The organism is Salinicoccus albus DSM 19776 (assembly GCF_000385175.1).
GTDB classification, from domain to species: domain Bacteria; phylum Bacillota; class Bacilli; order Staphylococcales; family Salinicoccaceae; genus Salinicoccus; species Salinicoccus albus.
In genome coordinates, this window is sequence record NZ_ARQJ01000016.1 from 1 (window position 1) to 45,477 (window position 45,477).

The 45,477-nt window shown below is 44.2% G+C and carries 37 protein-coding genes, 6 tRNA genes, 1 rRNA gene and 4 pseudogenes; 12 read left to right on the forward strand and 36 right to left on the reverse strand.

Going from position 1 to position 45,477, the window contains the following annotated elements; all coding sequences use genetic code 11:
• Both G343_RS15670 and G343_RS0101620 read left to right on the forward strand, forming a co-directional pair.
• Positions 1 to 271, forward strand: a pseudogene (locus G343_RS15670) (transposase); the annotation flags it as partial.
• A gap of 134 nt (positions 272 to 405) precedes the next feature.
• Positions 406 to 2,085, forward strand: a complete 1,680-nt coding sequence (locus tag G343_RS0101620; protein WP_020006374.1) for an ATP-binding protein — start codon at positions 406 to 408, stop codon at positions 2,083 to 2,085.
• A 42-nt stretch (positions 2,086 to 2,127) separates the two neighbouring features.
• On the opposite strand, the gene G343_RS0101625 is transcribed toward G343_RS0101620, so the two are convergent.
• The 13 genes from G343_RS0101625 to G343_RS0101685 all read right to left on the reverse strand — a co-directional run bounded on the left by G343_RS0101625 (position 2,128) and on the right by G343_RS0101685 (position 20,471).
• Positions 2,128 to 3,159 (reverse strand): CapA family protein, encoded by a 1,032-nt coding sequence (locus G343_RS0101625; protein WP_020006375.1) that lies wholly within the window; start codon positions 3,157 to 3,159, stop codon positions 2,128 to 2,130.
• An 85-nt stretch (positions 3,160 to 3,244) separates the two neighbouring features.
• The gene (locus tag G343_RS0101630; RefSeq protein WP_020006376.1) at positions 3,245 to 4,675 is read right to left on the reverse strand and encodes an acylphosphatase; all 1,431 of its coding nucleotides are present in this window, start codon (positions 4,673 to 4,675) and stop codon (positions 3,245 to 3,247) included.
• Between the two features lie 27 nt (positions 4,676 to 4,702).
• Entirely contained in the window at positions 4,703 to 6,358 is a 1,656-nt protein-coding gene (locus tag G343_RS0101635; RefSeq protein ID WP_020006377.1) for an acylphosphatase, read from the reverse strand.
• A 19-nt stretch (positions 6,359 to 6,377) separates the two neighbouring features.
• The gene (locus G343_RS0101640) at positions 6,378 to 7,997 is read right to left on the reverse strand and encodes an acylphosphatase (protein WP_020006378.1); all 1,620 of its coding nucleotides are present in this window, start codon (positions 7,995 to 7,997) and stop codon (positions 6,378 to 6,380) included.
• A gap of 27 nt (positions 7,998 to 8,024) precedes the next feature.
• On the reverse strand, positions 8,025 to 9,422 hold the full coding sequence (locus tag G343_RS0101645) for an ATP-grasp fold amidoligase family protein (protein ID WP_020006379.1): 1,398 nt from the start codon (positions 9,420 to 9,422) through the stop codon (positions 8,025 to 8,027).
• Between the two features lie 19 nt (positions 9,423 to 9,441).
• Positions 9,442 to 11,493, reverse strand: a complete 2,052-nt coding sequence (locus tag G343_RS0101650; RefSeq protein WP_020006380.1) for a glycosyltransferase family 2 protein — start codon at positions 11,491 to 11,493, stop codon at positions 9,442 to 9,444.
• On the reverse strand, positions 11,486 to 13,399 hold the full coding sequence (locus G343_RS0101655) for a glycosyltransferase family 2 protein (protein ID WP_020006381.1): 1,914 nt from the start codon (positions 13,397 to 13,399) through the stop codon (positions 11,486 to 11,488). The genes G343_RS0101650 and G343_RS0101655 overlap by 8 nt, the downstream gene beginning before the upstream one ends.
• Before the next feature lie 22 nt (positions 13,400 to 13,421).
• Positions 13,422 to 15,020: an ABC transporter ATP-binding protein gene (locus G343_RS0101660; RefSeq protein WP_051087873.1), complete on the reverse strand. Its 1,599-nt coding sequence runs from the start codon at positions 15,018 to 15,020 to the stop codon at positions 13,422 to 13,424.
• 70 nt (positions 15,021 to 15,090) lie between these two features.
• Positions 15,091 to 15,870 carry an ABC transporter permease gene (locus G343_RS0101665; RefSeq protein ID WP_020006383.1) on the reverse strand — a complete coding sequence of 260 codons (780 nt, stop codon included), beginning with the start codon at positions 15,868 to 15,870 and terminating at the stop codon, positions 15,091 to 15,093.
• An 18-nt stretch (positions 15,871 to 15,888) separates the two neighbouring features.
• The gene (locus G343_RS0101670; protein ID WP_020006384.1) at positions 15,889 to 16,710 is read right to left on the reverse strand and encodes a glycosyltransferase family 2 protein; all 822 of its coding nucleotides are present in this window, start codon (positions 16,708 to 16,710) and stop codon (positions 15,889 to 15,891) included.
• A 4-nt stretch (positions 16,711 to 16,714) separates the two neighbouring features.
• Positions 16,715 to 17,869 (reverse strand): glycosyltransferase, encoded by a 1,155-nt coding sequence (locus tag G343_RS0101675; protein ID WP_020006385.1) that lies wholly within the window; start codon positions 17,867 to 17,869, stop codon positions 16,715 to 16,717.
• Between the two features lie 24 nt (positions 17,870 to 17,893).
• Entirely contained in the window at positions 17,894 to 19,015 is a 1,122-nt protein-coding gene (locus G343_RS0101680; protein ID WP_026366228.1) for a glycosyltransferase, read from the reverse strand.
• 148 nt (positions 19,016 to 19,163) lie between these two features.
• Complete coding sequence (locus tag G343_RS0101685) at positions 19,164 to 20,471, reverse strand: UDP-glucose dehydrogenase family protein (protein ID WP_020006387.1); 1,308 nt, start codon at positions 20,469 to 20,471, stop codon at positions 19,164 to 19,166.
• Positions 20,472 to 20,787: 316 nt separating this feature from the next.
• On the opposite strand from G343_RS0101685, the gene G343_RS0101690 reads away from it, so the two are divergent.
• The gene (locus tag G343_RS0101690; RefSeq protein ID WP_020006388.1) at positions 20,788 to 22,101 is read left to right on the forward strand and encodes a nucleotide sugar dehydrogenase; all 1,314 of its coding nucleotides are present in this window, start codon (positions 20,788 to 20,790) and stop codon (positions 22,099 to 22,101) included.
• A gap of 73 nt (positions 22,102 to 22,174) precedes the next feature.
• Here the strand turns inward: G343_RS0101690 and G343_RS0101695 are convergent, their stop codons facing one another.
• From G343_RS0101695 to G343_RS0101710, 4 genes are all read right to left on the reverse strand, one after another.
• Positions 22,175 to 22,762, reverse strand: a complete 588-nt coding sequence (locus tag G343_RS0101695) for a GNAT family N-acetyltransferase (protein WP_020006389.1) — start codon at positions 22,760 to 22,762, stop codon at positions 22,175 to 22,177.
• A 13-nt stretch (positions 22,763 to 22,775) separates the two neighbouring features.
• Positions 22,776 to 23,288, reverse strand: coding sequence for a CvpA family protein (locus G343_RS0101700; RefSeq protein ID WP_020006390.1), 513 nt, complete (start codon positions 23,286 to 23,288; stop codon positions 22,776 to 22,778).
• Between the two features lie 366 nt (positions 23,289 to 23,654).
• Positions 23,655 to 26,189, reverse strand: a complete 2,535-nt coding sequence (locus G343_RS0101705; RefSeq protein WP_020006391.1) for a heavy metal translocating P-type ATPase — start codon at positions 26,187 to 26,189, stop codon at positions 23,655 to 23,657.
• Positions 26,190 to 26,202: 13 nt separating this feature from the next.
• Positions 26,203 to 26,523, reverse strand: coding sequence for an ArsR/SmtB family transcription factor (locus tag G343_RS0101710; RefSeq protein ID WP_020006392.1), 321 nt, complete (start codon positions 26,521 to 26,523; stop codon positions 26,203 to 26,205).
• Positions 26,524 to 26,634: 111 nt separating this feature from the next.
• Here G343_RS0101710 and G343_RS14140 point away from each other — a divergent pair.
• Both G343_RS14140 and G343_RS0101725 read left to right on the forward strand, forming a co-directional pair.
• A pseudogene (locus G343_RS14140) lies at positions 26,635 to 27,198 on the forward strand (SDR family oxidoreductase).
• A 274-nt stretch (positions 27,199 to 27,472) separates the two neighbouring features.
• Entirely contained in the window at positions 27,473 to 27,964 is a 492-nt protein-coding gene (locus G343_RS0101725; protein WP_020006395.1) for a hypothetical protein, read from the forward strand.
• A 248-nt stretch (positions 27,965 to 28,212) separates the two neighbouring features.
• Here the strand turns inward: G343_RS0101725 and G343_RS0101735 are convergent, their stop codons facing one another.
• From G343_RS0101735 to G343_RS15305, 3 genes are read right to left on the reverse strand one after another with little or no spacing between them, the layout of a single operon-like run.
• Entirely contained in the window at positions 28,213 to 28,488 is a 276-nt protein-coding gene (locus G343_RS0101735; RefSeq protein WP_020006396.1) for a hypothetical protein, read from the reverse strand.
• Complete coding sequence (locus tag G343_RS0101740; protein WP_020006397.1) at positions 28,472 to 28,747, reverse strand: hypothetical protein; 276 nt, start codon at positions 28,745 to 28,747, stop codon at positions 28,472 to 28,474. The genes G343_RS0101735 and G343_RS0101740 overlap by 17 nt, the downstream gene beginning before the upstream one ends.
• 57 nt (positions 28,748 to 28,804) lie before the next feature.
• Positions 28,805 to 28,963 carry a hypothetical protein gene (locus G343_RS15305; protein ID WP_156823550.1) on the reverse strand — a complete coding sequence of 53 codons (159 nt, stop codon included), beginning with the start codon at positions 28,961 to 28,963 and terminating at the stop codon, positions 28,805 to 28,807.
• A gap of 565 nt (positions 28,964 to 29,528) precedes the next feature.
• Here G343_RS15305 and G343_RS0101745 point away from each other — a divergent pair.
• The 4 genes and pseudogenes from G343_RS0101745 to G343_RS15675 form a co-directional block, all read left to right on the forward strand.
• Entirely contained in the window at positions 29,529 to 29,729 is a 201-nt protein-coding gene (locus G343_RS0101745) for a hypothetical protein (protein ID WP_020006398.1), read from the forward strand.
• A 209-nt stretch (positions 29,730 to 29,938) separates the two neighbouring features.
• A complete protein-coding gene (locus tag G343_RS0101750; RefSeq protein WP_020006399.1) occupies positions 29,939 to 30,559 on the forward strand; it encodes a CadD family cadmium resistance transporter in 621 nt (206 codons plus the stop codon).
• 482 nt (positions 30,560 to 31,041) lie between these two features.
• Positions 31,042 to 31,194, forward strand: a pseudogene (locus tag G343_RS15880) (transposase); the annotation flags it as partial.
• A 33-nt stretch (positions 31,195 to 31,227) separates the two neighbouring features.
• Positions 31,228 to 31,460 (forward strand): annotated as a pseudogene (locus tag G343_RS15675) (transposase); the annotation flags it as partial.
• Between the two features lie 250 nt (positions 31,461 to 31,710).
• Here G343_RS15675 and G343_RS0101760 read toward each other — a convergent pair.
• Complete coding sequence (locus G343_RS0101760; protein ID WP_020006400.1) at positions 31,711 to 32,547, reverse strand: alpha/beta fold hydrolase; 837 nt, start codon at positions 32,545 to 32,547, stop codon at positions 31,711 to 31,713.
• A 344-nt stretch (positions 32,548 to 32,891) separates the two neighbouring features.
• Here G343_RS0101760 and G343_RS0101765 point away from each other — a divergent pair, with 344 nt between their 5' ends.
• Entirely contained in the window at positions 32,892 to 33,920 is a 1,029-nt protein-coding gene (locus G343_RS0101765; RefSeq protein WP_020006401.1) for an NAD-dependent formate dehydrogenase, read from the forward strand.
• 208 nt (positions 33,921 to 34,128) lie between these two features.
• Positions 34,129 to 34,512: a DUF2255 family protein gene (locus G343_RS0101770; protein WP_020006402.1), complete on the forward strand. Its 384-nt coding sequence runs from the start codon at positions 34,129 to 34,131 to the stop codon at positions 34,510 to 34,512.
• 175 nt (positions 34,513 to 34,687) lie between these two features.
• Here the strand turns inward: G343_RS0101770 and G343_RS0101775 are convergent, their stop codons facing one another.
• From G343_RS0101775 to G343_RS0101805, 7 genes are all read right to left on the reverse strand, one after another.
• Positions 34,688 to 35,683: an aldo/keto reductase gene (locus G343_RS0101775; protein ID WP_020006403.1), complete on the reverse strand. Its 996-nt coding sequence runs from the start codon at positions 35,681 to 35,683 to the stop codon at positions 34,688 to 34,690.
• 336 nt (positions 35,684 to 36,019) lie between these two features.
• On the reverse strand, positions 36,020 to 36,286 hold the full coding sequence (locus tag G343_RS15680; protein WP_342662096.1) for a DUF3995 domain-containing protein: 267 nt from the start codon (positions 36,284 to 36,286) through the stop codon (positions 36,020 to 36,022).
• 214 nt (positions 36,287 to 36,500) lie between these two features.
• Positions 36,501 to 38,303, reverse strand: coding sequence for a glutamine--fructose-6-phosphate transaminase (isomerizing) (glmS, locus tag G343_RS0101785; protein WP_020006405.1), 1,803 nt, complete (start codon positions 38,301 to 38,303; stop codon positions 36,501 to 36,503).
• Positions 38,304 to 38,863: 560 nt separating this feature from the next.
• The gene (glmM, locus tag G343_RS0101790) at positions 38,864 to 40,219 is read right to left on the reverse strand and encodes a phosphoglucosamine mutase (RefSeq protein WP_020006406.1); all 1,356 of its coding nucleotides are present in this window, start codon (positions 40,217 to 40,219) and stop codon (positions 38,864 to 38,866) included.
• A gap of 35 nt (positions 40,220 to 40,254) precedes the next feature.
• Positions 40,255 to 41,190, reverse strand: a complete 936-nt coding sequence (locus G343_RS0101795; RefSeq protein WP_020006407.1) for a CdaR family protein — start codon at positions 41,188 to 41,190, stop codon at positions 40,255 to 40,257.
• Complete coding sequence (cdaA, locus tag G343_RS0101800) at positions 41,177 to 42,001, reverse strand: diadenylate cyclase CdaA (protein WP_020006408.1); 825 nt, start codon at positions 41,999 to 42,001, stop codon at positions 41,177 to 41,179. Before cdaA ends, G343_RS0101795 begins: the two co-directional genes overlap by 14 nt.
• 22 nt (positions 42,002 to 42,023) lie before the next feature.
• Positions 42,024 to 42,971, reverse strand: coding sequence for a helix-turn-helix domain-containing protein (locus G343_RS0101805; protein ID WP_020006409.1), 948 nt, complete (start codon positions 42,969 to 42,971; stop codon positions 42,024 to 42,026).
• 163 nt (positions 42,972 to 43,134) lie between these two features.
• Here G343_RS0101805 and G343_RS0101810 point away from each other — a divergent pair, with 163 nt between their 5' ends.
• The gene (locus tag G343_RS0101810) at positions 43,135 to 43,593 is read left to right on the forward strand and encodes an ArsR/SmtB family transcription factor (RefSeq protein WP_020006410.1); all 459 of its coding nucleotides are present in this window, start codon (positions 43,135 to 43,137) and stop codon (positions 43,591 to 43,593) included.
• A 61-nt stretch (positions 43,594 to 43,654) separates the two neighbouring features.
• Here the strand turns inward: G343_RS0101810 and rocF are convergent, their stop codons facing one another.
• The 8 genes from rocF to rrf form a co-directional block, all read right to left on the reverse strand.
• The gene (rocF, locus tag G343_RS0101815; protein WP_020006411.1) at positions 43,655 to 44,569 is read right to left on the reverse strand and encodes an arginase; all 915 of its coding nucleotides are present in this window, start codon (positions 44,567 to 44,569) and stop codon (positions 43,655 to 43,657) included.
• Positions 44,570 to 44,726: 157 nt separating this feature from the next.
• Positions 44,727 to 44,799, reverse strand: a tRNA-Lys gene (locus G343_RS0101820).
• Position 44,800: 1 nt separating this feature from the next.
• Positions 44,801 to 44,875: transfer RNA gene (locus tag G343_RS0101825), tRNA-Gln, on the reverse strand.
• A gap of 11 nt (positions 44,876 to 44,886) precedes the next feature.
• Positions 44,887 to 44,970, reverse strand: a tRNA-Tyr gene (locus tag G343_RS0101830).
• A 1-nt stretch (position 44,971) separates the two neighbouring features.
• A tRNA-Val gene (locus G343_RS0101835) sits at positions 44,972 to 45,047 on the reverse strand.
• 6 nt (positions 45,048 to 45,053) lie between these two features.
• Positions 45,054 to 45,125, reverse strand: a tRNA-Glu gene (locus G343_RS0101840).
• Between the two features lie 37 nt (positions 45,126 to 45,162).
• Positions 45,163 to 45,237 (reverse strand) — tRNA-Asn (locus G343_RS0101845).
• A 19-nt stretch (positions 45,238 to 45,256) separates the two neighbouring features.
• Positions 45,257 to 45,371, reverse strand: a 5S ribosomal RNA gene (rrf, locus tag G343_RS0101850).
• Positions 45,372 to 45,477: the final 106 nt, after the last annotated feature.

Sequence of the window (45,477 nt, forward strand, 5' to 3'; positions counted from 1 at the left end):
TTAAGCGGGGCCGGATTCACTCATGATTACCAAGTATACGACTCGAGGCGAACACCGGATCACCTACACTGGCTGCATACTGTACTATCTAATGCGAAAGCCTTTGTCGGCGGTACTTTCCACGGGTTTGGATTCGAAACACCTGCAATCCTATCTGGATGAATTTTGTTATCGATTCAATCGTCGAAAATTTGAAGGTGAGTGGTTTAGCCGCTTAATTGCTTTATGTGCCAAATCTACAACGATCACTCATTCTGAGCTAGTGGGATAATCATTTAATATTATACAATTTCTCAGAACTCTATGTGATATTTACATAGTTTAAATGATTTAAAATAATACCTATGTTAAAATTACATAGATATCTCAAAAATTTAGTTAAATTGTAATAAGAAAGGACAGAATATGACTTACACAAATGATGATCGATTTTTAAGTCACCTTAAAAATTGTATTCCTGAAAATGCCCATAACTATATGCTGAGTACATACACAATTATTCTCGAGGCATGGAGAAGGGGACTTGATGTGGACATCAAAATCATCAAACAAAGATCTGGCATTATAGCTCCAAACTACTCCATTAGTGATGGTCAAAAAACACACAAGTTTAATGTGACCCGTGGCGATCTTGTATCACCAGAAGCAACAAAGATTGCTATGAACAAACATCTTACCAAAGAATATTTATTGAAAGCTGATGTTGAAACACCTAAAGGCGACAATTTTGATGAAAAAAATACCGACGATGAGATTTTAGACTTTGCTAACCAGGCGGGTTATCCGCTTGTATTAAAACCAGTCGATGGTACCGGCGGAAAAGGCGTCATTGCTAATATTAAAAACGAAGCGGAGATGAAACATGCAATTCAGCATGTACGAGAAGAGCTTAATAATTCAAATGTGATTGTTGAACAGCATTTTGAGGGAGAAGACCACCGCCTTTATGTAGTTGATGGTCAAGTGGTCGGGGTATTTAAACGTGATCCGGCCAGCGTTGAAGGCAATGGTAAGGATTCCATTCAAAAGCTTTTAAAACAGAAGAATGAAGCACGCATGAAAATTCCTTCAGTTAAAGGTACGCCTATAAAAGTAGACTCTGAAACAAAAGAATTGCTCAGGCGACTTGGTTATACTATGCAGTCAGTACCAGCTGAAGGAGAAAGTGTCTTCCTTAAATCAAAAAGTAATGTTTCTTCCGGCGGAGAAGCAGTGGATGTAACCGATGAAACAACGGATGAAATGAAGCAAATCGCAGTCAATGCTGCAAAAGCAATACCTAGCCTGGTGCAGGGCGGCATCGATATGATGATCGATCGGCAAAACAATAAAGGGGTTGTTATTGAGATTAATTCAAGACCCCATATCAGGACACACCTGTATCCATCTTATGGAAAAGCCAGAGACATCCCTACAGCCATCATCGATTACTACTTCCCAGAAACTAAAGGGTATGACCGTGCAGAACCGAATCAGCTGTATATCGATTATGATTTTATCTATGATGCCGCCCTGTCAAGGACGGCCGCAAACATAGAATTACCGAAACTGCCTAAATCTCCGATTGTATTAAAGCGATATGAAATAAAAGGGACTGATTACTCCGATCGTTTCGCCAAACGCGTTCGACGCCTTGCGTTCAATAACAAAGTGCATGGTCATATAAAATCCTTGCAAAGTTCGAATATCGGAATCGTTGCTGGAGGAAATGAAAAAGATGTGCAAGCATTTGTTGATCAGTTGAAACAATATGCAACCCGCAATTCTAAGTCAGCAAAACTCATTGAGAAGAACAGGAAAACACCGATAAAACATGGATTTCATATTATAGATACGGATTCAGTTCAAACAAGCAGCAGTGATACTGCCGGCACGTCAGATACTTATCTTGAAAAATACAGTAAGTTAAAAGATGATTATCAAAAATTAGTAAAAAAACTAGCTGAATACGAACAAGAAGAAAATATGAGAACACTGACCGAAAAGCAAAATAAACAATTGAAAAAAAGACTTGGCCACATTGAGAACAGTTCCTCATGGAAAGTCACTAAACCGATTAGATATATCGGAGGGAAATTCAAGTAAAAAGCCGCTTTTGAGCGGCTTTTTACTTGTTTATATGGTATTCTATTTCAATTCAATTTCCGGCATCCAGTTTTTGAATCTGCTCGATAATTCACTATAAACTTCCAGGGAATCAAATTCATCATGCGCTGTTTTAATATACGGATTCTTTTCAATATATTCCAGTAAGTGATGCATCTGATACCGATTCTTCTTATTCGCATCTACAAAAGTAAGGTCGAGTACGGGATTATCAGCTTTAACTTTGCCTGATTCCTTTGAAATATCTAAAGATATTGTTCCGCCAATTTGTCTGTACAACCCTTTTTGTCCTGAATAGAAATTACCTAATGAGTAAATCACAAATGTTTTTTTACCTCTGGAGTTAGTTATCCACTCTGCTGGCTGAAGCACGTGAGAGTGGTGACCGATAATGATATCTGCACCTGCATCTGAGACAGATCTTGCAGTATCTTTCTGTACCTCACTGGGGAGCAAGGAATACTCTGTCCCAAAATGGATAGATACAATTACAACATCAGGCTTTTGTTCCTTTCTAAGGCGCTCAATATCAGCTCTGACTCTCTTAATCTTTCCAGCTATGATACGATTCAGAAGGTATTCTTTGCCTTTAGGAGGGAAATCACCGAATGTCGTCCTGCTATAAGACAGGAATGCACATTTAATACCATTGGCTTCAATGACCCTAAATTCTTTCCTGTCCTCTTCTGATTTATGCGAACCTACATACATCAGCCCTGCTGTTTCTATATTTTCAATGGATTTTATCGCGCCTTCTTCTCCAAAATCCATTGTATGGTTGTTAGAATTCGTTACTATGTCTGTTGAAAATGACTTTAGATTCTCAGCAAGTTCAACGGGATTGTTAAATTTTGGGAATGAAGTGATCCCCATTTCTTCACCTGCTACTAATGTTTCTAAATTGACCACTGAGATATCTCCGGCTTCCAGTAACTTTTTCGCAGGCGCCATTTTATCTTTAAAATCATATCCGCCATCCCCGGTCTTGCTAATATTATAGATTCTGTCGTGAAGTAAAACGTCACCAGTCGCTGTTAATTTCAGCTTAGCCATCAAAAAACTCCTCGCCCATTATGTTATGTAAATCGTGAAGACATCAATGTACGCCTCACAACCTGTTTTACAATTATATAAATCATTACTGTCTGATTTCAAACCCGATACGTACGCGTTTATCCCACTTATATTCCCGGATATTTTCTACTTCCGCCCGTTTTGGTCCTTCATAACAAATATCCTTGAATGCATCCACTTTTTCTTTGTCAGTTGAAGCGACAACCACCACTACATTACCGTCTTTCAAATTCTTCACATAGCCATGCAATCCTTGACGAACGGCCTGGTTTTCAGCCCAGATTCTATAGCCGACGTTCTGTACTTTGCCGGAAATTACATAGCGTTTGGCGTATAATTCACCCACAGGTGCATCGGTGATTTCTATCTCTTTGATGGCATTGCTTCTGAACTGCTGCAGAATACTTTTATAATCGAAATATAATTGATTACTCTTTACTGTATCTTTGGTTTCTTGGAAATAATAATCGATAATCTTCTCTGCGATGTTCTGATGTTCCCCGTGCATTGGAAACACATGAAGTGCACTGCCGGCAGTTACATTAATCTCAATCACTGATGCTGTATCTGCACTTACTATCATATCTATGCCTGCATGATGCAAACCCGGGACAGCCTTTACTGCATTGATGGCGGCCGCTTTCACATCTGGCCGCAAATCATTGGTCACATCGACGGAATCACCGCCTGCCGACATGTTGCTCTCTCCTTTGAGATAAACCAGCTGGTCTGTTTTAGGGATATCGGTCAGCTGCAAATTTTGTCTGGTCAGATAATCTTTCATCCTGTCATCAATCTTCATCAGACGGGTTGAGGTATGCGGATTTTCTTTTCTGATTTCATTCTTATCATTAATCAGTTCTTCGATCGTCTTTGAGCCGTCACCGGTGACATTGGCTGGAGTCCGTTTGGTTGCAGCAACGACTTCATTCCCTGCTACGTACACTCTCATGTCTTCACCAGATATATGCTGTTCAACTAAAAAGTCGGTATAATCAAAATTCGATTGAATGTATGCCAGATTCTCTCTGAACATTTCTTCAGTCCGGATATTGGTCGTCACCCCTTTACCCAGGCTGCCAAATGTCGGTTTCAGTACGTACGGACCTTCTTGTTGAAATACAGAATCTATCACTTCATCCACCGGAGTATTACTCGTGAAACCGAAACCTTCCGGGACCGGTACACCTGCATATTTAAGATACTTCTTCGTCAATGCCTTGTCCGTGCCAATATCCACCGCTTCATTGGCCACTTTATCCCCGCGGGTCCGGTAAAAGAAGTGTGTTTTATCTTCAGAAGTGAGCGAGAAGAGTTTACCTTTCGGGTCAAATCCGATACGTTTCAGATCCGTTTTATCCGTATTCGTTTCATAGAACTTTAAGGATAAGCCTCTTCTCCAGCCTTCTAAAGCCAGCAGATACGAATCGATATTAAAACGGCGCACACCTGCAAGCATTTCTTTCGACAGCCAGCTCGGATAGATTTCTGTCATAAAAGCTCCCCTCCGTAACTTTAGAAACTACTTCGATTTATCCCTATTGTTTCTGACTTTTGCACTGAGTGTTCTTAAAGGATTCGTATATTTCCATGATGTACTGTTCAATATATGTTTATTATCTTTGACGACTCTGTCCCGCTGCTTTCTCTGGTGTTTCAAGTCTTTCTCCATCTTGCGTACAGCATGTTGGACGGACTTCAAACTGTTCGCATTATATCTCTCTGTGATTTCAAAACCGACGGTCACGGGTTCATCCCAATGTTCTTCAGTAATATCATCTACCCGTGAAGCATTGGGATAATTCGCGATCTGCGCCTTGAAGTCATCAATCGCATCCTTGTCTGTACCGGCGATGATAACCTCGATTTCGTCGAACACCATATTTTTCACATAGCCGTGCAGATTTCTATCCAATGCATGCTTCTTAAGGAAACGATGATAGCTGTTCCGCTGGACGTTGCCCCTCACCACAAAACGTTTGGCATACAGCTCTCCCATCGGTGCCGGTGATACTTCCACTTCGAGTGCCGACCGGTTCTCTAGCGGCTCCAGTATATTGATCAAATCGAAATACACCCTCGATTCCGATGTATCCATCCCGGCGGTTTCAGGAAAATAGTAGTCGATAATCGCACCGGGAATGTCGCGCGACTTGCCTTTTAATGGAAACAGTGCCCCGCCGATCTGGGCGGTCGGGTTCAATTCGATGACCACCCCGGGCACATCCTGCCCCCTGTTCTGATTGACGATAATATCGACGCCGCCATGATATAATCCTGGCACTGCTTTTAAGGCATTGATGGCAATTTCGGCAAACGCTTCCGGCAGTTCATCCGTGACATCAATCGGGTCCCCGCCTGAAGAAACGTTTGTCTTTTGTCTGAGGTAAATGACCTCTCCTTTTTCGGGGATGCTCGTCATAGCATAGCCGGCTTCCTGAATGAATTCCAGAATTTCAATATCGGTTTCGATCAGACAGCTGTTGAGCCGCGCATTTTTCCTGCGCTCTCTGTTCTTCAGATTAATCAGTTCTTCAATATCATGCCGGCCGTCACCGACAATATTCGCCGGCACGCGATTATACGCGGCAACGACTTTGTCTTCGACCGCATAAATCCGGTATTCCTTGCCTTCCACGTGCTGTTCGACCACGAGTTCCTGGTACCCCAGCTCATGGCGCACATAATCGAGTGCTTTTTGGAAGCCTGCATCGCTGCTAATGTTGGTCACTACCCCGTCCCCGAGACTGGCATTGGTCGGTTTAAGCACGAGGGGGTACTCAATCGATTTCGCATAGCTGAATATGTCTTCATCTGTTGCATTTTCGGTAAAGCCTTTACCGTGTGGCACAGGGACACCTGCTTTTGCCAATGCCTCTTTTGTATCATCCTTCTCAGAGCCGATTTCAACCGCTTCATTGGAGACTTTATCCCCCCTGGTACGGAAGAAATAATGGGTCCGTTCTTGTGAAGCGAGCGAAAAAAGTCTGCCCGGCGGATTTACGCCGAAAACGATCATATCATCAAAATGTTCAGAGTCTTTAGTGTACCATTTTAACTGCAGTCCTCTCCGCCAGCCTTCCAATGCTACTGCAAACGCATCAAGACGTGTCTTTCTGGCGTTTTTTACAATATCATTAGTCAGCTGGGGCAGGCTGATCCCCTGATCCTCTTCCATTGTCATTCCCCCTCATCTATTATTTCTGTTTGAATTTTTTAATGACCCCGCCAACGATACGTACCGGCAGCGTAATTTTCCAGGATGTGCTGTTATGGAATTTCCTGCGTTCCACTTCCGCTTGTTTGCGTTCGAATTCCAGAATGTCCAATTCCTGCTTATGTTCCTTCAGTTCTCTCAGCTGTGTCTTCAGATCCGCCTTGATCTCAAAGCCCATTTTGATCGGTGCTTCGTAGACTTCCTGGCGCACTTCAATCACCTGGGCCCTTTCCTCGTCCTCCCAGAGACCATTTTCAAAATCATCCACCATTTCTGGATCCGTGCCTGCAGCCACGACTTCAATATCGCCGTTTTCCATGTTCATGACAAAGCCGTGCAAATAGCGTTCAAACGCCTGTTTGCGGAGGCCCCGGTGATAGCCGAGATCCTGGACATTACCGATGACCGTATATTTCTTCGCATAAATCGTGTCCCGCGGGGAAGGCGTCACCGTCGTCGTACTGGCATCTCTCGCCTGAAGCGGATCAAGGACATCATGATAATCAAAATAGGTCCGCTTCTTATTTGTGGTCCTGTCTTTGGTTTCCGGGAAATAATGATCGATGATTGCTGCAGGCACATCTCTCGGTTCACCTTTGATCGGGAACAGAAGACCGCCGAGCTGGGACGTCGGATTAATTTCGATCACGCTGCCCGAGCCGTCCTTCACAATCATGTCGACTGCGCCATGCGTCAGTCCGGGAACGGCTTTAATCGCCTGTACCGCCAGCGCTTTGACATCCGGTGATAATGTATCGAAAACATCGACAGGGTCGCCGCCAATGGATATATTCGCCTTATCGCTGAGATAGACCTGTTCCCCATCTTTGGGCACTGTATTTTCTGTGTATGCTTTTCGCCCGATGTACGCTCTCAGTTCACCATTCACTTTAATCGGACAGCTGACCAGACGGGGGTTTTCATTTCTCACATCATTTTTCATACTGACCAGCTCTTTGATGGTATGTCTGCCATCTCCCATTACGTTCGGGGGGACACGGTGCATTGCCGCCACTACTGCATTATCCACAACGTACAAGCGATAGTCTTCTCCCGGTATATGCTGTTCGACAATCACATTCCTGTAATTGAGCGCTGTGCGCACCTCTGTCAGGGCATGCTCAAGCTCTCCGGCACTTGTTATATTGGAGACGACGCCTCTGCCAAAACTGCCGTCCGTTGGTTTCAGAACGACCGGATAACCGACGGTTTCAGCATAATTCATAATGCTTTCATCAGACGCCGCTTCAGCGAACTGTTTTCCTTCCGGGACAGAGACTTGCGCCCTTTTTAACACCTGTTTCGTCTTTTCCTTATCTTTACCGGTGGCCACTGCTTCATTTGTCACTTCATCGCCGCGGGAGCGGAAGAAATAATGCGTCCTCTCTTTTGAGCTGAGTGAAAACAGCTGGCCCGGGCGATCCACATACCATGTATGCATGTCTTTGAACTTCTCGGAATCCTTGACATGCCATTTTAAAGTCAAGCCGCGTCTCCAGCCTTCGAGTGATACCACATAAGCATCCAGGAAGTTCCCCCGTACTTCAGACAAGATGTCATTCGACAAATGCGGCAGCCATTCCGTGTTGATCTCTTCCATTCATGCTTCCTCCTCTGATACAATCCTTTATCTATGATACCTGTTCTTTAATTCCATAAAGGCGGTAAATGCTTTGTGATTCAGTAAATCCTGTTCCAGCCGGCCCTGCGCTTTTAGGAAACAGTCACCCATCCACCGATCCGTGCGGGTATCAAATCCGTCGTAATTGCCGGGCTTCGGAGTGAACTCACCGAACACCAATGAATTCTCAGAGCGCAGGAAATCGACTCTTATGAAGGGCGCCGGGATCTGTGCGCTGATGCCGGACGCCAAGTCCACTTCCTGCGGTGTCACACCTTTGCCTTTGAACGGCTCTGCTTCATACTTGCCCGTGTGTACTCTCTGACCCTCCGGCGTCCACCAGCAGTATTTCAATTCGGGATAACGGATGATTTCAAGCACCAGCCCGACTTTGCCATAAAAACTGTAGAACTTGATGTCGGTTGCAGGGATTTTGTTATGTCTGTCTTCCATGATCAATTCTTCGATGTTCCATCGGTCATCATTGACTCTGCCTGAGCTGAGATCCTCCTTCATGCTTTGAATGAGCGCTTCCCAGCTGGTGAGTTTCCTTGACCGTTTAACATCTATTATATCATTAAGATCATAGACGATGTATACGCCTCTGGAGCCTGCACCATCCGCCGGTTTAATAACCACGGATTCCACTTTTGGCAGCTCCGAAATCTTATACGGTTTCGCGGAAGTCCACGGCCTTTTTATGTTGAGCTGATCAGCAAAGTCAAAGGCGGCCTGCTTCTCATCCAGCAGCCATTCAGGCAGTGTCTCTGAGAGCTGCTTCTGCCGCATCCGCATGTTCAGGCTGCCTCTGAAGGAAGCGGCCGTATCCAGCGGGAGCGGGTCCTCCGTCAGCCCTTCCCTGATCATATATTCAGGGATATCCTCAATTTTAAGCGCCTTCAGCAGTTCGTCATAGATTGCCTGGCGGCTGGCTGTATCCTCATTCATGAATAACCGGCCGGCATATGCTAAGGCCTGGTTGTAGTTTTCATCATGCTGTTGTTTCTGCTTCACTGCTTTTTCAATATAGCCGATCAGCGCAGCATTCGACATTTGCGTACGCAGCAGGTTCTGTATTTTGATGCTGTTCATTGCCCGGTCATCGAGGGCAGCGATGTGAAGTGCCTCTGTGGTTTCATGGAGTTCTTTTTGCGTCTCCCTCAGTGATTCTCTCAACGATTCGATTTCACGGTTGTGATGGCTTTCGCTGTCAGCGGACTTTCTGATCAGTTTTCTGAGCGGCCGGGAAGATTTCCATGTATTGCTGCTTTTGATCTGGCTGATTCGCTTCTCAGCCTCTGCCTTCTCACGATCCGCCTTATCGATCTGCGCACGCTTTCTCAGCAGCTTCCGCATCATCCGGTGGTCTGCCTCTTGGTTCTGATTGTTTTGCTCACTATCCATTATTCATGTCACCTGCTCTCTATACAGTGCGATGCTCAAGGATGATCCAATCTTCCAGGCGGCTGACGTAATCCTCCCAGTTTTCCTGTGAGATACTGGCATGCCGGGTATTTACATCCGCACGAATCGTATCATTCCCAGGATACCATTTTACCGGTTTGCCGGTATATTCTGAAGCATTTTGGGTGCACCGTCTTAAGTCCATGGGCATGTCATCGATTACACCTCGGACCACCTTTGCTTTGACATTGGGGACATAGGCCTGCCTCTCCATAAAGACAGCCGGATGTTTGATCAGCAGAACTTCTGTGTCTATATTTTCTCCATATACAAGCATTTGCACATTTGTACCATCTGCTGTTTTACGTATGGCAGGGTCAATCGCTTTGGTCATTGAGAAATCATAGCGTGCCATCTGCACGAGACCGGTGCGCAGCCCCAGATTATTATTGGTCTGGATCTCAGCCAGCGTTTCCTTATGCTTCTCCCCTGACATCCGGAAATCCGAGATCATTACGACGTCAAAATGCCTGAACCCATCTGTCTTTTGCTCCCGTGCGATCCACATCGGCTCAGGCACCGGATACGGCGGTTTTTCCCAGGAAAAGGGATGATACAGCGAATCCGCTTGCTGGTGATATCGTCTGTGCACTTCAGCATACTCTTTCCGTATCCCCATCAGGAACCCTTTATAACCGAATGCTGAACTCCCTGTAAGTGACCCGGACGCCTGTCTTGGAAATGACAGGGGACCACTGTTAAGATCAACGACCGCCGTGCTGCCGAATACAGCGGTGATGCGTCTTTTGAACTCACTGTCCGCCGCAAAACGCACGGCATCCCAGTAACCGATAGACGACACTGCCGGCTGACGCCGGAACATCAGCGATGACATGTTCGGAAAGATATAAGTACCGGGGGTGCCTCTGCGATGTAACGTCAATGCTTCTGTCAGACGTGCATGTTCCGATGTATTGGCAATCACGGCGTCATTCATCATCAGATGTCTGACCTGGGTCTCGATTTTCTGAGGATGGGACCAGTCATCGGCATCATTGATGGTGACAAATTCACCGGTCGCAATACTTAAGGCAAGATTACGGGCCGCATACGGGCCGCTGTTGGCGGGCGTGGACAGTATTTTCACCCGCCCGTCGTTTTCTGCGTATCTTTTCGCAGCTTCCGCCGTCCCGTCCATGCTGCAGTCGTCAACGACCAGGAGCTCGATATTCTGCCAGGTCTGGTTCAGTATGGAGTCAATGCCTGTACCGATACCGTCAGCTGATTGGTAAGCCGGCATGATAACAGTGACTTTCGGTCCATCCGGCGCTTTTTTATATGTGTTTGCAGCAGCCAGATTTTCATATGTACTGCCGTTAAAAGTGATCGGAGAAATGTCATACAGTTCGAGCGCCCGATTAATCCATGCTTCACGCCCTGCCAGTGATTCTGCCTGATTCGCCAACGCCAGATACAGATCCGGGTGCACCGATGCCTCTAACCGGTCCATAAGCAGCGCCTTTGCCGACGCACTGTCCCCGATTTTCTGCAGGCATTCCGCAGTAATGATGGCAGCTTTCCTGAGAAACGCTTCATCCTGTCTGCCGCCAATGGCGTCCAGCAGATAACAGAGCGCCTGCTGCGCCCCGTCCACGGTATATTTATTGGCATGCCACAGGCTCAGTTCCCATGCAGCTGCCATTCTTAAATAGGGATGCTTCGTCCTATAGTAAAGCTGTTCCAAATCCTTTAGTGCTCTGCCGGTAAAGCCGAGTTCATACAGATGGTAAGTATATTTCTTCAGCTGATTGTGTGCATCCTTTTGTTTATAGGCTCTGCTGTAGAGCTGTTTCCGGTTGCGTCTGCCAAGCACATAAGCACCCGCGGCCCGCACAAACCTTTTGGCACCTCTGGGCACACCGGCTGTTTTCTGCATGATTGACCGGGCGCAGTCAAATTCCATCTGGATACTTTCCTGTTTTTGCTGCGCCGCTTCCTTCTCCGCTTCCTTTTCTTCCAGAATGCGGGTCAGCCGTTTCAATTCTTCTGTATGGTCATGAGTGTCAGCCATCCACATCATCTCCCGTTGTTTCTGTCAGCGGAACGTCCCATCCTTCCAGCATTTCCCGGATTTCATCAGTGTGCGGATACCAGGTGCCGGCGGTGCCGAAATATTCTTTCATATGTTTTTGGATCGGCTGCATCTTTTGGGGCTCAGGAGTCACGGGGACTTCCACGCTGACTTCCCCCGCTGTGATCTCCGGACGGTATTTCTGCCATGTCTCCAGGAGTCTGGGATCACTCAGAGTCAATATCTGCGCTGTGATCTTTTCTCCATAGACAATCATCTGTACATGATCGCCATCAATCAGCTGGCGTATTTCCGGATGGATATCTGATTCAAGCGTCAGGTCATACACATACAGCTGCATGAGACCGATACGACTATTTTCTTTTTTCATCGTGCTGATTTTTTCTACAGCTTTGGAAACTTCTTGTCTGAAATCGCTGGCGATGACGGCATCAAACTGCCGCCTGCCGTCAATCTTCTCCTCCCGTTGCGGCCACATCGGCTCAGGCACTGGAAACGGCCTGGCATTTTGCGGGTAGTACAGTGCAGGTGCATGCGCATGATGATGTTCCAGTGCTTCGACGTATTCCTTCCTCACGCCCATGAAAAACCCATCGTAGCCAAATGCTGAGCTGCCGGTCAGGGAAGAGACTGACTGTCTCGGCAGTGACAAAGGCCCTGTCGCGAGATCCACATAGCTCTTCTGGCCGAACACTTTGATCAGACGGCGCTTAAATTCCCCGTCTGCAGCAAATCTCACACTGTCCCAGAAACCGATATTTTCAATGACAGGCTGACGCCGGAACATGATCGAAGACATATTTGGAAAAATATACTTACCGGGTATGCCCCGTCGGTACAGTTTCAGATCTTCCTCTGTCAATCTTGCATGTTCTGATGTATTCGCCATCACTTTGCCGTTTTCAATTAGATGCGTCGCTTGAATTTCAATCTTCTGTTTGTGAGACCAGTCATCTGCGTCATTGATGGTCACAAATTCACCGGTGGCTGCTTTCAGCGCAATATTTCTTGCAACGTACGGTCCGCCGTTGACCGGTGTCGATAAGTGTTTAACACGCGAATCCTTCTTGGCATATTCTGCGATTGTTCCAGCAGTATTATCCGAGCTGCAGTCATCGACGACCAAAAGCTCGATATTCAGCCATGACTGGGAAAGCATCGATTCGATCGCAATTCTGATGCCGTCTTCTGCGTTATATGCCGGCAGTATTACAGAAACTTTAGGACCGACCTTTCTCTGCATGTCAGCCGGTAATGTGATGAGGTTGTCATACGCAGCAGTGTTAATGTCTGTATCGAAACCGATCGGTGCGAGATCATATAAATTCAAGGCTTTGTTGATTGAATCAATGCGTGCTTCTATGGATGTCTTCAGATTGGCGGCCGCAAGATACAGATCGGCGCGCGGGGCGCGCGCGATCTGTTTATCAATCAGCACCTGTGCCTGCGCCTGCGCACGCTCGCCCTGACGTTCCAAGCATTCTGCCGTAAGGATTGCGATTCTCCGCTGCTGGTTCAGGTTCTTTTCCCCGTCGGCTGCGCCCGGCAGATATTTCAGTGCCTCTTCGGCTCCTTCTCTGGTATTTTTATTGGCATGCCAGAGACTCATCTCCCATGAGATGAGCCTTCTGGTTTCCATATGATCCGTATTGTTTAAAAAGGCTTCCATATCTGCCAGCGCCTGATATGTGAAGCCTAGATTATAGAGGTGGTGTTTCATTGCTTTCAGCATCTGTCTCTGTTCGAATTTCCTGCCGTTTAATAGCCGCGTGAGCTTTTCCTTCTGCCTGCGGGTAAGCAGGTCACCGATTTTCTTCCGCTGTTTCGCACCGAGCAGGGTATACACCATAAAGTCAGCCGGCACAGATATTATTTTTTTAAGCATGACAGCCACCCCCTGTTATGAATTATACTTCCGTCTGCGTCTCTTGTTGTTGTCTGTTTACTGCATTATTGTCCGTCGCAGCCCCTTTTCTTTGCTCCGGCACAGATTTCTTAAGTAATCCCTGTGCCTCTCTGTATTTGTAAACCGCCTCATCGACATTCCCGTCAAATGCAACACTGCCCTGATCCATCCAGATACCGCGGGTACAGATCTGTTCGATGAAGGCCAGACTGTGGGAGACGATGATGACCACTTTCGCCCGGCTCATCATATCCTGGATGCGTTCACTCGCTTTCTGTTTAAAGGCGAGATCCCCGGTGGCCAGCGCCTCATCAATGATGAAGATGTCCGGCTGAAGAACGGCGGCAATACTGAAGCCGAGCCGGGATTTCATGCCGCTGGACAAATCTTTGACGGGTTTTTCCACCTTTTTGCCCAAGCCCGAAAACTCGATGATCTGATCATAATATTCATCGATGCGTTTTTTTGGTATGCCGAGCAGCAAAGCGTTCAGATAGATATTGTCCTCACCGCTTAAATGGGGGTTGAACCCCGTGCCGTATCCGAGCAGTGCGGAAGTCTCGCCGTAAAGATCCAGTTCGCCTGTGTCCGGGCTCAATATTTTCGTAAGCACTTTACAAAGCGTACTTTTGCCAGCCCCGTTGTGCCCGATAATGCCGACGACTTCTCCTTCTCTAACCTCAAAGCTGACGTCTTTAAGCGCCCAGAATTTGCCGGTGCTCAGTTTGTATGAGACGCCGACATCCTTTGCGCGGAGGACGACGTTTTCGGTCACCTTCGCCTCTGTCTTTTCAATCTGCAGATTCCGGCGTGCTCTCGGCGGCTGTTTAGGTACAGTTGCGCGGTAGTGCTGAATGACTTCTTTCGGGTCCCCGATTTCCCGCACATGACCTTTGTCCAGCCACATCAGCCGGTCACAGTTGTTCTGGGCATATCTCAGACTGTGGGTCACCAGGATGACCATCTTCGCATGCTTGACGAGTGCATTCATCTTTTGCGATGCTTTCTTCGAGAACTTGGCATCCCCGGCATTCAGTGCTTCATCGATGATCAGTACTTCGGGGTTCAGATTCGCTGCCACACTGAAACCGAGTCTTGATCTCATACCGCTGGAATAATATTTCATCGGCTGCTCGAAGAACTCTCCAAGATCTGAAAACTCATGGATCTCATCGATGTATTTCTCAATCTCTTTTTTATCGATGCCGAGCATCATACCATTGAGATAGACATTCTCCCGGCCCGGGAGTTCTTTGTTGAAGCCCATGCCCATTGAGAAGAGTGCTGTGACATTGCCGTCCACTTCTATGGAGCCTTCGTCTTCTTTCAGTATCCCTGAAATAATTTTCGCCAGCGTCGTCTTTCCGGCACCATTCGAACCGATAATCCCCAGGATTTCACCCTGTCTGCCTTTGAAGCTGATATTTTCAAGGGGGGTCACCAGTTCCCGTTCCGGCAGCCGCCACTCTTTAAAGAACTGGAGTATCCGTGATTTGAAATCATCCGCATGGTTCCCGGAATAGAATGACACACCGACATCCTCTGCATTGACGACTGTATCCTCATTGTTGTTTTTGTTATTCTCTTCTTGATCATCCATTTTTGAATCTTCGTTAATAGACAATTCAAAAAACCCTCTTTATAAAAGTATTCGTTCATAATTCCAATATCTACAATGATTTAATGATCTTGTATTCATTTCTGCTGTAGTACCAGGTCATATATACAATAGCTGCGGCAGATGCCACAAATATGATTGCAAGTCCTGTAAAGTTCGGGATGTTGCCGTACATCAGTATATCCCTGTAGGAGGTCACAATAACTGCCACAGGGTTGTATGTCACTGCCCAGCCGTATTCCGGAGGTAATCTGCCGCCTTCCCAAATGATGGGCGAAGCATAGAAAAACACCCGGGTCACATACTGGAGCACATTCTCAAGGTCGCGTACAAACACTGTGACATATGCCAGGATCATCCCGACCGCAAGCAGAAATGTCGTCTGTATGATGATAAGCAGCGGGAGAAAGATGAGTTCCCAGCCCGGCATCACCCGGTATACCGCCAAAAAGACTGCAATAATGATAAATCCGAAAGCGAAGTTGAACAACTGTGTAAGCGTAAAGGATATCGGGAACAGTGACTTCGGCAAATACACCTGACTGATGATTGAACTGTACTGCATGATTGAACTGGATGACGAATTAAGCGTCGAACTGATACAGCGCCAGACAATCAATCCAATAACCAGGAAGAGGGGGAAGTTTTCGGTATCCCCGCGATCTAAGATGACCACGACAAGAAAATAAAAGACCAGCACGTTTAAGAGCGGATCTAAAAGCCACCATAGGTAGCCCAGATAGCTGTTCCGATGTTCTGCTTTGAGCCCGGATCTCACCAGATAATACAACAAGTCTTTCCGATTCAGCATTTCCTTTAAATATTTCTTCATAACTAAAAATGACACCGCCTAGTTTTCCTGGTGCCCGGACAATTTTTTTCCGGACCTGCTTTTTACTATTATTTTATATTTAATTAAGTCTTTGATGGCAATGACAGCGTAATGGGAAAAGTACCATATGCTCGCCGGCAGACTTTGTTTTTCGATGTTTCTGAAAACATACCAGTTCTGTCTGGCCGCCTTGCGCTTGTTCGATGATATGGAATCCCCCACCACTCTGTAAGTTGCCAGCACTTCAGGGAGGCCGTATGCGAGATGACCCTGACGCGCCAATTTGAGCCAGAGCGCGTAATCCTGACGGGTCCGTATATTGGCCATTTGCACTTCACCGAGCTTGTCACGGTCAAGCATGACAGTCAGACAGCCGATGACACACCGTTTCATCAGGTCATCATAATTCACCGTGTCAGGAGTCTTTGAAAAATACCCTGTCCAGCTCCCGTCTTTTAACACGCGGACATACTTTGTGAAAGAGAAAGCGATGTCTTTCTCCGTCATGAATTGAAGCTGCTTCTCAAGCTTCTCGGGCAGCCATCTGTCGTCACTGTCGAGAAATGCGATATAGCGCCCCTCAGCACAGTCCATGGCTGTATTGCGCGCCACGGCCGAACCGGAATTCTCCTCGAGTTCGATGAGTTTGATGCGGCTGTCCTTGGCCTGCATCTCTTTAATGTAACCAACCGTACCGTCCTGTGAGCGGTCGTCGACGATGACCATTTCCCAGTTGTCATATGTCTGATCAATCACCGACTGAATGGTCTCCTTGATGAAATCTTCTGCATTAAATGCCGGTGTAATTACGGAGATTAAAGTGCTCTGTACTGTAGTCATTGTATCAGAATCCCCCTTTCGTATCAGAGGATAGATCCTGGTTGAGAAGCCCATTATACCAGCGGATCAATGTTTTTTCCTGACTCTGCCAGTTGAGCTCCCGCGTCACGGCTTCTTTGCCGTTCCTCCCCATCTGCATGGCTTCTTCGGGATTATGCTTCAAATAATCAAGCGCATTTTTAATCGCCGCGTCATCTTCCGGGTCCACAGCAATACCGCATTCGTATTTCTCGATGAATGCTTTCCATACCGGGAAATCAGAGCAGATGACAGGAAGGCCTGCGTTCATATATTCAAAGAACTTTGTCAGTTCCTTTTTCTTATAATGTTCCGTCGGCGGGAAGAGGGCAACACCTGCGAGCCAGTTCCTCTCCAGATACCTGTCTTCGATATCTTCCTTTTCAACGAAACTGTCAATGCCTTCGAAGTGAAGATTATCACTTCTCTCTTCAGCCACACTGCGCATCTCTTCAGCAAGCCCGCCCGGACACTTGCCAATAAAGTGAACGTCCAGGGCGGTATCAATTGCGGGCAGTTTCGCATGGTACAGTGCGCCGCGCACATGGGAGACATTGCCGGTGTAGATGACCTTATCCTCAACCGGCCCGCTTCTTTCGTGACGGGCGAATTTTTCATTGACCATCGGGTAGTTCAATATACAGACGCCATGCGGATAGAAATCTTTATAATATTTTTCTGCAAGTGCCAGTCCCATGCCTTTAGTGAAGAACTTTTCCGCTATTTTATAACCGCCAGCAATCAGCCGCTTAACGGAGTGATTCATATAGTCTTTCTGCATGATGCTCGTCACATAGTCTTCGTGAATATCGTAGATGACCACATTTCCTTTGTTCTTCAGCAGCCATGCCGCAGGCAGGAGTTCCGGATCATGGAAATGATAGACATCCGCATCCATTTTCTTTGCCTGTCTGTAGGCATCATATGTGCCGAGGATCATGCGCCCCAGCCGGCGCTTGTATGTTTTAAGCGGGAGATGCCTGATCGGCTGCTCTCCGTCCTCCCCTTTAGGGGCCTTTTGCGCAATCAACGTCACATCAAATCCGGCATTCTGAAGGGAGCGGCACTCTTTATGGTAGATTCGGGGATCATATGGATGATGCACTGTGGTCAAATGCACCACATGTTTGTTTGTACTCATGTCACTTTATCTCCTGTTCCATGATTATTTATCCAGCGTTTCCATAAACATTTTTTCATATTGACCGACAATTGTATCTACATGAAATTCATTGGCGCGTGCTTTTCCTTTTTCAATGACAGCTTCACGGGCGTCCGCATCCAGTTCCAGCATATGACAGATCGCCTCCGCCAGTCCGCTTTCATCTGAATGTTCACATATCCGGCCGTACTCGCCATCAGCCAGCACTTCTGCCGCGCCGGGTCTGGCCATCGTGGAAACCACCGGTGTCCCTGCAGCCAGGGCTTCTGCCAGAACATGCCCGAAACCTTCCCGTATGGAAGAGAGGACAAACAGATCGGCGTGCTTGAAAAACACATAAGGATTCCGCTGGAACCCGGGAAAATGGACATGCGTCTGTATACCCAAGTCTTTTGCCAGCCTTTTTAGGTCTGATTCCAATTCTCCCTCACCAAGGATGACCAGATGACTGTCAGGCATTTGCCGGATGACTTTTGCAAACGCTCTGATCAATGTCTGGTGATCCTTGTCATGGACAAGTCTCCCGGCAGTGATCACCACCCGCCGGTCTGGTGCGAAAAGAGCGCTATGTGAGCCTTTGATGTCATCCCTCTCCATCATCCGCTGGATGCCTGCCACATCTACCGGATTATAGATGATGTCGATTTTGCCCGGACGCACTTTATAGCGGTTTACAATATTCTCTTTGACCCCTTTGGATAAGGCAATCACTCTGGCAGCCCGCTTGTAAAGCAGGCCTGCCAGCCGCAGTTTCACATTTTCTTTCAGCGATCCGCCAAGGTAAGCCGCTTCCCTGACGACGGTTTCAGCCGGCGTGAAAGACAGCAGTGTGCCAAGGATGGCAACGATATTGTAATTGGGAATCGTACTGAATACGAGGTCCGCTTCCTCCCGCCTGATGACTTTAGCCAGCGGCAGGATGGCGGAACGCAGTCGTTTTGTATCCAATTTGATGAAGGTCACGTCGTCTTTTAAATCGTCTTCATAGCTTCCATTATAGTTGAGAGTGACCAGGACCGGGTCGAATCGGGTCCGGTCGATATTATTCAGGATATTCAGCATTGTTCTGGCGGCACCGCCTGCGCCCATCTGATAAATGAAAAACAGAATCCTCTTCTTTTCCACGATACCCAAGCCTTCCCTCAACTGATATTTACTCAGCGTATTATACCACAGGCATTGATATAATTAAATTATATCAATGCTCACTGCGAGGTCCGCCGTACTTTTCCCGGCGCAAAAAAAGCCGGCATGCGTGCCGGCTCCCCTGCCTCTAACTTCGAACTACCGGACGGCCAATGGAATGATATTCAATCCCGCTGTCTTTGGCCTCCTTCAGGGTAAAGCAATTTCTTCCGTCAAAAATTACCGGATAATTCATATGTTTTTTATAGTTTTCAATCGGGTATTCTTTGATCTCCTTCCACTCCGTGAGGATAATGGCGATGTCTGAAGCATCGACCGCTTCATCCACACTAGCCGCATAGTGGATCTGTTCTGAGAGAACCCTCTTGGCATTATCGGCTGCGGCAGGATCATAGGCATGCACATCCGCACCCTCCGCAAGCAGTTTTTCAGTCACTGCTATTGATGGCGCTTCCCGGATATCATCCGTATTCGGCTTAAATGCCAGTCCCAATACAGCAACTTTCTTGCCTTTGACACTATCAAACCGCTCCATGACCTTATCTACGATAACGCCTCTCTGCCGCTCGTTCGAATCCACGACATTTTCCAATATCGGCATCTCATAGGATACATCCCTGGCGACTGATATGATTGCCCGTGTATCCTTCGGGAAGCAGGAGCCGCCATAACCAATCCCCGCATTCAGGAATGCGCTGCCGATCCGCTTATCCATCCCCATGCCTTCGGCCACATGATCAATATTCGCACCGATCTGTTCCGATAAATTCGCCATTTCATTGATGAAGCTGATTTTGGTTGCCAGAAACGCATTGGAAGCGTACTTGATCATTTCCGCGCTTCTGAGGTTCGTTTTTACAATGGGCAGATGGAAACCGGCATTCAGTTTTTCAAGGATTTCCAGTACTTCGTCATCTTCCGATCCGATGACGATCCGGTCTCCGTTGAATGTATCATGGACTGCTGACCCCTGGCGCAGAAATTCGGGGTTTGAAGCGATCCTGATACTTACATCATTGACCAGACCGGCTTCGATCTTATCTTTGATATATTCGTTTGTGCCGACCGGCACCGTACTTTTCGTCACCACAATCGCGTCATGCTCAAGATGATAAGCGATGGAGCCGCAGACTTCGTTGACAGAGGTCAGGTCCGCGGAGCCATCATCATTCTGCGGGGTGCCGACAGCAATATATACAAGATCTTTTTCGCGCAGCCCCTCAGCATATTCTGTCGTAAAGTGCAGACGGTCTTCCGCGATATTCTTTTGGAGAAGCTTCTGCAGACCCTCTTCATAGATGGGACTGATGCCTTGCTTTAATGTTGAAACTTTGTCATCATCGATGTCGATACATGTCACATGATTCCCCAGTTCTGACAAGCAGACCCCTGTAACCAGCCCCACGTATCCGGTTCCTATTACTGCTATTTCCATTCGGATATTCACTCCCAGTCCTTACTTTAACTATCATTCTATCATGTCATTTTCAATTGTATCTATCGTTTGAATGCCATGCCTTTAGACTTTGATTTTTTATAATATCAAATATGTCGGATGAAAACACGCATTGACCTAAATTTAAGTTTAAAATTTCACAAAATATGTTTGCTAATTTTACCATATGATCGTTGTTTATTCTACTTTTCAGGTTGGAGGAATGCAATCAATACCCAAAGATTGTATAATATGTCTGATAGGCACATGGATTTATATAAATGATAATACGTAGATCAAGGAAGGCAGAGATGCTATGAATTTATTTGAAAAACTGCAATCGAAAGAGGAAACACTCACGGTGATCGGCCTGGGCTATGTCGGACTGCCGCTCGCCGTTGAATTCGCCAAAAAATATGATGTTGCGGGTTTTGATCTGAATCAGGATAAATTGGCACAGTATCGGAACGGTACAGACGTCACTGAAGAAGTGGGAGATGAAATGGTCCGGGATACGACAATGTCATTTACCAGTGATGAGGCGGACCTTAAAAACTCCAAATTCCATGTGGTCGCTGTACCCACACCGATAAATGCAGATAAAACACCGGACCTGAACCCGGTGATCGGGGCCAGCGAAACAGTCGGCCGAAATCTGACAAAAGGCGCATACGTCGTATATGAGTCCACCGTATATCCTGGCACGACAGAGGAGATCTGTATCCCGATCCTTGAAAAAGAATCCGGGCTGAAATACGGGGAAGACTTCAAAGTCGGCTATTCCCCGGAGCGGATCAATCCCGGTGATAAGAAGAATACATTGACGCAGATCATAAAAGTGGTTTCGGGCTCCGATGCGGAAGCATTAAAAATCATTTCCAATGTATATGGCTCCATCATTGAAGCCGGCGTACATGAAGCTGAATCGATCAAGGTCGCGGAAGCGTCAAAAGTGATCGAGAATTCCCAGCGGGATATCAATATCGCCTTCATGAATGAACTTTCCATGGTATTCAATAAGATGGATATTGATACGAAGGCTGTTTTGGAAGCGGCCGGCACAAAGTGGAATTTCCTGAAATTCACGCCTGGTCTGGTCGGCGGACATTGTATCGGCGTAGACCCCTACTACTTCACATACAAAGCAGAGCAGCTCGGATATCACTCCCAGATCATCCTGTCCGGCCGAAAGATCAATGACGATATGGGTAAATATATCGCCAGCAATACCATCAAGAAGATGATTAAAGCAAAACAGGGGATTGACGGGTCGAGAGTGGCCATCCTCGGGCTCACATTCAAAGAAAATGTGGCCGATGTGCGCAATACGAAAATCATCGATATCATCCATGAACTGGAAGATTATGGTGTGGAAGTGATTGTCCATGACCCGGTGGCCAATCCGCAGGCGGTCCGCGATGAATTTGATATACAGCTGGCGGATGATGCGGATTTGAAGAATCTGGACTGTGTCGTGCTCGCTGTCCCGCATGATGAATATAAAGAAATATATGATTTGGATCAGCTTGCAGATCTCTATAGAAATGACAAGAAAGTCCTCGTTGATGTGAAAGGTATTTTAGACCGGCGGACCTGCGAAGACAAAGGCTATTATTATTGGAGTCTGTAGTCAGATATAAGAAAAAGCAGTGGCCGTAATTCCCAGTCCAAGGGGTTACGGCCACTGTTTTGTGTGAAATGTTTTAATGGAATGCTTCAATATACCAAGGATACTTCTCCTTATATCCTTCATATGTCGGCACGGATTCGTCAAAGTTCATTTGATACATTCTGAAAGTCACCAGCTGCTGCGTCTTCTCCCATATTTCATCGTAGGAATAATGATACTCAAAACCCAGCTTTTCCATTACTCTGCCGCTGGCAGGGTTATCTACGTCATGAGTAGCCGTCAAATAGGCATACCCATCCTGCTTCAACTGCTGTAATACCGGCCTGGCTGCCTCTGTGGTGATCCCGCTGTGCCAGAAATCGCTTCTTAATGCATATCCGAAATCATAAGCCGGGCCGATTTGGTCGACACCCGCATATCCGATCGGACGGTCATCTTCCTTCAAACAGATCGCGAAGAAATAATCCCGCTTCTTAATCGTGACAGCAAAATGCGCTTTAAGATTCTGAACGGCTTCTTCAGGTTCGCTCATGAGTGGCAGCGGGATAAAAGTGCTGACTGCTTCATCGCTCAGAATGTCGTATAAGGCATCTGCATCCGTGATTTTAAACGGCCTTATAATCAGCCTTTTTGTTTCATGAACATGTTCAAGCTGTTTCAATCATCCCACCGCCTTACAGTTCTTCTATTTTCTCAGAAAGAAATGGCGTGTGCTCAACCATCCCCTGTGCCAATGCCGAATTCGATACCGCATCTTCTGCAGAAGCAATCGGTATAAGGACCACCAAATTCAAGAGCAGGAAAACGATCAAATATACTTTGACAAACCCAAACGCCCCGCCAAACCACCGGTTCACTATTCTTAACACGGGGAGTTCAGCCAGAGAATTGAGCATTGAACCCAGCGTATTCCATAGGATATTTACTCCTAAAAACAGGATCAGAAAAGCAATCGTCCGGTAGTAAAAGTCTTCTGTGATATTGGAGAAAAAGCCCGGACCGCTGCCTGTCAGATCAGGAGAAGGAATCCACCTTAAATGCGGAGCAAGCTCAGTGAAATATAAATAGGCAACGGCAAGTGAAACCAGAAAACCGGTTAAATGAACAAACTCATAGACCAGCCCCCGCCTCAGCCCGATAAAAAAGCCACCCGCCAAAATCAGCAGGATAATCAATGTCAATATCATTTTGTTCCCTCCTTCCGTATATTTTTCAATCTTTTCGTATTGCTGCCAAAGTAAAGCCCGGAAAAGTGCTTCCTGAATAGCATCTATATTAAATATTCACTTCGGTGTTCGTGCAGTCAGTATAAGTTTATCACTTAGAGTTAACATAAAGCCAACAATTAATAAACACATTGATTATAATGGACCCAAGATTTCCAACACGATTTGAGTTTTGAATGCTGGTATATATCTTTTTCGTTTCATACTATTCATTGCCGGTATTTAATATAAAGTGATCAGCTGTCTTATTGATTTTCACGGCATGGGTACGGCATTGATTGCAGCCTTTATCCGATATGGAATGCGTCAGTGGAAAAGCCGTTCAGATTAGACTGAACGGCTTTTCCACTGATTACTTAAATGCGGGTCTGCAGATTGGGAAGAGGTACTTTTCTCTTTGTATTTTAACAGACGCAGTGCATTTAAAATGACAATCAAAGCGGCTCCGGTATCACTCAGGACAGCCATCCAGAGTGTCAGCCATCCGGGCACGATTAGGGCTAATGCAATCAGTTTTACGATGAGTGCAAACCAGATATTTTGTTTGATAATCGTCATTGCTTTCTGGCTTAATTTAACGGTGTGTGGAAGTTTTTCCAGATTATCCGCCATCAGAACAATATCAGCGGTTTCCATCGCGGTATCTGTGCCTGTGCCCCCCATCGCAATGCCAAGATCTGATGAAGCCAGTGCCGGGGCATCATTGATGCCGTCGCCGACCATGGCAACGTTATGTCCTTCATGCTGAAGCTCTTTGATCGCTTTTATCTTATCCTCCGGCATCAGTTCAGCAAAATAGCGATTTATATTTGTTTTTTCCGAAATCATTTTTGCTGTGCCTTCATTATCTCCGGTAAGCATGGCCAATTGGCTGACCCCGGCATGCTTCAGACCGCTTAACGCCTCAACAGCAGAGGTGCGCATCGTATCAGATACAGAAATCAGTCCAAGTACTGCTTGTTCGGTACCGATAATCACGACCGTTTTCCCTTGACTCTGCATTTCATCTATCTTCGGCCTGATGTCATTCAAATCGATATTCATTTCTTTAAAAAGTTTCAGATTGCCAGCATAGTTGACTTGTCCGTCAATCGTGGCCTGAACGCCTTTGCCGGAAATATTCTGAAATGCTTCGCCATGTTTCGGGGGGATGCCTTTCTCTTTGGCGTAACTGACAATGGTTTTGGCTATAGGGTGTGTGGAATAATCTTCTAATGTGACAGCAAGAGAGATCAATTCATGTTCAGGCACTGTTAATGCTTCCATTTCAGTTACCTTTGGCGCCCCTTCTGTCAGTGTCCCTGTTTTATCAAATGCGATTGATGTTATATTGCCTGCTTTTTCTAAAAATGTGCCGCCTTTGATTAAGATGCCATTTTTCGCAGCATTTCCGATCGCAGAAACAATTGCAACAGGCGTTGAAATGACCAATGCACAAGGACAGGCGACAACTAATAACGCAAGTCCTCGGTATACCCATTCGCTCCAACTGCCAAAGTCAAAGAGCGGCGGCAGAACAATGACGGCTAATGCCAAACTGAACACAATCGGCGTGTAGATACTTGCGAATTTATCGATAAATGCTTCAGCAGGCGCCTTCTGTTCCTGTGCTTCCTCCACAAGATGGATGATTTTGGATATGGTTGTATCGTTTACCAGTTTGGTCACTGTTACATTAAGCGCACCGCTTTCATTAATCGTCCCTGCATAAACAGTATCACCAGCCACTTTGTCGACAGGTATGGATTCTCCGGTTATCGGTGCCTGATTAATACTGGTTTCCCCCTGCAAGATCTCACCATCTAAAGGGATGCGATCTCCGGGCTTGACTACAATTGTATCGCCGAGGGATACTGCTTCGACCGGCTGCTTAACTAAGTCTCCCCCTGATTTAACCCAAGCTTCTGAAGGAGCTAATTCCATTAAACCACGAATGGAATTTCTCGTCTGTTCGATGGATCTGTTCTGGAGGAAGGTCCCCAGTGTAAACAGCCAGACAACAATCGCCCCTTCAAACCATTCCCCGATTAAAGCAGCTCCGATGGCTGCAGCGGACATCAGAACATTCATATCCAATGACCGGCTTTTTATAGCGTAATAAGCGCTTTTTATCGGTTTAAAGCCGCTGATAACGATGGCAGCTGCATATAAAAGCGTCGATAGGATTACGGGGAGCGGTGTCAAAGCGCTGATGAGACCGAGAGCGATCAGTGCCCCGGATAATGTGATTAATCCATATCCGCCCTTCCGATCTTTATGCGCCGCTGATGTTTCGCGATCTGTGTGCAGAGCGGCATCATATCCAATTTTTGATACTTCAGAAACGATGTCATCCACACTGTTTTCGTGCGCCACTTTCATTTTTCCTGTTGAAAAATTGACGCTGACATCATTGACGGAAGGATTATTTTTTAAATGATGTTCAATGGTTTGTGCGCAGTTTCCGCAATCCATACCAGCAACATCATACGTTCTGAAATGACTATTTTCTTTTAGCGGCTCAGCAGAAAATCCTAATTTTTGAACTTCATTTTCAATTTGGCCGGAGGCCAGGGGAGTACTGCCTGATACTTGCAACTTTGACGTATTATAATTGACCTTTACCGCCTGAACATCATTCAGCCGATTCAGCCCCTTTTCAATTGTCACAGCACAGGAAGGGCAATCCATCCCATATATGCGATATTCAGCCTTCCCACCGCTGTCATTTCCATCAGATGATATATCAGCAGCAGAATAACTCTCTTCGTTTTTACTCTCACAGCAGCTGTCAATCTCTTCGGACTGATGACTGCAGCATGCATCGTCATTTTGTGCCGTTATTAAATCCTTTTCATCCGGTCCGCAGCATTTTTGTGACATATATTTCTCCTCCCTACACTATATGATTTTCACAAGTCGTTATATCACTTTCTACATCTTCAAGAACGACATCAATCATTGTCAATAAATCCCGCACCCGCTGGTTGCGCAATCCATAATAAACGTATTTCCCATTCCGCCGTCCAGAGATAATCCCGCACCCCTTCAAGCATGCCAGATGCTGAGAAATATTTGATTGATTTCCTTGTAATTCATCAACGACTTGAGAGACTGTTTTTTCATCGTCCTTAATACATTCTAGTATCTGGATCCTTGTTTTGTTCGAAAACCCATGCAAAAGCTTCACTTTTGATTCGTCATCAACTGTTAACATCATGTCCTCCCCAATCATATTAGAAAATATTAATACGTGTTATTTTCTAATATTAGCATAAACTAATATGATTGGCAAAGTTACTAGCAATTATCAAAATAGGGTGAAGCAATTACAACGAAATTATTACAACCAGGAATGAATGTTGTAGCTGTGGCGAGGAACCAAGATAAGCTCAATGAGTTAGTTTCTAAATTCAGTAATGAATTAAAAGTTCTTACTATACAAGCTAATGTCACGCAGAAACATGCAATTGATGACGCAGTCACAACAAGCTGAAAAACAAATTGGGATGAAATGATTAATACTAGTATCAAAGGCGTACTTTATGGTGTGAATGCAGTCGTTGATAAGATGGTTAATAATCAAAAAGGTCACATTGTGAATCTCACCTCCGATTCAAGTTTTGAAGTCATCGAGTGTCTGTCAGTTTATTGTGCTACGAAATTTTCTGTACGTGCGATTTCTATTGGATTAGAAAAAGAGTTAGCCAATACAGGTGTGAGAGTAACGAATGTATCCCCAGGGATGGTGGAAACAGATTTAAGTGCTAAAATTCCTTGTGAAGGAAACAGAAAAAAATTAACACCTGAAGATATTGCTAATGCAGTCGCTTATGCCATTTCTCAACCAAGTTATGTTAATGTCAATGAAGTAACTGTACGTCTCTCATAAATCTAACTAACTTATAAAGAAGAGCGTGCTCCAAAACCATTGTTTTCTTGGGCGCGCTCTTCTTCGATTTCTATTCTTTAATTTGATTAGTAATGTCATTTACATCTACATGTGATCTTCTTTCAATTATTTTATTATCCACTCGATATTTTCTGCGAAAAATCTCGTTCAAAATCAAAAGAAAATAGAAAGTAATAATATTTTTGTCCAAAATTTGACTTTTTATTTTAAGTATGAAATCCTCTTAAATATACTAAAATAGGAGGAATTAAGAATGAAAAACATCATGAAAGTTTTTGCAGTAATAACTTTTGTATTAGGTGGTATTACTTTTAATAGTTCAGCAGTTGATGCAGAACAAACGCAAAAAGAAAATGTATACATAGAACAAATCAACGAAAGTACTATGCAATTACATCTAGAAGACGAAATTACATTTGAACAAAATGAAAATGGTCAATCTTACTTAGTTGACACAAGTAACAACCAAGAAGAAACTTTGCCAACACAAACAACAGACGCTAATGGAAATCAAATTAACCTAGTTTATGAACAAAATGAAGACGGAGTAGAAGTTCAACTTCAAAACCTTATCCAACCATTCGGCTGGCTCCAATGTTCACTTGGTACAGCTGGAGGAATAGGATCAGGTGGCTTAGCTGGAGCTGGTGTAGGAAGTGCAGTACCTGGAATTGGAACAGTAGCTGGAGGAATTATTGGAGGAATCTCAACTGGTATGACAGGGGCAGCAGCAAGCTGTTTCTAAGTTGAAAAGTAGGTGGTAATATGGACAATTCAATATTATGGAGTGCTAAATTTATACCAGTATATTTTATTATATCTATACTTGCTTTTATTCTTTACTTTGTTGTTATAGATACAAATAATTTTAGTGCCATTTTTATACCTCTGTTTCCATTAGGTGTAGGAATATCATCAATAATTTATAATAGTAAAAAACATCAAAATCAAAATTCATAAAAAAACAGGGGGCTGAGGCCCCTCTTTTTTGAATTATTTAAATACAAAAAGAGTACAAACTACAAAAATCAGCAATGCATTTAAAAGCATAACAGGCGCTACCTTAATTGCCTTCTCCTTAATTGACATTTTTTTATTAGCAAGTTGCTCTAAAAACCAAGTTGATAAAATAATCATAAATGACATAAAGGTATATATACCAATATTTTTACTAAAGAAATCGGTCATAGGAAAAGATGCCAGAACAAAATGAATTGTAAATAACGCTGTGAAGAAATACTTATCTATAAAATTAGATGTCATACTCATTATCATCACTCCTATTTATCGACAAGCAACCTAGGCTTCCACCAGTCCACATTGCACTAGTTGCTGTAGCAGCACCCAGAGCAGCCCAACCAGCTGGACCTGACAGACCAAGGGATAGACTCCCTGCCCCGATGACAGTTGAATTCGATAAGCCTACAGCTGACATCGCTGCACTACATACTGTTGTTGCAACTGAACTATAAGTTACTATACCATTTTCTTTTGGTGTAACTTCATCTTCAAATCTTTCCAAAGTCATCATTAACTCTTCCTGAGCTTCTTTCCCTTGATTACCAGCTAATATTGAATTGAAATCCTATACATATAATATAAAATCTTCAACTTCAAAGTTCAAAGAACTATTATTTAATTTTTGTTTCAATCCTTCTTCATCTACTAAACTTAAATAATAATCTCCAGCACTCTTTAAATGGTCCAGGAACAAACCTGAAAATGCCGCTGATTCTTCTTTCAACTTGCGCTTTTGTTACATCAGATACACCAAACAAACCTAATGAAATTACCAAAGCTGAAGCAATAAAAACTTTAAAAATCTTAGAAAACATAATTTACTACCATATGTATTTCCCCCGAAATTTAACATAAATGATCTTATAATCAATAAATCCCAAATAATTATCAAAATTTTTGCAGACGAATTTTTGCAGATATGAATAATACTTATTCCAATTTCTTTTTGGTGTGAACCAACGGCAACCCTAAAAACCCAAAAGCTGTCGGTAGGCTTCCTTGATAACTCACGGTATCTGCCTACCGGCTTCTTGGTTTATTCAGGGTTGCTTTTCCCACCAAACGTTTTCTCGGCATAAATAGATATCCACTGTTTTTTAGAGCGCAGGCGAAGTAGTGGCAACACCCACTAACTTTCACTTGGTAAAGCTCTTAGAATTATTAAAAACGCAGCGCGTCAAACCTATAAAAGGAAATTGGAATAAATATAATGGGGATGTGACAAAAACGTTAGTTTTGAACAAGCTCTTTTTTGTTAGGATAGAGTTAAAGAACTGTGGGGGTATACGATGTTATTGACTATTTTAGGTTATATTTTTGGTATCGGTTTTATTGTCTTTGGTATTAGCGCTTTGGCTCTTATAGAGTATGAAATTTATAAATATATAACTAAAAGAACTGAAAAGATAAATTTTAAATCTAGTATCTATTTAGCGTCTGTATCTGCTTTTTGTGTAGCTTTTTTAATTGTTGCAGCAAATGTTACCTAGTGTGAAAAACGTCTGGAAAATAAGGCTCATTTTGCTTTTAAAAACGAGTTGAAAAAACGAGTTCTTTTTTCTCTCGGATATGCATACAACCCTGCAGGCAATCTGATTTCTAGACGAATACCGTCTAGTATCAATATCAAAAACGCCATTGTATTTTTGTAATAAACAAGCCATAATATATTCAAAAATAAGTTTGAATGAGGTGCGTTATGTTTCAAACAATAACAATAGCCACAGTTCTTTATTTTGCTACTGCGATTGATCTAATCACTATACTCTTAATATTTTTTGGGAGAGCTCAAACAAAAAAACAATACAGAAATATTTATTTAGGGCAGTATCTAGGATCAATTACATTAATTATTATAAGTTTAATATTGGCTTATGTGTTAGGTTTCGTTCCACAAAAATGGATTTTAGGACTTTTAGGATTCATTCCTATTTATTTTGGCATTAAAACACTTTTTTCTGATGATTCTGCAGAAGAAGAAAACGCTGAGAACCAATTACAGAAAAAAGGGTTAAATAAGTTGACAAGTATTGTTGCTTTAGTGGTTATTGGGAGTTGTGGTGCAGATAATATCGGTTTATTTGTTCCTTATTTTGTCTCACTGAATGTTCAAAGTCTAGTCATAACATTGATTGTATTCTTAGTGTTAATTTTTGTATTAGCATTTGTTGCCCATAAGATATCAGATATCCCTGGTGTCGGTGAAGTTATTGAAAATTATAGTAGGTGGATAATAACAGTTATATACATTGGATTAGGTCTATTTATTATTATTGAAAATAAAACTATCCAAGTAATTTTTGAAATGCTTTTTAGTTGACGAAAACGTTACCGAGCACCGTGAAGATGTTCAGCTCTTTATCAGTTATAGATGCAGACTCTGCGATATTACTGGTGCTCAATTCTGAAACGTACTTTTTGATGTTTATTTCATTTGAAACTGAATTATCCTACTCCCGCTAAAGTAATCATTAGACCCAACCAAAATAGAATTAAATATTTTTAGTTTGGTTACTTCCAGCCGTTCAATTATATCAGGTTTATTCAATTTCATTTTACGCTATTATAAAACTATAGGAACTATGGATAATGATATAGAGAACAAGTCAAAAGGTCTGAAAGATTAAATATACCTCCATCAACTTACTAAATCCTGAATTATTCATAGAAAAATATTAACAGGCAATTAATGCCGGTTTCATTGGTTTTCCAAGGGAATGCCCATTCACTTGAAAAGTGAAAAAAACCCGTTTCTGATAAGGTTAAATTACCACAAAATAACCAAAAGAAAGGGTTCTTATAATGGCTACTTTACCTCAAATCTCATTCGACGGCGGTCCGCTCTCTTCCGATACGGGCACGCTGCTCTTCCGGGAATTCGATGAAACAGTCGGGTTCTTAAAGACCATCGCCGAGCATCTGCACCTGAAAGACAACCGGCTGTATTATATCCATTCCAATGATCACACAACGGCGGAATATCATTTTGAAGCAACGGAATACCAGGCGAAATCCTGGGACATACCCAGAAAAGTGATTGTCCAGTCCGTCCGCCAAGCAGATGAACTGTTTTTCACCCACTCATTTTTCATCACCAACCTGGGGATGCCTTTTCGCCACGGAATATCGTCAAAGCCTACAACAAGCGCGGCACGATGGAAAACTACATCAAAAAAGCGAAGCACGGGTTCCGAATGGACAAGATGGACAGCCATACCTTCCGGCAGCGTCACTTCCAGTTGTTTGCCAACTTTGAGCTAAACTTAATGCTGAAGATTGATCTAAGTATATTTCAGCTCCCCACCAGTTATACCGTTGGGTTCTTCGGTTGATTCGTTGTGTAATCAACTATGCAAAGCGATTTTCTTTTTTGTTAATATAAAAAGGACCTATTTTGAAAAAAATTTCAAAATAGGTCCTGTGTTTGCAGATTTGAGTTTCAGTTTTATAAAAACGTTTATGCTCAGATTCTTAGTCCTTCAAAAATGTCAGAAGTTCTTCATTGAACTCTTTGGCATGTGTTGCATTCAAACCATGCGGTCCGCCTTTTATCAAGGCTAATTTACTGCCGGGAATGGTTTCGTGCGTCCGCTTCCCGCTAACTTCAAACGGTACAATTCCATCTGAATCACCGTGAATCACAAGGACAGGTAAATTGAACTTGGTTAAATCTTCTCTAAAGTCTGTCTTACCGAAAGCAGAGATACAATCCAGTGTGCCTTTTGGCGAGGCCCATGCCGCAATATCTCTATTATATAAACGGAATGGTTCACTGACTAAGTCAGTCTGATCCCCGCCAGCGAAAAAGTTCTTCGTAAACCCGTCAAGAAACGCAATGCGGTCGTTCTTCACTCCGTTTTCAAATTCTTCTATCGTTGCGTCATCCATTCCACCCTCAGGGTTATCCTCGGACTGGTACAGATAAGGCGGAACAGCGCCGGCAAATACAGCTTTTTTCACTCTATCTGTGCCGTATGCACCGATATAACGGGCAACTTCGCCGCCGCCCATTGAAAAGCCGACAAGCGTTACATCATGAAGATCCAACTGTTCCATTAACTGTTGTAAATCCGCAGCGAAGGTATCATAGTCATATCCATTCCAAACTTGAGAAGAATTCCCAAATCCTCGGCGATCATAAGTGATGACTCTGTAGCCCGCTTCTACGAGCGCAGGCACCTGGTATTCCCAAGCGCGGCTGCTTAATGGCCAGCCGTGAATTAACACAATCGGTTCACCGCTGCCGTAGTCCTCATAATAAAGTTCGATGGGTGCCTGATTTTCTGTGCCTACCGTGATTTTTGCCATGTCATTCCCTCCAAGATATTTTAAGTGTCTGTCTAATCAATTTCAGGTTCTTCCCGGAAAAAGGTGAAACATTTAACCGTTTGTCATTAAACCTTTCCCATTGTCTCTTTCCTATAAACATCATGATTTAGTCCAAACCTCCGGTATAAGAATGATTCTGCATTAACAAAAGAGAGCACTAATACAGAATTGAAATTTAATTTTTATTTTGCCGTAAAAATAAAGAACTAAATTGCTTTTGAACATAAACTCTATTATTTGATGTTTAACCATTTCGAAACTATCATTGAATATAACAGATATAGTTTTATTTGTTAATATATGTAAAAGAGAGGTAAATAATAATGAAACTTGTATTATTGGTTCCGCACGATGAAAAAGGCCAGTATGAAAATCAGTTACTCAGTGACTATAAAGCACTCGGCTTAAAAGAACATTTAAGCGATGACCATGAGCTCGTTATTATTAACAACGATGAAGACTTAGATGAGCACTTAGAAGACGTTGAAGTGGTTATCAGTTCACCGTTCCTGCCTTCATATATAACCAAAGATCGCATGGAAAAAGCGCCGAATCTAAAATTGTCGATCACCGCCGGCGTCGGTTCGGACCATGTTGATTTAGCAGCGGCCCAAGAGAAGGATATTTCCGTCGTCGAAGTGACAGGAAGTAACCAGGTCAGTACTGCAGAACACGCAGTTACGACGATGTTCCTTCTATTACGTAACTTCCAGGAAGGAAATCGTCAGGCTCGTGAAGGCGAATGGGATCTGCCTAAAGTCGGCAACAATGCCTACGACATAGAAGGCAAAACGATCGGTATCATGGGCTTCGGTAAAATCGGTAACATGGTAGCTGAACGTATTAAACCATTTGGCGTAAATATTCTGCACTACGACCCGCAGAAAAAAGAAGATACTGAAATTTCCAAAGCTGCCGAAAGTTTCGACACGCTGCTGGAAGAAAGTGATGTAGTGACGGTTCATGTACCGCTCTCCAATTCAACCGAAGGTTTATTTGACAAAGAAACTTTGAATAAGATGAAAGAAGGAAGCTATCTAATCAATGTTGCCCGCGGTGCTGTCGTGGATAGAGATGCCTTAGTAGACGCAATCAATACTGAAGGCCATATCCGTGCATACGGCGGTGACGTTTGGGACAAACAACCTGCTCCATCTGACCATCCTTGGAGAAACTTAACGCATACAAAAAGTGCCATGGTTCCTCACATGGGCGGTATGACAGTGGATGCTCAAAGACGTATTGAAGATGGCGTAAAAGACCTTCTAGACACCTATATCAAAGGAGAAAAATTCCCTGATGAACACGTGATTGTACAACATGGGGAAGTCAGCTCCAGCTACACTCAGTAAAGGAAAATAGACATCAGAAACTCCTGTTCCAATAGGATAGGCTTCCTTTATAGCAGACAGAGAAATAATAGAATTCTCTCATTTACTATAAAGGGAGCTTTTTAATTTTTCACTGCTGCACGCCATTCATAAATTGGTGTTCTTTTTATTGACCTGGAGCGCCCTCCAGGTATTATTATTGTAACTATACGCAAAGGAGATGAAAAATATGGCAGCCAACTGGAGTCAAGAACAAATCGATGCTTTTTCCAAAGCGGATGATATGTATATCTCCCCTTTTTACAGCGATGGGAAGACGCCTGGAACCCCAACATGGATTTGGTCCGTTGCTGTTGATAACCATCTTTATGTCAGAGCTTATAATGGCCAGAATTCGCGCTGGTATAATTCCGCTGTTGAGCAGAAGGCCGGAAAGATAAAAATAACCGGTGAAACGTACGATGTGGTATTTCAGCCGATTGAAAATGAGCCCGCATTAACAGAAAAGATTGATGAAGCCTATAATGAAAAATATGGTGACAGCAGCTATCTGCCGCCGATGTTAGAAAAAGGACCGGTAAGTGCAACCGTAAAAATTTTACCACGAGATTAATCGAACAATTTACAAAAGCCCTCTGAGTGCACTCAGAGGGCTTTTGTTTGGTTCAATTTTAGACATACAGGCAGATACCTCACGGTATGATTTGACCTCCTCCAGATGAAAAAATCTGGAGGAGGTCTGAAATGTACAAACAGCTTTTTTATCCCATATAGTCATTTCAATGTAATTATTTTTGCTTCTTCGGTAATGGAGCTTTAGAAGAGATGAATCCTTTTTCTAATAACTCTTGCCAAAAAGCATCTGGAATATCCATTTTTATCGCTGCCAGGTCTTCTTTGATCCTATCCGGACGGGAAGAACCAGTGATAACTGCTTTGGTTGCAGGGTGGGCTGCGGAAAATTGCAGAGCGGCCGCTTTTAAGTTAACATCGTAACGTTTTGCAATTTCCTCCAGTTGTTCTACCTTTGCTTTGATTTCTGGAGAAGCTTTTTCATAGTTAAAATAGTCCCCTCCAAGCAAGGCACCGGAACTATAAGCGCCACCGACAACAATGCCAACATCTTTTTCCTGTGCGGCAGGCATCATGCGCTCCAACGCACGCTCATGCTGCAGGAGCGTATACTGAGTGGCCGATAAGGACAGATCGGGGTTTGCATCATTTAATTCCATTGCCAGTTCGATGGGTTCTGTTGTATTGACTCCAACGCCCCAAGAACTAATGACTCCCTCGTCACGAAGGCGTGTGAGCGCACGAAATGCCCCTTTTCTCGCTTCATCGAATTTTGAAATCCATTCATCTCCGTGGAAATCAGATGAAATATCATGTACGAATACAATATCTAAGCGATCTGTTTTTAAACGCTCAAGGCTTTGCTCGACCGAACGGAGTGTTGCATCTTCGGTGTAATCCGTAATCGCCTGGTTTTTTCTTGCATTCTCAAACAACCCTGATTTCTCTTCCTCTTCATCTAAAATATACCGGCCCACTTTTGTGCTTATTACATAGTCATCTCGATTGTATTTGGATAAGGCCTCCCCTAATCGTATTTCCGAGAGACCGAACCCATAAAAAGGAGATGTATCAAAATAGCGAATTCCTTGATCCCAGGCAGATTCAATAGTAGCTCGAGCTTCTTCCTCAGAAACATCGCGGAACATGCTCCCTAGAGGACCTGTCCCCAAGCCGATTTTTTCTTTTAACGCTTGATCTAGATTAGCCATGCTAAATAAGCCTCCTTCTGTTTTCCGATCGAATATATTAACACGCACTTATGCTGCGATTAAGCAATTACTTCTATGTGATTAGGCTACTTTATATTGTAAGTTTAAAATAAAGTTTGATCAATATATACCTTTAAACCTTGGTTTAGTGAAAATTAAAGAGCCTGCTGTTGAAAAAAAATTGATCAAAATGGATTCTTATTATGTTCGGGGGTTCGTCAGTTCCCTTTCATGAAAACCATTCTCACCATATCCAGTTTTTCAGCCGCGCGGCATACCTTTTCCTTAGCAACGTTGCATAAGAATCTAAGTCAAAATCTAAAATATTAAATGCACTTAATGCAATTGTGATGAAATTAAGAAATCCATACACAAAAAAAAGACTCCCGCAAATTTCGTCACGTAATAAAGCATTCTGGTTATTAGAGACTTTCTCCACTGAACAATAAGCATCAACAATAATATTACGCCAAACAATTTTATAAAACCGGTAAGCCATGTCATAATAACGAACGATGGATCAGGATTTAAGGATATCTCATAGACAGCTCCACCCAGGGATCTAACACCGAGCATACCACCCATTGCCCAATAGAAACTCATACCCGCAAAAATCACGGTCCAAAATATCCCCAATGTAATAAACCAATAGTTACGCCTCAAATTAAAATCACCTCGCTTAAGAGACTTGTGTAGTGTTTTCCATAAAAACACCCCTTTAGATAATCATATCCAAAGGGGTGAAACGGTTCATCTTTCTTCAAAACGGTTTAACTTTATTTCAAAGCCACATATATGTGCCAAGTCTCAACTATTATTACTCCACTGTCACTGATTTTGCCAGGTTCCTTGGTTTGTCTACATCATTGCCGCGATGCAGTGCCGCATAGTAGGAAATGAGCTGATAGACGACAACGGATACAAGCGGTGTGAGCATTTCATGCACGGGCGGGATGACGTAAGTATCACCGTCCTGATCCAGGCCGTCCATTGAAATCGTGCAGACTTTTGCCCCGCGGGCCTCTACTTCCTGGGCGTTGCCCCGGATGTTCAGATTCACTTTTTCCTGGGTGGCCAATGCGAATACGGGTGTGTTTTCCTCGATAAGTGCGATGGTGCCGTGCTTCAGCTCGCCACCGGCGAACCCTTCTGCCTGGATGTACGAGATTTCTTTCAGCTTGAGCGCACCTTCCAGGCCGACATAGTAATCCATCGTTCTGCCGATGAAAAAAGCGTTTCTTGTGGTGCTAAGATACTCGTCGACGATTTGCTCTATCTTTGGTGCATCATCGATAATTGCTGTGATTGCCGTGGTGACTTTTGCGAGTTCCTGCATCAAGTCAAAATCGGTATTTCTCCCCAGTTCTCTTGCTGCGACCTGCGCAAGAATAGAGAGGACGGCAATCTGGGCAGTATATGCTTTTGTCGAGGCTACTGCGATTTCCGGACCGGCATGCAGTGTCAGTGTCTGATCTGATTCACGCGACAGTGTGGAGCCAGGAACATTCGTCACTGTCAGTGCCGGGTGGCCGAGTTTTTTTATCTCCACCAGTACCGCCCGGCTGTCGGCTGTTTCTCCGGACTGTGAGATGAATATGAACAGCGGGTGTTCCGACAGCATCGGTGTATTATACACAAACTCTGAAGCAACGTGGACTTCTGTCGGCACCCCTGCCCATTTTTCAAAATATTCTTTGCCGATCAGACCGGCATGGTAGCTTGTACCTGCCGCGATGACATATAATCTGTCTGCATCTTTAAGTTGTTTGATGATTGCAGGATCGATTTTAAGGCTGCCTTCTGCGTCCTGGTATTCCTGGATGATATTCCTCATGGTGCCCGGCTGGTCGTTGATCTCTTTAAGCATGAAATGGTCATACGTACCCTTCTCCGTATCACTTTCATCAATTTCTGTGTAGAAGGAATCTCTTTCCACTGGGCTGCCTTCTGAATCTTTGATGACGATGTTATCTTTTTTAAGGAGAACAACTTCTCCATCCATCAATTCTATGAACTCATTGGTGACTTGCAGCATCGCCATCGCATCGGAGGTGATGACATTGAAACCTTCCCCTTTTCCAAGGAGTAGCGGGGATTTATTCTTAGCAACATAGATGATTTCCGCATCCGCTTCATCCAGCAGTCCGACAGCGAATGAACCGTGTACCGTCTTCAGCGCTTTGTTGAAGGCAACTTCTGTCGTCAGTCCTTCATTGGCAAAGGTTGAGATCAATTCCACAAATATTTCTGAATCCGTGCTGGAAACCAACTCAATGTCTCCGAGATATTCATTTTTGATCTGCTCAAAGTTTTCGATTACACCGTTGTGGACGATTGTGAAACGGCCGTCTGAACTTTGGTGCGGATGGGCATTCACCACTTCCGGTACTCCGTGCGTCGCCCATCTTGTATGCCCGATCCCGATGGTGGAATCAAAGCTCATATCCACTTTCTTTCTAAGATCTGCAATTCTGCCTTTCTCTTTGAAAACTTTAACGTCTTTATCATCTCTGATACCGATTCCTGCAGAGTCATAGCCGCGATACTCCATTTTTTCCAAACCTTTTAAAAGAATCTCTTTTACATCATTATTTCCGATATAACCTACAATTCCACACATATGCATACTTCCTTTCTGCTCACTGAAAAGTTTCCAGTGCTCTGTCCTGCCGGTCACCCGACAGCTTTAACATCTGGTTTCACGAATACTTCAGTATCCGGGACAGTATCCGCCGAAAATCGATCACTGTCCTCCTCGTCAGCAGATTTAAAATTCTGCTCAGGCGCTATTCCGATTGCCTTGCTTGCCTCGACCCTCCTTTTTAGTCAACATTCACATTGTAATGGATTAAAGTGACTTATTCAATATGTATGATCAATCCCGGCAAGGAAAACTATTCAGCTCCATTCAAAAAAGCTGGGACATACTCCACAAATAAACACTTTCGTATTTTAAGTTGATCAAACTCAACAATCAAAGCAGGCAGTGTTTATTTGCGCTATATAAAAGTTCAGTAGGGGCGTGGGGGGTCTCTCGGTCTCGTCAGTTTCTCAATCCCGGGACTCGCCTCTTTCTCGGTCTCATCGATATGACGACGCCGGGGAGACGGCTGATCTCTCACTTTCCATCAGCTTCCATTCAAAAAGGCTGATCCATTTTATGGACCAGCCTTTGCCTTATTACTGTTCATCCAATCCCATTTCAGTTTGGACGATCTCTGCAATTTCTTGACTGTATTCACCTGCGAGTTCTTCTGTCGCTGCCTCGACCATTACACGGACGAGCGGTTCTGTCCCGGAAGCACGGACCAGAACCCGTCCGTCTCCATCCATGGCCGCTTCAACATCGCTTATTTTGGCTGAGACGACCTCATTGTTAACGACGTTATATTTATCAGTCACACGCACATTAACAAGTTTCTGAGGGAATTTTTCCACCTGTGCAGCAAGTTCACTCAGCTTTTTCCCTGACTGTTTGACGATTGAAGCGAGATGCACACCTGTTAAAAGGCCATCCCCCGTCGTATTGTAATCCATCATAATAATATGGCCGGATTGTTCTCCCCCCAGGGAATATCCGCCTGATTTCATCTCTTCGACGACGTAGCGGTCACCAACTTTTGTTTTATTACTGTTGAGCCCGTGTGCCTCCAGTGCTTTATAGAACCCGAGGTTGCTCATCACAGTGGACACGACCATATCATCCTTTAACAGATTCTCTGATTTAAAGTGCTGGGCCAGGATAAACATAATTTTATCCCCATCAACAATTTCACCATTTTCATCCACGGCAATGACCCGGTCGCCATCACCATCAAATGCCAGACCGAAGTCAGCCGCCTCATCTTTAACCAACTCAACAAGCTGTTCAGGATTTGTCGAACCAACACCCTCATTGATGTTTGTACCATCCGGATTGCACCCGACAGTGACAGTATCTGCTTCCAGATCGCCGAACAGATACGGCGCCAGCTTGTATGTGGAGCCATGAGCGCCATCTAATGCGATTTTCATCCCATCAAGGTCGGTGTCCACCGTGGATTTGAGATAGCTTACATATTTCTGGCTGCCTTCAAAGTAATCGGATTTATGTCCGAGCGCTGTGCTCGTCGGTCTCGGTGTCTGATCATTGTCATCATCTATCAGCGCTTCTATCTCTCTCTCCTGGACATCGCTGAGTTTGAAACCGTCAGAACCGAAGAATTTGATACCGTTATCGGCGACAGGGTTATGGGAAGCAGATATCATGACACCTGCATCTGCATCGACTTCTTTAGTCAGATAGGCAACGCCCGGTGTAGAGATGACACCGAGTCTCATCACTTCTGCACCGATTGAAAGCAGCCCAGCAACCAATGCAGATTCGAGCATTTCTCCTGAGATACGGGTATCCCGTCCGACAAGGACTGTAGGTTTCTCATCTTTTTTACCGGATACTTCGTATCCGCCAAATCTGCCCAGTTTAAATGCCAATTCCGGAGTAAGCTCCGTATTCGCAACGCCTCTCACTCCATCAGTTCCAAAATATTTACCCATGTTGTTCTCCTTTTTAGTTGAGTTATGTGTGCGTGTCATTCTTCTGCTATTTCTATATCCGCCTGCAGTACGGCAGGTTCAGTTTTACTGACTTCTTCCGGGACATTTAATTCTACATCCTGAGTTTCGGATTCACTGAGGCCTTCAACATCCACCTCTGCATCAATAGAATCAATCTGAGACAAAATTTCCTCACTGCCGAAAACTTCGACTTCATCATAATTGAGCGTGACATCGTTCAGCGTATAGCCATCCGCGACATCACCCGTCACTTCATAATCGACAGGAACCTGTTCGCTCCGCTCCGCGACTTCTATCTCGACCCTGACCGTTTCCGGATCGACCCTGACATCCAGCCTGTTGAGCTGAGAATCAAATACAGCGATTTCGGCTTCTTCTACCCGATTTTCTGTGATTCTCGCACTCTCACTCAAAGTGGCACGTACATATTGTATACGATTCATCTCACTTTCACCACCCATCACAGTAACCGTCTCAGGACTTACTGTCACATTGGTCGTATGATGATTCGGGCCGATTCTGCTTTCACTGACCTCTGCCTCCACTTCGTATGTTTCCGTGACAAGCTCCTGAATGGTGAGGCTCGCAGTTTCCGGTCTCACTTCCGCCGTCACATTTTCAGGCAGACCCTGGACGGTGAAGTACTCTTCATAATCTCCGACGCCGCTCTCGCTCAAATTCAGTACAACATCAAAATCCCGTGTCGTCTGCAGCCGTTTGACATTAGAATTGTTGCCGTATAGCTGTACATTCACTGTCTCAGGCACACCTGAAACATAATACTCCTCTTCATCATACATCATTTCAACCGGCACACCTTCTATAACCTCTGATCCCCCATCTTCTTCTTCGGAATCTATGACGTTTTCAAACACATCATTGACTGAAAGGAACATGAACAATGCGAGAAGGAGTGCAACAAACCTGAGTCCCCATTTACTTTCTAGCAAATACTCCGCCTCCTTCCTTCAATGCCGGCAGAAGGACCCAATGGGTCTGCAGCATGTTATCCAGTTCTTCCAATGAAATTTCTTTCGTCAACGTACTGTCATATGTCACTGAAACATTTCCGGTCTCTTCCGACACAACCACCGTGAAGGCATCTGTAACTTCAGACAGACCTAATGCTGCTCTATGTCTTGTGCCGAGACTTTTAGCTATTTTACTGCTGTCTGAAAGTGGTAAGTAACTTGCCGCTGTGGCAATCTTATCCCCTTGTATGATCATCGCTCCGTCATGCAGCGGCGTATTTGGCACGAAAATATTGATCAGCAGTTCTGAGGACACATTGCCATTGATCGGTATGCCTGTCTCGATGTAATCCTTAAGCCCTGTTTCTTTTTCAAATACAATCAGAGCGCCGATGCGCCTTTTAGCCATATATCTGATCGATTTAACCATTGCTTCCCGCATTCTCTCATGTTCGTCTGAACTTGTACTGGCCGAAGAAGTACGGAATAAACTGCCCCTGCCAAGCTGTTCAAGCGCCCGTCTGAGTTCCGGTTGAAATATTACGATAATTGCCAGAAAACCCCATTCCAATACAGTGTCGAACATTTGTGTCGTTGTTGCCAGATCAAAGAAATTACTGATTGCCCGTCCAATTAATATAAAAAATATCCCCTTGATCAATTGGATCGCTTTCGTACCTTTCATCACAGTAATTAACAGGTACAAAACATACCAAACAATCAGCAGATCAACAATGCTGGTGATGATTGAGGCGGTGGTGATATTTTCAAAAAGATTGTCTGTCTGCATACTTCGTCCCTCTCTTAGTATTTCAAATAAAATCCAGTCGTTCCTGCAGCATACTGTATATGCCGGCTAAGACTGTATCCCCCTTAAATGTATCCGCATTGAATGCTGCAGACTTGAAACGGTCTTTAAATTCTTTTATATCACCGTTCTTATAGCTGCCATAACAGCTGAGAAGCACCATGGACTGTAAGTTTGAATTAACAGTAATATCCTCAAGCTTGTCAAAGTTCCCGAGCATCGCATTATTTTTTGCTTCCAGCAGATCCAGTGATTCCTTCCTGTAGTCAATATGGAGGATTACAGACTGTTTTCTTATGCGGTCAACCACTCTGGCCGAAGTAAAATACTCTTTTTGTAAATGATAACATCCTGCGATTTCAAATAGAATCCTGATTATTCCAAGTTCGAGGTCAGATACTTTCAAAATAAGGTATAAAGTATCTTCGAGCAGATCCAGCGCTTTTGCCACTTCGCCTTTAGAAGCCAGTATATCGGACTTAAGAACAACTGCGTCTATGTATGCCTGGTTGACCGATCCGGTGGATAACAGGAATACTGCCTGGTCCACATGCAATTTCTCTTTCCTTGAATCCCCTGTCTTATTATAATACTTTGCATAGATAAGGTGTATGCGGCCGCTGTCGTGCGCAGGGATCTGATCGACATGTTCATATTCCTTTTCAATAAATGAGCGTACGACCTGATAATCCTCCTGCTCTATCTTTTGCTCGTAATATGCAATTTCACGCAGTATCTCTACATCATTGTAGCGGAAATGGGACACTTCCTGCATGAAATCATTGACAGAACAATTCAATCGTTCGCTTAATTTGATCAGAACATTGGTTGAGGGATGCACACTCCCTTTTTCTATCAGACTGAGATAAGTTCTGGAAATGATACCATCCGCTAATTCTTCCTGTGTCAAATTATTGTTGTTGCGTATCTCTTTAATTCGCTGACCAATCATAATGGTGCCCCTTTCACAATTATAACAGTTTCATCATACCAAATTCGCAATTATGCAACAAATGATTAATGGATTATCACATATGTCAAATTAATGTAAATTTATTTGACAAGCTATTTACTGTTAATCATACTATAAATATATTCTGGGAGGGGTGTTCTTCATGAAAAAATTACTGGTTATTGAAAATCTTGCTCAACTTAAGAGTGTCAGCGACCCATTTAGAATAGAACTGCTCACTATGCTTGGAGAAAAACCGAAGACGGGCCAGAATCTTGCCGATGAACTTGACATACCAAGAGCAAAGATACACTACCATCTAAATGAACTTATGAAAAATGGGATTATCCATGTGGTCAAAACCGAAGAAAAAAACAGTATCATACAAAAGTTTTATGAACCAGTTGCCAAAAAAGTCGTGCCGAATATTGATTTATTGAAGTATGTCCCGGATGAAAAGAAGAAAGACAGCATGTCTTATAATCTGCGCATTAAAGAAGAGGAGCTCAGTCAGTTCAAGAAGGAATTGAAAAATTTCGTCAAAGAAAATTCCAAGAAGAAAAGTGCGGAGAATGTCAGCGATTATAAAGTGCAGATCATGCCTTTGGGCGAAGAAGAGTAATATTTACCTGCCACACATTTTAAAAGGTACATCACCAGGAGTGACGTACCTTTTCATGCGTCTACAATTGTTTCCTCCCAAATAGGAAAGAGGCAGTTTCCACCGCTTTCTCAGCAGTCATGTTTTTATTATCAAGCAGGGGATTAACTTCAACAAGATCCATGGATGTGACCATGTCCGAATCATAAAGTACAGACATTGCCACCTGTGACTCAAGAAGTGTCATACCGCCATCCACCGGTGTGCCTGTTCCGGGTGTTTCTATCGGATCCAATGCATCAACATCCAGTGACAAGTGCAGTCCGTCGACCTCCCGCTCTTTTAGGTGGCCAACAGCCCGTTTCATCACTTCGGCAATCCCCATCTCCTTTATATCAGTCGCTGTAAACGTCAGAATATTATTATCTTTGATATATTCTCTCTCTCCGGCATCCAGATCCCTGACACCAATCAGGACCACATTCTCATGCTTGACCTTCACATCCGGATGATGGAGATTAACGAGGCTGTCATGACCGAGGCCGCATGAAATCGCCAGCGGCATCCCATGAATATTTCCTGAAGGTGAACTCCCGCTGTCATTTAAATCACCATGGGCATCAAACCATATGACACCCATATTCTCATAGTACGAGCTGATGCCAGCTATTGAACCGATGGACAAGGAATGGTCCCCCCCGAGTATTAAAGGAAAGCGGCCCAGTTCAACCGAATTGTCCACTTCCTCAGCCAGCTCAATATTAAAATCTTTCACCTCTTCAAAATTAAGAAGACCAGCTTCTTCCTTTACTGAATGATGCACAGGGTCCACTTTATATTGACCAGAAATATTACCTCTGTCATCAACATTCATCCCCTGGGTTTCTAAAGCCTCTACAAGACCGGCATACCTGATTGAATCAGGGCCAAAATCCACGCCCAGCTTCGGCTGGCCGAAACACATTGACGCACCTATAATATCTACCTTATGATTCATAAAATTACCCCTTTATATTTCAACTCTTCCTTAAGTCTATACAACACAGCATTTTTATGCAACGATTTATAAAAATGTAAAAATTATATTTTATATGTATAATAATTTCTCCAACTTGAAACAAAAAAAGACACCTTCATAAGAAGATGTCAGTTGATGAGCCATAGAGGAATCGAACCTCTGACCCTCTGATTAAAAGTCAGATGCTCTACCGACTGAGCTAATGGCTCATGGCTGGGCTAGCAGGATTCGAACCTACGCATAATGAGACCAAAACCCATTGCCTTACCACTTGGCTATAGCCCAATAATATTAGATGGTGGAGGGGGAGAGATTCGAACTCCCGAACCCGAAGGAGCGGATTTACAGTCCGCCGCGTTTAGCCACTTCGCTACCCCTCCGTGGTGGAGAATGACGGGGTCGAACCGCCGACCCTCTGCTTGTAAGGCAGATGCTCTCCCAGCTGAGCTAATTCTCCAGGTAATGACCCGTACGGGACTCGAACCCGTGTTACCGCCGTGAAAGGGCGGTGTCTTAACCGCTTGACCAACGGGCCAGGATATAAATATGTAAGATTTTAAATCTTAAAAATATGGCTCCACAGGTAGGACTCGAACCTACGACCGATCGGTTAACAGCCGATTGCTCTACCTCTGAGCTACTGTGGAATAACATAAAAAAAGCACTGCCCGGCAGCGTCCTACTCTCACGGGACGTCAGTCCAACTACCATCGGCGCTGGAGCGCTTAACTGCTGTGTTCGGCATGGGAACAGGTGGAGCCGCTCCGCCATCGCCACCGGACAATGTCTGTGAATGCCTGTGCATTCAAAACCGGATAGAAGCAATTCCTGCGCAGTCCGCCGACCACGGTCGTCATCAATTCGTTGAATAAGTCGTCGATCGATTA

Coding starts and splice junctions, on each gene's coding strand:
- G343_RS0101620 (WP_020006374.1), top strand. CDS start 406: ATGACTTACACAAATGATGATCGATTTTTAAGTCACCTTAAAAATTGT.
- G343_RS0101625 (WP_020006375.1), bottom strand. CDS start 3,159: ATGGCTAAGCTGAAATTAACAGCGACTGGTGACGTTTTACTTCACGAC.
- G343_RS0101630 (WP_020006376.1), bottom strand. CDS start 4,675: ATGACAGAAATCTATCCGAGCTGGCTGTCGAAAGAAATGCTTGCAGGT.
- G343_RS0101635 (WP_020006377.1), bottom strand. CDS start 6,358: ATGGAAGAGGATCAGGGGATCAGCCTGCCCCAGCTGACTAATGATATT.
- G343_RS0101640 (WP_020006378.1), bottom strand. CDS start 7,997: ATGGAAGAGATCAACACGGAATGGCTGCCGCATTTGTCGAATGACATC.
- G343_RS0101645 (WP_020006379.1), bottom strand. CDS start 9,422: ATGGATAGTGAGCAAAACAATCAGAACCAAGAGGCAGACCACCGGATG.
- G343_RS0101650 (WP_020006380.1), bottom strand. CDS start 11,493: ATGGCTGACACTCATGACCATACAGAAGAATTGAAACGGCTGACCCGC.
- G343_RS0101655 (WP_020006381.1), bottom strand. CDS start 13,399: ATGCTTAAAAAAATAATATCTGTGCCGGCTGACTTTATGGTGTATACC.
- G343_RS0101660 (WP_051087873.1), bottom strand. CDS start 15,020: ATGGATGATCAAGAAGAGAATAACAAAAACAACAATGAGGATACAGTC.
- G343_RS0101665 (WP_020006383.1), bottom strand. CDS start 15,870: ATGAAGAAATATTTAAAGGAAATGCTGAATCGGAAAGACTTGTTGTAT.
- G343_RS0101670 (WP_020006384.1), bottom strand. CDS start 16,710: ATGACTACAGTACAGAGCACTTTAATCTCCGTAATTACACCGGCATTT.
- G343_RS0101675 (WP_020006385.1), bottom strand. CDS start 17,869: ATGAGTACAAACAAACATGTGGTGCATTTGACCACAGTGCATCATCCA.
- G343_RS0101685 (WP_020006387.1), bottom strand. CDS start 20,471: ATGGAAATAGCAGTAATAGGAACCGGATACGTGGGGCTGGTTACAGGG.
- G343_RS0101690 (WP_020006388.1), top strand. CDS start 20,788: ATGAATTTATTTGAAAAACTGCAATCGAAAGAGGAAACACTCACGGTG.
- G343_RS0101700 (WP_020006390.1), bottom strand. CDS start 23,288: ATGATATTGACATTGATTATCCTGCTGATTTTGGCGGGTGGCTTTTTT.
- G343_RS0101705 (WP_020006391.1), bottom strand. CDS start 26,189: ATGTCACAAAAATGCTGCGGACCGGATGAAAAGGATTTAATAACGGCA.
- G343_RS0101710 (WP_020006392.1), bottom strand. CDS start 26,523: ATGTTAACAGTTGATGACGAATCAAAAGTGAAGCTTTTGCATGGGTTT.
- G343_RS0101725 (WP_020006395.1), top strand. CDS start 27,473: ATGAAAAACATCATGAAAGTTTTTGCAGTAATAACTTTTGTATTAGGT.
- G343_RS0101735 (WP_020006396.1), bottom strand. CDS start 28,488: ATGAGTATGACATCTAATTTTATAGATAAGTATTTCTTCACAGCGTTA.
- G343_RS0101740 (WP_020006397.1), bottom strand. CDS start 28,747: ATGACTTTGGAAAGATTTGAAGATGAAGTTACACCAAAAGAAAATGGT.
- G343_RS0101745 (WP_020006398.1), top strand. CDS start 29,529: ATGTTATTGACTATTTTAGGTTATATTTTTGGTATCGGTTTTATTGTC.
- G343_RS0101750 (WP_020006399.1), top strand. CDS start 29,939: ATGTTTCAAACAATAACAATAGCCACAGTTCTTTATTTTGCTACTGCG.
- G343_RS0101760 (WP_020006400.1), bottom strand. CDS start 32,547: ATGGCAAAAATCACGGTAGGCACAGAAAATCAGGCACCCATCGAACTT.
- G343_RS0101765 (WP_020006401.1), top strand. CDS start 32,892: ATGAAACTTGTATTATTGGTTCCGCACGATGAAAAAGGCCAGTATGAA.
- G343_RS0101770 (WP_020006402.1), top strand. CDS start 34,129: ATGGCAGCCAACTGGAGTCAAGAACAAATCGATGCTTTTTCCAAAGCG.
- G343_RS0101775 (WP_020006403.1), bottom strand. CDS start 35,683: ATGGCTAATCTAGATCAAGCGTTAAAAGAAAAAATCGGCTTGGGGACA.
- G343_RS15680 (WP_342662096.1), bottom strand. CDS start 36,286: ATGAGTTTCTATTGGGCAATGGGTGGTATGCTCGGTGTTAGATCCCTG.
- glmS (WP_020006405.1), bottom strand. CDS start 38,303: ATGTGTGGAATTGTAGGTTATATCGGAAATAATGATGTAAAAGAGATT.
- glmM (WP_020006406.1), bottom strand. CDS start 40,219: ATGGGTAAATATTTTGGAACTGATGGAGTGAGAGGCGTTGCGAATACG.
- cdaA (WP_020006408.1), bottom strand. CDS start 42,001: ATGCAGACAGACAATCTTTTTGAAAATATCACCACCGCCTCAATCATC.
- G343_RS0101805 (WP_020006409.1), bottom strand. CDS start 42,971: ATGATTGGTCAGCGAATTAAAGAGATACGCAACAACAATAATTTGACA.
- G343_RS0101810 (WP_020006410.1), top strand. CDS start 43,135: ATGAAAAAATTACTGGTTATTGAAAATCTTGCTCAACTTAAGAGTGTC.
- rocF (WP_020006411.1), bottom strand. CDS start 44,569: ATGAATCATAAGGTAGATATTATAGGTGCGTCAATGTGTTTCGGCCAG.